Below are 57671 nucleotides of genomic sequence, written 5' to 3' on the forward strand. Positions count from 1 at the left end.
CGCACCTCCATCCGCAGCATCTTGCCGCGACCGTGCTCGCCGCGATCCGCGACCGCAACGATCTGGACACCGCGACGGTCGACGACATCGTCTGGTCGACATCGAGCCAGAACGGCAAGCAGGGCGGCGACCTTGGCCGGATGGCGGCGCTTTCGGCCGGGTACGATACGAAGGCGAGCGGCACGACGCTCGACCGCTTCTGCGGCGGCGGCATCAGCTCGGTGAACTTCGCGGCGGCCAGCGTGATGAGCGGCATGGAAGATTGCGTCATCGCCGGCGGCACCGAGATGATGAGCTATACGACCGCTTATGCGGCCGAACAGGCGAATGCGGGCCTGCCGCAGCGGCTGATGGGATCGGGCCATGAGGCGCTCGACGAACTGCATCCGCAATCGCACCAAGGTGTATGCGGCGATGCGATCGCGACGATCGAAGGCATCAGCCGCGAAGCGCTCGACGCGCTGGCGCTCGTCAGCCAGCAGCGCGCCGATCGCGCGATCAAGGAAGGCCGTTTCAACAAGTCGGTGGTCCCCGTTCTCAACCCCGATGGCAGCGTCGCGCTCGACCATGAAGAATTCCCGCGGCCGGAAACGACCGCCGAGGGGCTCGCGGCGCTCAAGCCCGCCTTCACCGGGCTCGCCGATTTCGACCTTGGGGGCGGCTTCACCTTTCGCAAGCAGGTCAATCGCCGCTACCCGGATGTCGAGATCCAGCATTTCCACCATGCCGGCAACTCGTCGGGCGTCGTTGATGGTGCCGCGGCGTTGCTGCTGACGTCGAAAGACTATGCGGACAAGCATGGCCTGAAGCCGCGCGCGCGCGTCGTCGCCTACGCCAATATCGGTGACGATCCGACTCTTATGCTCAATGCCCCGGTTCCCGCAGCGAAGAAGGTGCTCGAAAAGGCGGGGCTGACCAAGGACGACATCGACGTCTGGGAAATCAACGAGGCCTTCGCGGTCGTCGCCGAAAAGTTCATCCGCGATCTCGATCTCGACCGCGAGAAGGTGAACATCAACGGCGGTGCGATGGCACTCGGCCATCCGATCGGCGCGACCGGGTCGATCCTGATCGGGACCGCGCTCGATGAGCTTGAACGTTCGGGTGGCCGCTATGGTCTCGTCACGATGTGCGCCGCGGGCGGCATGGCGCCCGCGATCATCATCGAACGTATCTGAGCGACAGGAGAAGAGTATGACCGGGCCGCTAAAGGGTATCAGGATCATCGAGTTTGCAGGGATAGGTCCTGGTCCCTTCTGCGGCATGATGCTCGCCGACCATGGCGCCGAGGTGATCCGTATCGATCGCCCCGGCGGCTTCATGGATCCGCGCGATCCGCTGAGCCGCAACCGCACGTCGATCATACTCGATATGAAGAAGCCGGAGGCGGTGCAGATCGCGCGCGATCTTTGCAAAAGCGCCGACGGGATCATCGAGGGTTATCGGCCGGGGGTCATGGAACGGCTCGGGCTGGGGCCGGACGTGCTGCTCGCCGACAATCCAAAGCTTGTCTATGGCCGCATGACGGGCTGGGGGCAGTATGGTCCCTATGCGCAGGCGGCGGGCCACGACATCAACTATATCGCGCTGTCGGGTGTCCTCCACGGCATCGGCCGTGCGGGCGAAAAGCCCGTGCCGCCCGCGAACTATGTCGGCGATTTTGGCGGTGGCGGGATGATGCTCGCGTTCGGCATGTCGAGCGCGCTCGTCCACGCCGCGCGCACCGGTGAGGGCCAGGTGATCGACTGTGCGATGACCGATGGCTCGGCGCTGCTCGCAGGGATGAGCTGGTGGTTCCATGCGGCGGGACGGTTGCAGGACCAGGCGGGGGTCAACATGCTCGACGGCGGCGCGCATTTCTATGACAGCTATGCGTGCGCCGACGGCAAGTTCATCTCGATCGGGTCGATCGAGCCGCAATTCTATGCGCTGCTCCGCGAGAAGACCGGGCTGACCGACGACGCCGATTTCGACGCGCAGATGGACCCGGCGCAATGGGGGCCGCTGAAGGAAAAGCTCACAGCCTTGTTCGCGACCAAGACCCGCGACGAATGGTGCGCGCTCATGGAAATGACCGACGTCTGTTTCGCGCCGATCCTGTCCCTGAGCGAAGCGCCGCAGCATCCGCACAATGTCGAACGTGAGACGTTCCTGACGGTGGGCGGCGCGGTCCAGCCCGCCCCCGCCCCGCGTTATTCGGCAACGGTCAACGACACCCCGCGTCCGGCGCCCGCTGTCGGTGCCGACGGCGACGCTGTGCTGACGGGACTGGGCTATGATGCAGGCAAGATTGCGACGCTGCGCGAAGGTGGCGCGGTGCGCTGACGCTCAGGCGTCGCGCGCGGTCATTGTGTCCCACAGGCCGCGGCCTCCAAGAGCGGCAACCTGACGGCCGAGGATCTGCGCCCAATGGTCATCGTTGCCGTGCGCGCCGCGCCAGCGCATCAGGGGCACCGTAAGGCGGTGGAGCTCATATTCTGCGGTAAAGCCGATTGCGCCATGAACCTGATGCGCGATCGACGTGACGACACCGACGGCCCGGTTGGCACGCAATTTTGCCGCAGCAATTTCGAACCCTGCCGCAGCCGCATCGAGCTTCGCCGTATCGAGCCGCGCCGCCAGCGCCGCCGCCACCGCGCCGACGGCGCGAACTTCGCATGCCATAACCGCGAGCGATTGCTGCACCGCCTGAAACTTGCCGAGCGGGCGACCGAACTGCTGGCGCGTGTTCACATGATCGATCGAGAGCGTGAGAGCCCGATCCATCGCTCCGGCCATCAGGCTTACAGTCGCTGCAGGCTGGAGCGTTTCGCCGGCGATCAGTTCGGCGACGGGTAAGTCGGGCACCGCCATCCCCGCGATCTGCAGAACGGCATTCACATCGCCCCAGTCGCCACCGAAACCGCCTTGCTCTTCCGCAACCAGCAGCAATCCGAAGCCCGCTTCTTCGATAGGCGCGATACCCACCGTCTCCGCTTCGGCGAAGACCGCACGCGCGGTATCGCAGAGCAAGGCGCGCGCGTCGCTCACCTGAGGCCCAATCCGCGCGCTATGATGCCCCGGATCACTTCGCGCGTACCGCCGCGCAGCGAGAAGCTCGGCGATGCGATAAGTAACGCGCGCAGGAGTCGTGCGAGATCATCTTCGTCATCCCAACCGCTTGTCACGATCGCCTGCACGCGGCGCGGCATATCCTGTTCGAAGGCGTTGCCCAATTCCTTGACTACGGACGCCTCGACCATCGGGTCTTCGCCTGCCGCGAGCTTCGCTGCGGTCGACATCGACAATTGGCGCAGCGTCCACATTTCGGCGGTGAGTTCGCCGATCAGGGTTGCGATTGCAGGCGCGGGATCTGGCCCTGCCGTATCGATCAGCGCGACCAGCAGCGCATGGCTCGACAGATAACGTTCGGGGCCCGAACGTTCGAGCCCGAGTTCGGCGGTGACCTGCTTCCACCCCTGCCCGTGTTCGCCGACCAATGCGCCATGCGGCACGAGCGCGTCATCGAAAAAGACTTCGTTGAAATCGTGGTGGCCCGCCATGTCGATGATCGGGCGGATCGTAATGCCGGGCGTGTCGAGGTCGATCAGCAGCTGGCTGAGCCCGACGTTGCGTTCGCTGCCCTCCTCGGTTCGGACGAGCGCGAGCATGATGTGCGAGAAATGCGCGCCGGTGGTCCATATTTTCTGGCCGTTGATGCGCCAGCCATCCGCGGTTTCACGCGCCATTGTCCGCACCGCGGCAAGGTCCGATCCCGCACCCGGCTCCGACAGGCCGATGCAGGCGTAAAGCTCGCCGCGCGCGATGCCTGGCAGGTAACGCTCGCGCTGTTCCTCGCTGCCGTAGCGCAGAATCAGGGGGGCGGTTTGACGGTCGGCAATCCAGTGCGCGCCGACCGGCGCTCCGGCCGCGAGCAATTCCTCGATCACGACATAACGTTCGAGTGGGTGTCGGTCGCCGCCGCCGTATCGCGCCGGCAACGTCATGCCGACATAGCCCGCCGCCCCAAGCGCGCAGCTGAAATCGGGATCGAAGCTCGCCCAGCAATTCGCCCGCGCAACGACGTCGCTCTGCGGCTGGTTCACCGCGAGCCATGCCCGCAAATCGGCGCGCAGTGAGGCAATGTCGCCGGGCGGATCGAAAGGGTAGAGCGCAAAGCCTTGCATGTCGCACCAGCCATGCAATAGCTTTGGTTAGGCAGCAAAGGATAATTGAAGATGGGCGAATTTCTGAGTGTCGAGCGGCGGGGCAAGATCGCAATCCTGACGATGATCAAGCCCGAGAGCATGAACGCGATCGGCACCCATGAAGATTGCCAGGACATCATCGACACGTTGCGTATTCTTGGCGACGACCGCGGCGTCAGCGCGATCATCTTGACCGGCAGCGGCAAGGCGTTCAGCGCCGGCGGCAACCTCAAAGGCATGCAGGACCGCACCGGCATCGGCGTGCTCGACCAGCCCGATTCCACCCGCGCCAATTATCGCAAGGGCGTGCAGGCGGTGATCCGTGCGCTGATGGATTGCGAAGTACCGATGATCGCCGCGGTTAACGGCCACGCGATCGGCCTCGGCGCCGACCTCGCCTGCACCTGCGACATTCGCATTGCGGCGGAGAGCGCAAAATTCGCGTGCAGCTTTATCAAGGTCGGGATCGTTCCGGGCGACGGCGGGGCCTGGCTTCTCCAGAAGATACTCGGTTATCCGCGCGCCGCCGAGCTTTTCCTGACCGGCGACCGCTTTGACGCGGCGCAGGCAAAGGAATATGGTCTGGTCACGGACGTCGTGCCCGATGCGGAGCTGCTCGACCGCGCAATCGCCATTGCTGAGCGGATCGTCTGCAACCCGCCGCGCGCGCTGCGTCTGACGAAACGTCTGCTGCGCGAGGCGCAGCACAGCCGGATGAGCGATATTTTGGAACTGAGTGCGGCCTATCAGGCGATCGTCCATGAAACCGCGGATAACCGCGAGGCGATCAATGCGTTCGTCGAAAAACGTCCCCCGGTGTTTACAGGAGAATGATGATGATTGCCGAGCGAGTCCTGCCACTGGCCGGCATCCACAATTTCCGCGATTATGGCGGCTATGCGGTCGAGGGTGGCGGGCGACTTCGCGACGGGACCTTGTGGCGCTCGGCGCACCATGAGGCGGCGACCGACGACGATCTCGACGCCCTCGACGCGCTCGGGCTCGAGACGGTGATCGACCTGCGCGGCGACGACGAGCGCGAATTGCATCCGTGCCGCCGCTCCGAGGCGTTTTCGGCGCGCGTACTCTACGCGGGCGGTATCACCGCCGGGCTCGCCCCGCACCTGCAGGCGGCGGGCGGTACGATCGATGTCGAGACGGCGCGTGAGCGGATGATCGACACCTATGCGGGCATGCCCTATCGCCCGGCGCTGGTCGCGACGCTGCGGCTCTATCTGTCCGCACTTGCCGAATATGATGCGCCGAGCCTTGTCCACTGTGTCGCGGGCAAGGACCGGACGGGTTTCGCGGTCGCCATCGTCCACCGGCTGCTCGGGGTTCATGAAGATGATCTGATGCAGGATTATCTCCTCACCAATACTGCGGGCAAGATCGAGGAACGCATCGCACAGGGCGCAGCACATATCCGTTCGCGCTATGGCGCCGAGATCCACGATGATGCGATCCGCGCCCTGATGTCGGTCAATCCCGCCTATCTCGACGCCGCGCTCGCCACGGTGCGGCGCGACCATGGAGATATTCCGACCTATGCCGAGGCGGTGCTGAACTTCACCCCCGCGATGCGCGAGGCGCTGACCGACCGGTTGGTGGTGACCTGACGGGGCTTAATTGCCCCGGACGAGCACCCCACCCTTCACCACGGCATCGACGCTTTCGAGCTGGCGCACGTCGGCGAGCGGATTACCGTCTACTGCGACGATATCGGCGTAGCGGCCAACCGCGATCGCCCCGACATCCTTCTCGCGCCCGAGCGCCTCGGCGGCGTTCTTTGTCGCCGCCTGGATCGCCTGTAGCGGGGTCATCCCATATTCGACCATGACGCGGAACTGGCCGCCGACCTGTCCGTGGGGCATGACGCCCGCGTCGGAGCCGAACACCATCCGCACGCCAGCCTTCACGGCTTTACGGAAATTGTCGCGCTGGATCTGCGCGATCTCGCGGTCCTTGCGGAGGTTGTCCTCTAGCACGCCATTTTTCGCGCCTTCGGCCTGCGTATATTCGGTATTGTAGATATCCATCGAGAACCACACGGGCTGCTTGCGCGCGACGGCCATGCGGATGCCTTCGTCGTCGACGAGGCTGACATGCTCGATCGTGTCGATGCCCGCGGCGATTGCGGCGCGGATGCCGGTCGCGCCGTGGGCGTGTGCGGCGACGCGCAGCCCCCATTGATGCGCCTCTTCGGCGATCGCGGCGAGTTCTTTTTCCGACACCTGCAACTGACCGGGTTCGGTGTTGCGCGAAAAGACCCCGCCGGTGGCACAGACCTTGATTACCTCGGCGCCATATTTGCGCTGGCGGCGGACCTGGTAGCGCAGTTCTTCAGGCGTATCGCCGATACCCTCTTCCTTCCCGTCCTTCTTTTCGAGACTGGGCGGCAGGAAAGTGCTGTCACAATGGCCGCCGGTTGCACCGAGCGCATAGCCCGCCGGAACAATACGCGGCCCGGTCGCATAGCCCGCGTCGATCGCCTGCTTCAGCCCGATGTCGTTACGGTCGCTCGACCCGACGTTGCGCACGGTGGTAAAGCCCGCGCCGAGCATGTCGTTGGCGTTTTTGACGGCGGTCATGCCCCAGAAGCTGTCGGTGAATTCGAGGCCGCGATAACCGCCGATGTCGGCGGGACCGTCGAGATGGACGTGCATATCGATGAGGCCCGGAAGCAGCGTCTTGTCGCCAAGGTCGATATGTTTGACGTTCGATCCCCAGCGGACGGTGCGCGCGTCGGCGATGTTAGTGATGCGGCCATCGGGGCCGACGAAGATCGCGGGGAACTCGACCGCCTTCCCAGTGAGCACGTCGACGTAGCGCGCGGCAGTGATCACCGTCTGCCCCGCCGCGTCCTGTGCCTTGGCCGGGGCGATCGAGGCGACAAAAAGCGCCGTCGAGCCCAAAGCGATTCCCCGCAGAAAACTCCCTAACTTCACTCGCGATTGCATGTTTGACCCGCCTGTTGTTGGTGCCCGCAAACTAGATGGCAAAGCGGCGCAAAATAGGACAGCGGAAAATGCGTCAGGCGTCCGCCCGCTGCCTCGCAACCCACCAGGCACCGAGCAGCGCGAACGCCGTGCCGAGCATCGTGCCGCCGGCGATATCGCTCGCCCAATGGACGCCGAGCATGATGCGCGAGAAGCCGTTGAGGATGATCATCGTCGCTGCCAGCGTCCAAGCATAAGGCCGCCAGCGAGGCGGGGCGAGCCAGGCGAGGAGCAGGTAGACGGTCGCGGCGCTCGTTGCATGGCCGCTGGGGTAGGAATAGCTCGTCTGATGGTCGAGGTGGTCGATCAGGTCGGGGCGGGCGCGGGCGAAGCCGAGCTTCAGCAGGCTGGACGCGAGGTTCGAGAGCAGCGACGCGCCGCCGAGTGCGACGGCGCAACGCGGCCCGCACCAGTGCCAGACGAGCCCGCAAAGCAGGATGACGATGATCCAGCGCGGCGTCCCGCTGCCGATCCAGCTTATGCCTTGCATGAAGGCGATAAAGGCGGGGTCGCTTGCGTCGACGCGGATCGCAAGGCTGTGCGAGACTTGCCAGTCGGCCGCCTGAGTCCAGCCAGCGCCGACCGCGAGGCCTAGCAGGACGACGGCGGCGATAAGTGCTGCTGCTATGGCAGAAAATCGGATGAATTTGGCTGTCATATGCCTTCCCTTCGTCATTCACGCGAAAGCGGGAACCCAGCGAGCTGACGTCGCAACTGGGTTCCCGCTTTCGCGGGAATGACGAGGTTGGTGAAGATCAAATATGCAGCGGTCGCCCAAACGCCGCGAGCACGCCCTCGTGCATCGTCTCACTGAGCGTGGGATGCGGGAAGACGGTGCCGATGAAATCATCCTCGACCAGCTCGGCGGTCTTGCCGATCGTATAGCCCTGGATCAGTTCGGTGACTTCGGCGCCGATCATGTGCGCGCCGAGCAGTTCGCCGGTCTTCGCGTCGAACACGGTCTTGGTGAAACCCTCGGATTCACCGAGCGCAATCGCCTTGCCGTTGCCGATGAAGGGAAAGGTGCCGACCTTGACCTCGTAGCCGAGTTCCTTGGCTTTGGCTTCGGTCAGGCCGACGCTGGCGATCTGCGGGCGGCAATAGGTGCAGCCGGGGATGTTCCGCGGGTCCATCGCGTGCGGGTGGCCCCCCGCGATCGCCTCGACCGAAATCACCGATTCGTGCATCGCCTTGTGCGCGAGCCACGGCGGCGCGGTGACGTCGCCGATCGCCCAGATGCCGGGGACGTTGGTGCGGCACATCGCGTCGGTGTCGATATGGCCCTTGGTCGTCTTCACGCCGAGCGCTTCGAGCCCGATATTCTCGGTGTTCGGGACGATGCCGATCGCAACGATCGCGTGGCTGAATTCGGCAGATTCGGTCTTGCCGTCCTTGGTCTTGATCTTCGCGGTGACGCCGGTCGCGGTCGCCTTCAATTCCTCGACGCCGGCGCCGGTGAAGATCGTCATGCCCTGCTTCTTGAGCGATTTTTCGAGGAAGGCCGACACATCGGCATCCTCGACCGGCACCACGCGATCGAGCATTTCAACCACGGTCACGTCAGCGCCCATGTCGCTGTAGAAGCTCGCAAATTCGATCCCGATCGCACCCGATCCGATAACGAGCAGCTTCTTGGGCATTTCGGGCGGGACGAGCGCATGGCGATAGGTCCAGATGCGCTTACCGTCGGCGGGCGCGAACGGCAGGTCGCGGGCGCGTGCGCCGGTCGCGACGATGATATTCTTGGCGGAAAGGGTTTCGGTCCCCTTCTCGCCCTTCACTTCCAATTTGCCGGGCGCGGTCAGCTTGCCCTCGCCCATATGGACGGTAATCTTGTGCTTCTTCATCAGGAAGGCGACGCCCTGGCTGAGCTGCTTTGCAACGCCACGGCTGCGCTTCACGACCGCGTCGATGTCGGCGCTGATCTGTTGCGCGATCAGGCCGTAGTCACCCGCATGTTGCATATAATGATAGATTTCGGCCGAGCGCAGCAGTGCTTTGGTCGGGATGCAGCCCCAGTTGAGGCAAATGCCGCCGAGATTCTCGCGTTCGACGATCGCGGTTTTCAGGCCCAATTGCGCCGCGCGGATCGCCGCGACATAGCCGCCGGGACCCGAGCCGAGGACGATGAGGTCGTAATTCGTGTCGGCCAAGCGACTATTCCTTTCCGCCAAACATATTCATTGAAATTTCGCCATGAGGCCGAGCCCGACAGCTGGTAGCAGCCAGAGGCAAGCCATTACGATCATGGGAAGGCTAGCCTCTGTCCTTCGTAGGCGGAGCCCCAAGCCAACTGAAATAACAGCCCAAAGGCCGATCCCCAAAATCCAGGATTTCCAATGTGCGCCACCCGCCTCGCCCAACATCTGCGGGGCAACGACCATCAAAGCCACTAAGGTTCCGACGCCGAAGAACGCCAGCACCAACCCCAAAGTGGACTGACGCGAACCAAGATATTCGTTCAGCGTGGACTGCTCGCTTTGCATCAGGCAACGAGCCCCAGCGGGTTCTCCACCAGTTCCTTGAAGGTCTTCATCAGCAGCGCGCCGTCGGCGCCGTCGATTGCGCGGTGGTCGAAGCTGCCGGTCGCCGACATGACGGTCGCCATCGCGAGCGCATCGTCCACGATATAGGGCCGCTTTTCACCCGCGCCGATCGCCATGATCATGCCCTGCGGCGGGTTGATGACCGCGGTGAACTGCTTGATCCCCATCATGCCCATGTTCGAGATCGAGGCGGTGCCGCCCTGATATTCAGCGGGCTGGAGCTTGCCTTCCTTCGCCTTTGCCGCGAGTTCGGACATTTCGGTCGAGATTTTCGACATCGACTTGCCGCCGGCGTCGACGATGATCGGGGTGATCAGGCCGCCCGGGATGCTGACCGCGACCGAGATGTCGGCGCGCTTGTACTGGCGCATCACGTCGCCGCCGAAGCTGACGTTGCACGCCGGAACACGTTCGAGCGCGACCGCGAGCGCCTTGATCAGCATGTCGTTGACGCTGAGCTTGACGCCGCGGCTTTCGAGGCTGGCGTTGAGTTCGCCGCGGAGCTTGAGCAGCGCGTCGAGGCGGATGTCGACGGTCAGGTAGATGTGCGGCGATTGCTGCATCGACTCGGTCAGGCGGCGCGCGATCGTCTTGCGCATGCCCGACAGCTTTTCGTCCTCGTGCGGGATGCCGAAATCGGGGATGCTGCCCGCGGTGGCCGGTGCGGCGGTTGCTGCCGCAGGTGCGGCAGCGGCGGGAGCCGGGGCGGCGGTCGCTGCGGGTGCTGCGGCGCCAGCAGGCGCGCCTCCGAGGTCGGCCTTGACGATGCGGCCGCCGGGGCCGGTGCCGGTCAGGTTCTTGAGATCGATGCCCTGTTCGGCGGCGAGACGCTTGGCGAGCGGGCTGGCTTTGATCCGGTCGCCCGACGCAGCGGGAGCGGCTGCCGGAGCCGGTGCGGGCGTCGGCGCAGGGGCAGCGGCGGGCGCGGGTGCTTCGGCTTTCGGTTCAGCGGCGGGAGCCGGAGCAACTTTCGCGCTCCCGGCATCTTCGCCCTCGCCCGCGATTACCGCGATCACGGTGCCGACCTTCACATTGTCGGTGCCTTCGGCGACGAGAAGCTGGCTGACGACCCCCTCGTCGATCGCCTCGAATTCCATCGTCGCCTTGTCGGTTTCGATTTCGGCGAGCAGGTCGCCCGATTTGACCGTGTCGCCTTCCTTGACCAGCCATTTGGCAAGGGTGCCTTCCTCCATCGTCGGCGAGAGGGCGGGCATTTTCAGTTCAATTGGCATGGTTAGGCGTATCCCTGTCAGTCTCGCAGGCGTCGCCTGCCGCTACGGTTTGTTCCTCGCCATAAGCCTTGCGTCGGTCAAGGTCTAGCGGGCCAGCTTGCGTTTCATACGAATGTGACGCACTCTTAGCCCCAAGCAAAAACACGAGGGGTCGGGGTGATGCGGACATATCTGGTGGTGATCGACGACAGTCCGGAATCGACGCTGGCGTTGCGTTTTGCCGCGCGGCGTGCGGCGCGGACGGGCGGCGGCGTCATGGTGCTGGCGATTATCCCCCCACAGGATTTCGTCGCTTTCGGTGGCGTCCAGGCGACGATCGAGGCCGAAGCGCGCGAACATGCCGAGGAGATTGTGGCGGCGGCTTCCGATGCCGTCGTGCAGGAAGGCGTCACGCCGCAGACGCTGATCAAGGCGGGCGACCCCGCCGAGGTCGTGCGCGACGTGATCGGCGCGAGCGAAGAGATTGCGGCGCTGGTGCTGGCGACCGCCGCGACCGGCGCGCCGGGGCCGCTGGTCGCGCATTTCACCGGACAGGATGCGGGGACGCTTCCCTGTCCGGTGATGCTGGTGCCCGGCGGGATCGATATTTCCCGGCTCGATGCGTTGAGTTAGACGGTTGCGAGCCGCGACAGCGCAGCTGCGCCCTTCGCCTCGAAAATTGCGAAATCGAGGACAACGATAGCCTGAATCGCGACGATGGCGATGCCGAGCCATGTCATCTGGCCCGCGAAGATCGCGAGAACCCCAAAGCTGGCGGCGACCCAACCGAGGTTGCCCACCGCGATCAGGTTCGCGAGTCCTTTGCTTGGCGCTTTCTGATAGGCGACGAACAGCATCAGCAGCGCGGACGGCAGGCCGATCCAGCCCGCGACGGTCACCACATCGGAGGGGAGGCCGAGCAGCGCGGCGACCGTCGCGGTCGCAAAAACACACAGGATGAACAGCGCAATGCAGGTGATAGCGTCGATGATCAGTATGTTCTTGAGATTGAAGATGGACATGATGTTTCTCCTTTCGAATGCCCGTCCCAAATGGTCCTGAAAATGCGGCCAGTCGATTACGCGAGGGGTAATGGAAAAGCGGAAATCCGAGGTATAGCTCTCCGAACAAAGGAGATGATCATGCAAGTCGCAACGCTGGGCGCACAATTGCGCGAATGGCGCACGCGCCGCCGGATGAGTCAGATGGATCTCGCGCTCGATACCGAGATTTCGACCCGCCACCTGAGCTTCATCGAGACGGGTCGCTCGAAACCGAGCGCGCAAATGCTGCAACGGATCGCCGACAGCCTTGAGGTACCGCACCGCGCGCGCAACGCGCTGTTGCTCGCGGCGGGTTATGCCCCCGATTATCAGGAACGGCCGCTCGACAGCGCCGAGATGGCGGGAATGCGCGCGATCGTCGACCATGTGCTGAAGGGGCATGAGCCGTATCCGGCGCTGGCGGTCGACCGGCACTGGAACATGACCGCCGCGAACGACGCGATTGCGATCCTGATCGAACAGGTCTCCCCCGCCCTGCTGGCGCCGCCGGTCAATGTGCTGCGCATCGCGCTGCACCCCGAGGGGCTGGCGCCGCAGATCGTCAACCTTGGCGAATGGCGCGCGCATATCCTGCACCGGCTGGACCTGCAGATCGAGGCGAGCGCCGACGCGGGGCTGATCGCGCTGCGCGAGGAACTGGCCGGTTATGCCGTCGAAGCGAACGACAATGGCGGCGGCCATGTGAGCGGGATCGCGGTGCCGTTGATCCTCGACACGGTTGCGGGGCGGATTTCGTTCGTCTCGACCGTGACCATCTTCGGCACGCCGGTCGACATTACGCTGTCGGAACTGGCGATCGAGGCGTTTTTCCCGGCAGATGCGGAGAGTGCCGCGCTGTTGCAGAAACTGGCGGCGAAATAATCACCCTCGTCATTCCCGCGAAAGCGGGAACACAGTTGCAACGGCTGCGCGCTGGGTTCCCGCTTTCGCGGGAATGACGAAAATTGGGTTTAGCGGCGCTTTCCCTTATGCTTGATATTCGCCGGCCGCCCCCGCTTGCCGACGACATGTTTGCCGGCCTTGTCCTTCACCCCGTCGCGCCGCGGCGGACGGTTCCGAAAACCGCCCTCGGGCGCGTCGGGCAATTCGAAACGGAGTGAGCCGCTGATCGGATTGGCGTCGATCAACCGGAGGTCGAGGCGCTGCCCCGTCGTGAAGCTGACGCGGCCATGCTCGCTATCGAGGCTGCGCGCCGCCTCGTCGTAGAAGAAGCGTTCGTTGCCCAGCGTTGATACGGGAACCAAGCCATCGCCGCCGAGGCCGTCGACGGTCGCGAAGAAGCCGAAGGGTTGTACCCCGGTGATCCGCGCCTGCACGATTTCGCCCTTTTTGGTCGAAAGATAGGCGGCGACATAGCGGTCGACGGTCTCGCGTTCGGCCTCCATCGCGCGGCGTTCGAGCGCGCTGATTGCTTCGCCGATGCGTGACAGACCCTTGGCGTCGGCCTCGCCCAGCCCGGTCCGTGTAGGCAAATCCTTGGGCTTGCCGGGCACTTCGAGTTTCCAGGAATCGACGAGCGCGCGGTGGACGATCAAATCGGCATAACGACGGATCGGCGAGGTGAAATGCGCGTAGCTGCCGAGTGCGAGGCCGAAATGGCCAGCGTTTGCGGGGCCGTAATAGGCCTGCGTCTGGCTGCGCAGGATCGCCTGCATGATTTCGGGCAGCCGGTCGTCTTCGGAAAAGCCGTCGATCAGGCGGTTGAACACAGCGGGGGTGATCACCTGCCCGAGCGCGAAACTCTGTTCGAAGGTTTCGAGATAATCCTTCAGGCTGACGAGCTTTTCGCGGCTCGGTGGCTCGTGGATGCGGTACATGACCGGCGACTTCTTCGCCTCGAGCGCCTTCGCCGCCGCGACGTTCGCCGCGATCATATAATCCTCGATCAACCGCATCGAATCGAGCCGGTCGCGGACGCGGATCTCGGCGATCCCGCCCTGCTCGTCGAGGATCACCTGGCGTTCGGGCAGGTCGAGGTCGAGCGGTGCGCGGGCCGCACGCGCCTTGGCAAGCATGGCCCAGCAGGCCCAAAGATTCTTGAGCGTCGGGAGCACGTCGGCGTCCCATTCATCGCGCGGTGCGTCGGTGTCATAGGCCGCTTGCGCATGTTCATAGGCGATGTTGGCACGCAGCCGAACGAGCGCGCGGGTGAAACGCCATGACGTCACTTTCCCATGCTTGTCGATGACGAGATGACATGCCATTGCGGCGCGATCGTGCCCCGCTTTCAGCGAGCAGACGCCCGCAGACAATGTCTCGGGCAGCATCGGCACGACCTGGTCGGGGAAATAGACACTGTTGCCGCGCCGCCGCGCCTCGCGGTCGAGATCGCCGTCGGGGCGGACATAATAACTCACGTCAGCGATTGCGACGATTGCGCGGAAACCGCCCTTGTTCGGACCCTCGGTGTCAGACTCGGCCCAGACGGCGTCGTCATGGTCACGCGCGTCGATCGGGTCGATCGCGACGATCGGCAGGTCGCGCAAATCCTCGCGGCCCTCGGGGGTGAGCGGCAACTTCGCCGCCTTTTCCGCCTCGGTCAACGTTTCGGCGCCGAAGACGTGGGGGATTTCGTGTCGCGCGATCGCAATCATGCTGAGCGCGCGCGGCGCGAAGGGATCGCCGAGGCGCTCGATGACCTTGGCCTTGATCGCGGGGCCGCGCCCGGTCAGTTCGGCGCGGACGAGATCGCCGACGTTGCCATCGCCCTTGTCGGCAACCGCGAAGTCGTAGCGCGCGCGCTTGTCGGCGGGGCGCAGCCACAGGATCGGCTTGCCGCCCGGCCCCATATCTTCGACGAGCACACCGATCACCGTCTCGCCGCCCGCTTCGAGCCGTTTCATCGGGTGTGCGACATGGCCGCTGCCGCGTTCTTCGGTGCGGGCTAGGATCCGATCGCCGACGCCGAGTGCGCCCTTGCGGCCCTGCTCGATCACGCGCAGGCGCGGGGGAGGTGTGGCAGCTTCCCAGCGTTCGGGCACCGCCCAGACATTGCTGCCCTCGATCGCCGCGACGCGCAGCACGGTGACACGCGGCAAGCCTCCATGCTTGTGGAAGGCACGTCCGGGGGCAAGATCGACGAGCCCCTCGTCGGTCATGTCCTTAAGCAGCGCCTTCAGCGCGATCTTGTCATTGCCGTGGAGCGCAAAATGCTTCGCGATTTCGCGTTTGCCGACGGCCTCCTTGCTCTCTTCGATGAAGCGCAGGATCTGATCCGGGCTGGGCAGACCAGCAGGCTGTTGCCGTTTCGCCAATTAATAGGTCCGGCCGATGAGCACGCGTTCGACGGCGGGCTTGCCGGTGAAGAAACAGGCGCCGTCGGCAGGCGCGGCGTCGAGCGGGGTGTTGCGCATCGTCAGCTTCAAAGCCTTGAGCTGCTCGACGATCCCATCGAGGACCGCGCCGGTCGGGCGCGACCATTGCACCTCGACCCAGCCAACGAACTTGGCGTCGCCGGCGTAGTGCGCTGCAAGGTCGGTCACGTCGCGGCGGATATTGGCGTGAAGGCGCTCTTTCGCCTCGGCGTAAAGATTGTCCTGGATCTCGCCGAGCGTAGCGACCGCAGCGGCGACGAAATCGCCGCGCGGGATGAACGCACTATTGAGCTTGCCATCGTCCTTGTAGAGCCGGTCGCGGCGGATCACCGCGACATTGCCGCTGGCGACATCGCGCGGACCGATTTCGACGATGATCGGTGCACCCTTCTTGACCCAGCCCCAGCGCTTCGTCTGCGCCTTGTTGGCGCCGGCGTCGAGATGGACGCGCAGCGGTTCGCGGAAAGCGTCGAGTGCTTTCAGCTCGGCTTGGAGCGATGCGCAATAGTCGAGGATCGCCTGATCCTCCTCATTATCGCGCAGCATCGGCACGATGACGACCTGGTGCGGTGCAATGCGCGGCGGGCATCGCAGGCCATCGTCGTCGCCATGCGTCATGATGACCGCGCCGATCGTGCGCGTCGAAAAACCCCAGCTGACGGTGTGGCACAGGCTGTGGCCGCCATCCTTGTCCTGGAAGCGGATGTTTGCTGCTTCGGCGAAGCCGGTGCCGAGATAATGCGAGGTGCCGGCCTGCAGCGCTTTGCCGTCCTGCATCATCGCCTCGATCGAATAGGTCGCGGCGGCGCCTGGAAAACGCTCATTCTCGGGCTTTTCGCCTGCAATCACCGGCAGCGCGAGCGCCTCTTCGGCAACCGCGCGATAGAGTTCGAGCGCGCGCATCGTTTCAGCGACCGCGTCTTCCTTGCTGTCATGCGCGCTATGGCCTTCCTGCCACAGGAATTCGGCGGTGCGCAGGAACATGCGCGTGCGCATTTCCCAGCGCACGACATTGGCCCACTGGTTGACGCGCAACGGCAGGTCGCGCCACGACTGAACCCAGCGGCTCATCGCCGCGCCGATCACCGTTTCCGATGTCGGACGGACGATCAGCGGCTCCTCGAGCTTCGCCTCCGGGTCGGGGATCAGCTTGCCCTTACCGTCCTGGATCAGGCGGTGGTGCGTGACGACCGCCATTTCCTTCGCGAAACCATCGACATGGTCGGCTTCCTTCTCAAAGAAGCTCAAGGGGATGAACAGCGGAAAATAGCAGTTCTGGACGCCCATGTCCTTGATGCCCGCGTCCATGATCGTCTGGATGCGCTCCCATATGCCATAGCCCCACGGCTTGATGACCATGCAGCCGCGCACGCCCGATTCCTCGGCGAGGTCGGCTTCGGCAATGACATCCTGATACCAGGCCGCGAAATCGGCCTGCCGGGTTACGCTGAGCGCATGTTTGACCATGATATTCCGTATTTTCCGTAGCTGGGGCGCCGGGGGCGGCCCGATTAATTCTTGTTGGCGAGCGCGGCCTTGAGTTCGGCGACTTCGGCCTTGAGCGCCGCGATCTCGGCATCCTTGGTCTTGCTTCCACCGGCGCCCGGAATGAACGCGCCCGCCGCCTGCTGGAACATCTCCATATTGCGGCGCGTCAGCTCGGCAAGCGGGTTCGACCCCAGAGCGCCTTCGAGCGCCGAGCGAACATCTTGCTGGTTCTTGCGGAACGCGGTCATCGACGCTTCGAGATATTGCGGCACCATCGACTGCATCTTGTCGCCGTACATGCCGATCAGGTGACGCAGGAAATTGACCGGCAGCAATGTTTCGCCGCGCGTTTCCTCGTCCATGATGATTTGCGTCAGGACATTATGCGTGATGTCGTCGCCGCTTTTGGCATCGACGACGCGAAAATCGCGGCCGTCGCGGACCATCGTGCCCAGATCTTCGAGCGTGATGTAGCAGCTGCGTTCGGTGTCATAGAGCCGCCGGTTGGCGTATTTCTTGATCGTGACAACGTCATCTTCCGTCGCCCCCGCCCTTGATTTCGCCATTTTGACCTGCGCTCCTAACAATGCCCGGGCCATGGCGACTGCGCCGCCGGGGACATTCGAAGCGACTGCATTAGCATCAAATAATGATGCATCGCAACATGCCCCGCCTGTTCGCCGCAACAGGCACGACTTGTCCCTGTTCGGCGCAAGGTCGCACTCGAATCGCACCCCGTCGAAAACGTGCATGCGATCGCGACGAAACGCCGCTGACAATCGGTGGCCTGCGTCCGCTTCGACGGCGCCCAAACGGCTAAACGCAATTTAGTTTCATCAGAAATCAACGAAGTGGTATTTTTGACTCAGCCAGGCGCCGATAGGGGTTGTTCCTTTCGCTTCCGGGCATTTTGATTTCAAGGCCCTCGACGTGGCGAGCGGCTCGCGCTGTTGCGAAAAAGTCACAGCGCCCAAACGGAGTCTCCAGACTGTCAGAAATTTTACATCAAAGGCTTGTGCCGTCCAAAATTTCGGGCTCTCTAAGCCTCAATCCGTTCACTCCCAACTCTTGAACGGACAACCGGGGAATTACATCATGAAGAAGACTAGCCTGCTGGTTCAGGGCTCCGCTCTGACTCTTGCTTTATTCAGCGCAATGCCCGCGATGGCACAGGATGCCGCGCCCGCAGACGAAGTCGCGAGCGCAGCTGAGGAAAGCGCCATTGTCGTCACTGGCTCGCGTATCCGCCAGCCGAACCTTGAGTCGGCTAACCCGATCGCCGTCGTGACCGGCGCCGAAATCTTTCAAACCGGCGGGATCTCGGTCGGCGACCTTCTGAACGAACTGCCGCAGCTGCGCAGCACGTTCAGCCAGCAGAACTCGACGCGCTTCCTCGGGACGCGCGGCCTCAACCTGCTCGACCTTCGCGGCCTCGGCACGCAGCGCACGCTGGTGCTCGTCAACGGCCGCCGTCACGTCGGTTCGGACGTCCTGTCGAACGGCGTTTCGGTCGACACCAACACCATTCCTTCGGACTTGATCGAACGTATCGACATCGTGACCGGCGGTGCATCTGCCGTTTACGGTTCGGACGCGATCGCGGGCGTCGTCAACTTCATCCTCAAGGACGACTTCGAAGGCGTGCAGGCGCGCGGCCAGAGCGGCATTTCGCGCTATGGCGACGCCGGCAACCAGTTCGTCTCGCTGACCGCCGGCAAGAACTTCGCTGACGGTCGCGGCAACGTCGCCGTCAACCTTGAATATGCCCGCAGCTCAGACTTTTATGCTTCGGGTCGCCCCTATCTCGACACCAACGATGCCTTCCTTATTGTGGAAGCCGACCCCGCGGGTTCGCCGAACGGCGCGGCCGGCGGTTTCGACCGTTATTATTATCGCGACATCCGTTCGACGACGATCAGCCTTGGCGGCATGGTCGCGGCTTATCCGAACCCGACGGCTGCTCCGTGCGGTCGCGGCGGCGGGACCGCGTTTACCTGCGCCTTCCTGTTCCAGCCCGATGGCAGCCTCGTGGAGCAGACCGGCGACCGTGCCGGCCTTGGCCCGACGGGGCCGTTCATCGGCGGCAACGGCATGACCGGCCGTGAAGGCAAGCTCATCGCCCTTTCGCCGCAGCTCGAGCGCTATTCGGCGAACCTGATTGCGCATTTCGAAGTTTCGCCGGCGTTCGTGCCCTTCCTTGAAGCGAAATATGTCCGTTCGGAAGCAATCGGCTCGCAGAGCGGTCCGTTCTTCTCGCAGGGCGCGACGCTCGGCGACGTGGGCGGCCGCGAACGCATCCGTCTCGACAACCCGTATATCACTGCGCAAGCGCGTCAGCTGCTGACCGATACGTTCCTGGCCTCGACGGTTAACCCGAACACCGGCGCCGCGATCGGACCGACCCGCAACGCCGACGGAGATATCATCCGGACCGCAGCTGAAAATTTGGCGTTGCAGCGCGCCGCGATCACAGCGGGCACTTTCCGCTTCAGCCTGCGCCGCAACTGGACCGACTTCGGCACGCGCGACGAACAGATCACCCGCGAAACCTATCGCGCCGTGATTGGTGCCCGCGGCGATTTCAACGACGACTGGAACTATGAAATCTTCGCCAACTATGGCGAGCACAAGGAAAAGAACCTGATCAAGGGCAACGTCAACATCCAGCGTTACCTGCTGGGCGTCGACACCACGACCGATGCGAGTGGCAACATCGTCTGCCGCTCGTCGCTCGATCGGAACGCAACATTGTCGTATCTCTATGGCGATCAGTTGCTCGGTACCGACCCCGACACGGGCCAACCCGTTCCCACCCGCGATCCGCGACTCGCCGCCGATATCGATGCTTGCGTTCCGATCAACCCGTTCGGCGAAGGTTCGGTCACCGATGCGGCGCGCAATTATGTGCTCGTCGACTCGCTCGCGACCGGCAAGATCACCCAGCTCAACATCGGCGGCTTCGTCGCCGGCGACACGAGCGAATTCTTCAACCTGCCGGGTGGCCCCGTGGCCTTCTCGCTGGGTGCAGAATATCGCCGCGAAACGCTGGACTATGATCTCGACGATCTGACGCAGGAAGGCTACGCCTTCTACAACGCGATCCCGAGCTTTGACTCGCCCGCGTTCGAAGTGAAGGAAGTCTACGGCGAAATTCAGCTTCCGATGCTGCGTGACACGCCCTTCTTCCAGGAACTGACGCTGCGCGCCAACGGCCGTATCTCGGATTACAAGGGCGGCGCCGGCACCACCTATACCTATGGTGGTGAAATCATGTGGAAGCCGATCGAAGACATCGGGTTCCGCGGCACCTATGCTCGCGCGGTCCGTGCTCCGAACCTTGCCGACCTCTATTCGGCGCAGGGTCAGAACTTTGCTCCGGGCTTCGGCGATCCCTGTTCGGCCGTCAACCTGGCGACGGGCTCGGCCAATCGCGTGGCGAACTGCCAGGCAGCGGGCGCTCCGGCCGGGTACGACTTCCGTTACAGCTCGTCGCTCGAGATCCTGAGCGGCGGCAATACCGACCTGAAGTCGGAAAAGTCGGATTCGTACACCGTTGGCGTGTTGCTGCAGCCGCGGTTCATCCCGGGGCTTTCGTTCTCGGCCGACTATTACACGATCACCGTCAATGACGTGATTACGGCGCCGTCGGCGCAGCAGATCGCCAACGCCTGTTACGATCTTCCCGATCTGAACAACCAGTTCTGCTCGCTCTTTGAGCGTGCAGGTCCCGGTGGCGGTCCGCGTGGCGAGGTCGAGTTCCAGATTCTCGAAGGCTCGCTGATTCAGACCAGCCAGAACTACGCGAAGCTGAAGGCACGCGGTATCGATGCACAGCTCGACTATCGTTACTCCGACGGCGACTGGACCTTCACCTTCGGTGGTCTGTACACCCGCGTTCTGCAGCGTGACGAATTCCTGAACCCGGCGAACCCGGACTTCAAGAACCGTATTCTTGGCGAGCTGGCCGATCCGAAGAACCAGGTGAACGTCAATCTCAGCGCCAAGTATAAGAGCGTGACGCTGGGCTATCAGTTCCGCTGGATCGACAAGATGTACCTGAACACCTACGAAGACTTCAACGAGTTGAACGGCCTGCCGCCGCAGAACCTGGACTATGCGCCCGTGCAGAAATATCCGTCGGTCGCCTATGTCGATCTGCGTGCGCAGGTCGACATTTCGGAGGCCTTCAACTTCTACGCCGGTGTCGACAACGTCTTCAACCGCAAGCCGCCGTTCGGTCTGACCGGCGTCGGCGCGGGCTCGGGCATCTATGACAACCGCGGCCAGTATCTCTATGCTGGTATCGTCGCGAAATTCTGATCGCGTATCAGAACAGCGTAATTGGGGGCCGGAGCGATCCGGCCCCCTTTTTTTTGCCGTGAACACCGCTACAATCCGGCCATGCTTCACGGGTCGCCCATCGAACAAGCGAACAGGCTCTTTGCCCAAAAACGCCCGGCGGATGGACTGGCGCTGCTGAAGCGCGCCGCGAAGGAAGGAAATGTCGACGCGCTGATGCAACTGGCGGTCTTCGATTTCGCGGGAAGTCATGGTGCTCGCGATTTGCCTCGCGGCCGGAAATGGCTACGCCGTGCGGTCGAAATCGGCCATGTCGATGGCGCGTTGATGGAGGTGGCGCTGGTCGCGAACGGATCGGGTCAGGCGCATCCGGATTGGACGGGCGCGCTGGCTTTGCTGCGAACGGCGGCGCAGGGCGACCCGGTAGCGGCCGAACAGTTGGAACTGGTCGAACGCATGTCGGTCGACGGACAAGGCCGTCCCGACGCGCTTCCGAAGGGCGAACCGCTTTCCAAAACACCGCATGTCGTTCGCTATCGCGCGCTGTTCTCGCCCGCGGAGTGCGCGCAGGTCGCGGCAGTGGCTGGGCCGATGCTCGAACCGTCTGCGATCGTCGACCCATCCACCGGGACGCTTCGCCCGCATCCGGTCCGCACCGCAATGGCCGCCGTGATCGGACCCGCAAAAGAAAGTCTTGTCATTCGCGCGATCAACCACCGTCTGGCGGCCGTCACCGGTACGTCTACCGAGCAGGGCGAACCTCTCTCGGTGATGCGGTACGATATTTCCCAGCAATATAGAATGCATATCGACGCCTTGCCGGGCACCGCCAACCAGCGGATCAAGACCGCCATCATCTATTTGAACCACGGTTATGAAGGCGGTGAAACGCTTTTTGAACACGGCCCGAAAATTGCCGGTCAGCAGGGCGACGTCATCGTTTTCGACAATGTCAGAAGCGATGGATCGCCCGATCCTCTATCGCGCCATGCGGGCCTGCCAATTGTGCGGGGCGTCAAGTGGATCGCGACGCGTTGGATACGCGAGGCCGACTATGATCCGTGGACCTATCGTCCAGGGACCTAGATCCAAATCCGGTCGAACCGGCGGCCCAGGCCCGTCAGTAACTCATATTGCGACAACCCGCAGCGCGCGGACGTTGACGGCAGATCATAGTCGAGCGCAAGCCAGTCGCCCTCTTCGATCGCTCGGGCGTCGCTGGCATCAAAGGCGATGAGATCCATCGATATACGGCCGATCAGCGGCAGCGCGCGCTCCTGCCATGTCGCGGTTGCGCAGCTCCCGGCGTGGCAGCGCAAAAAGCCGTCCGCATATCCCATGTTCGCGACCGCAACCCGGCTGTCGCGCCGCGCGGTCCAGGTCGCACCATAGCCCACTACCTCACCCTGCAGCACCGAGCGCACCTGCAGCACGCGCGTTTCGGGATAGACGACCTGGCGGATATGCCCCTCAGCTTCGCTGCGCGGCGTGCCGCCATAGAGCGCGAGTCCGGGGCGCGTCAGATCGAAGGCATAATCGCCGCCCAGGCAGACGCCGGCGCTGTTCGCCAAACTGTATCGCCGTGCGGGAATGGCCTGCCGCAGGGCCTGAAATGCCGCGAGCTGACGTGCATTCTGGTCGCTGTCCTCGTCGGCCGACGCAAGATGGCTGAGCAGGGTTTCGATCGAAAGCCCGTCGAGCGCGCCGCCCACGGCCTCTTCGACACGCAGGCCGAGGCGGTTCATCCCGGTATCGACCATCACATCACACGGGCGCCCTTCCCCGGCTTCGCGCCAGCGCGCGACCTGTTCAACGCTGTTCAGAACCGGCCGTGCGGGCAGCGTGCGCGCGGCAACCATGTCGCTGGCGCCAACACCGTGAAGCACCGACAGCGACACGCCCTCGGGAAGTGGCATCGCCGCCGCCGCCTCGGCCCAGGTCGCAACGAAAAAGTCGCGGCAGCCGGCCGCGGCCAGATACGCGATCACCGCGCGCGCGCCAAGGCCGTAACCGTCCGCCTTGATCGCGGCGCCGCACGCCGCGCCGTTGCTTTGACTGGCCAGCCAGCGCCAGTTGGCGACGAGGGCCTCGCTGTCGAGACGGAGGCGTAGCGGCGACGGGACTTCGATCATCTCCTGCCCCTATACGGGTTCAACCGCCTCGCCAATGGGGTGTTCAGACCGTCGGCGTAGTCGTTGGGACTGGCTTGTTCCACTGCCCTTCGACCGGATCCTTGAGCATGAAGGCGGTCACAAGGAAGGCAATGAGCACGACGCCCCAAGTGTACCACAGGCCCGAATAGGCATTGCCGGTCTTGGCGATGATGAAACTCGCGATCAGCGGGAGGAAGCCCCCGAAATACCCGGTACCGAGATGGTAGGGAATCGACAGCGAGGAATAGCGGACATGCGGCGGGAACATTTCCGAAAGCAGCGCCGCAACGGGGCCATAGGTAAAGCCCGACAGCGCGCTGAGCCCAAGCAGCGCGAGAAAGATGACGGCGATGCTGTCCCAACTCGGTATCTGCTTGGCGAAATCATAGCCCATCGCTTCGAGCGCGGGCTGCAGAAGCGCGGGGTCCTCGCTCGCGACTTCGCGGTCGCCGATACGGATAGTGACGCTGTCAAAGCCGCTGTCCGTCGCCGCGACGGTGTAGGGCACGCCCAATTTCGTGAGCTCGCCCAATGTCCGGCCGCATGCCGTTTCCTGTTTCTGTGCAAAGGGGTCGAAGCTGCATTGCGAACCGGTTACGGTCACCGGCGCGCGCTCGGCAGCAGCCGACAGTGCCGGGTTGCCGACGCTGCCCATCCACCAGAAGAGCGGAAAGAGCAGAACCAGCGTCGCAGCATAGCCCCAAACGATCGGTTTCTTGCGTCCGACCCGATCGGAGAGGTGGCCGGCCCAGATGAAGAAGCCCATGCCGGTCGCCGCGGCGACGCCGACGATGATTTCGGCGGCGGTATCCTCGACCTTCATCGGACCTTTCAGGAACGACAGGCCCGAGAACATCGCGGTGTACCAGATAACGGTGAGGCCCGCGGCGATGCCGAACAGCGCGATGAAGATTCGGCGCGGGTTGCCGGGGTAGGTGAAGCTTTCCTTCAGCGGGTTCTTGGCCAGCTCGCCTTGCTGCTTCATCGCCTGAAAAACCGGGCTTTCGGACAGTTTGAGCCGCATCCACAGCGAAATGGCGAGCAGGATCAGCGACAGCAGGAAGGGCACGCGCCAGCCCCAGCTTTCCCAGAGCGCATCGGACATCAGCGCCTTGCAGCCGAGCACGACGATCAGGCTGAGCACGAAACCGCCGACGACGCTGGCCTGGATGAAGCTGGTGTAGAAACCGCGCTTTCCCGGCGGCGAATGTTCGGCGACATAGACCGCCGCGCCGCCATATTCGCCGCCCAGCGCAAGACCCTGCAGGATGCGGAGCAGGATGACGATGATCGGCGCGGCGATGCCAATGGTGGCCGCCGACGGGATCATGCCGACGCCTGCGGTCGCGATGCCCATCAAGGTGACGGTCACAAGGAAAGTATATTTGCGTCCGAGCCGGTCGCCGAGGAAGCCGAACAGCACCGCACCCAAGGGCCGGAAACCGAAGCCGACCGCAAATCCCGCCCATACGAGCAAAGTTTCGAGCGTCGCATTGTCGCTGGGAAAAAAGGCCTTGCCGATGATCGCCGCGAGCGTGCCGTAAATGAAGAAATCATACCATTCGAACACGGTGCCCGCCGACGAGGCGGCGATGACCATGCGGATATCTTTCGCGGTGGGTTCGTAAACGGCCGCGTTTCCGGCGGCGGCACTCTCGGTCATACACTCTCCCCCGCCCCATATTGCATGGGGCTTTCGCTCTTCTCTACCGGGCAAGCGCCGCTGCGCAAGCCTTCTTGGCGTAGCGTCATTCCGGTGGCAGGATGCCCCGCATGCAGTTCATCGACCTTTCGATCCCGATCACCAACGACGTCATATCCGACCCGCCGGTTATGCGCCCCAACATCACCTATATGACCCACGAAAATACGTGGGAGCAGATCGCGATGTTCTTCCCCGGCCTGACTCGCGAGGATCTGCCCGACGGTGAAGGCTGGGCGGTCGAGATGATGTCGCTGAGCACACACAACGGCACGCATATGGATGCGCCGTGGCATTATCATTCGACGACCGACAGCGGCGCCTCGCCTGCCCCGTCGATCGATGAAGCACCGCTCGACCTCTTCTTTCGACCGGGGGTGAAGCTCGACTTTTCGGATCGTCCGCACGGGCACGTCGTGAGCGCCGCCGAGGTCGAGGCCGAACTTGTGCGGATCGGGCACGACCTCCAGCCGCTCGACATCGTGCTCGTCCAGTCGGGCGCACTCTATGGCACCGAAAATTTCACCGATCAGGGTTGCGGCATGGGCGCCGAGGCGACGCTGTATCTGACCGAGCGCGGCGTAAAGGTCGTCGGCACCGACGCTTGGAGCTGGGACGCGCCGTTCAGCCACACCGCGAAGCGCTGGGCCGAAACGCGCGATCCGTCGATCATCTGGGAAGGGCATAAGGCGGGGCGCATCCGGCCTTATTACCAGATCGAGAAGTTGACCAACCTCACCGCGATCCCCGCGACGGGCTTCACCTTCAGCTGCTTCCCAGTGAAGATCGAGCGCGCCAGCGCGGGCTGGATCCGCGCGGTGGCGCTGGTCGACTAAAGGTTGGTCGTTGCCAAAATCCATAGCGTCCAGCCGGCCAGCACCAGCAACGCACCGAAGGTCGCAAGGACGCCGATCTGTCGGCCGAGCGGCGCCTTCCCCGGCTCCGACGGCGTATAGAGCCCGATCACATGCGCGACGCGGCCGATGAGGAACATCGCACCGATGATCATCAGGCCCATATGATTGGCGCGTGCCGTTTCCAGCAGCCCGAGCAGGATGATCGTGATCGGTGCATATTCGGCGAGATTTCCGTGCGCACGGCTGGCGCTGATCAGTTTGGCATCGCCATGGTCGCCGAAAGCGGCCTTCACGCGCAGTCGCTGGCGCACCGTATCGATCGCTGTGACGAGCAGCAGCAACGCGCAAACGGCGGCCACGAACGCGGTTACGGGTAATGTCATGAGCCCTCTCCCCTGTTTCCCTTCGCGAGACTAGCCGCGATGTCGGGCACGGGAAAGGTTAGAAGAGGCGCGACCCGTCGGGAACTTTGCGATCAGGTGCGAAGAGGATCACCGCGCCCTCCTCGTCGGCGAAGCCGAGCGTAAGCACTTCGGACATATATTTGCCGATTTGGCGCGGAGGGAAGTTGACGACCGCCGCCACTTGCCGCCCCGCGAGGTCTTCGGCCGTATAGCGGTCGACGATCTGCGCGCTGCTTTTCTTGATCCCAATCGCGGGGCCGAAGTCGATCTTCAGCTTGAAAGCGGGCTTGCGCGCCTCCGGGAATGGCTCGGCCGCGACGATCGTGCCGATGCGGATGTCGACCTTTAAGAAATCGTCGAAGGTGATTTCGGGTGCCGCGACTGCGTCGGCGTCGTGTTTTACGTGCATTCCAAAAAACTCCGTCATTGCGAGCGAAGCGGGCCGAAGGCGGCCGTAGGCCAAGCAATCCCGAGCGGTTTACGCCATCCTGGATTGCCGCGTCGCTTCGCTCCTCGCAATGACGAAAAGGAGACGGTTATTCCATCTCCAAAATCACCGCATCGACGGCAAGGCTGTCGCCCTGTGCGGCGTTGACGGTCTTCACCGTCCCCGCCTTTTCGGCGCGCAGGATATTCTCCATCTTCATCGCCTCGACCGTCGCGAGTGGCTGACCGGCCTCGACCTTGTCGCCCGCGCCAACGTGCAGCGCGACGAGCAGGCCCGGCATCGGGCAGATGAGGAATTTCGACAGGTCGGGCGGGATCTTTTCGATCATATGCTGGGTCAATGACGCGATATGCCACGGCAGCACGCGCACGTCGTGGATATGCCCGCGCGTCGTCATTTTCCAGCCGGTGCGTGTCTTCGCGACCTTTACCGCCAGTTCGGTGTCGTCGATCTCGGCGACGACAAGCCGGTCGCCCGGCGTATATTCGAGCGCGATGTCGATCCGGTCGCCCTCGACCTTGATATGCTTCTCGCCGATCTTGACCTTGTACGAGGCGCCGTCGATCGTCACCTGCCACTTGGCGGGCGGTTCGAGCCGGTCGCCAAGCTGGCCGTTGGTGCGCCGCGCGCGGTCGGCCTCGGCAGACGCCATGAAGCCGGCAATCGCCGCGAGCGCGCGCGTGACTGCCGCATCGGTCGGCGCGCCGTGGAACCCCTCGGGATATTCCTCGGCGATGAAGCCCGTCGTCAGTTCACCCGAGCGGAAGCGTGGGTGCTGCATGATGGCCGAGACGAAATCGATATTATGCCCCAGCCCCTCGATTTCGAAACGATCGAGCGCCGCGACCTGCAAATCGGCGGCTTCGTCACGCGTTTCGCCCCACGTCACCAGCTTGGCGATCATCGGGTCGTAGAAGATCGACACTTCGCCGCCCTCCTCGACCCCCGCATCGACGCGCACACCATCGACGCCGCGCTCATCGCCTTCCCATGCCGGAACGGGGGTGCGGTAGCGCACGAGCCGCCCGGTCGAGGGCAGGAAGCCGCGATACGGATCCTCGGCATAGACGCGGTTCTCGATCGCCCAGCCGTCGATCTTGATGTCGTCCTGCGTCATCTCCAGCTTTTCGCCCGCGGCGACGCGGATCATCTGTTCGACCAAGTCGATGCCGGTGATTGCCTCGGTCACCGGATGCTCGACCTGGAGGCGCGTGTTCATTTCGAGGAAGTAGAAGCTCTCGCCCGTCGGGTCGGCGCCCGACACGATCAATTCGACCGTGCCCGCGCTGTAATAGCCTACGGCGCGTGCCAATGCCACGCACTGCTCGCCCATTGCCTTGCGCATCTTTTCGGTCACGAACGGCGACGGCGCTTCCTCGACCACCTTCTGGTGGCGGCGCTGGATGCTGCATTCGCGTTCGTTGAGGTAGAGGATGTTGCCGTGCTGGTCGCCCAGGATCTGGATCTCGATATGGCGTGGGTTGAGGATGAATTTCTCGATAAACACCCGGTCGTCGCCAAAGCTGTTGAGCCCCTCACGCTTGGTCGCCTCAAACCCTTCGCGCACATCCTTTTCGTCATAGGCGAGGCGCATGCCCTTGCCGCCGCCGCCCGCCGAGGCTTTCATCATCACCGGATAGCCGATCTCGTTCGAAATCCGCACCGCGTGTTCGGTGTCGTCGATCTCGCCGACGAAGCCGGGGACGACGTTGACGCCGGCTTCCTTGGCGAGCTTCTTCGACTCGATCTTGTCGCCCATTGCGGCGATCGCGTTCACCGGCGGGCCGATGAAGGCGATGTTTTCCTTGGCGAGCGCCTCGGCAAAGCTGGTGCGCTCCGACAGGAAACCATAGCCCGGATGCACCGCCTCGGCGCCCGTTTGCTTGCACGCGGCGATTATCTTGTCGGCGATCAGATAGGATTCGGACGCGGGCGACGGGCCGATATGCACCGCCTCGTCAGCCATCTGGACGAACGGCGCGCGTGCGTCCGCGTCCGAATAGATGGCGACGGTCGCGATGCCCATGCGGCGCGCGGTCTTGATAACGCGGCAGGCGATTTCGCCGCGATTGGCGATCAGGATTTTCTTGAACATCATTTGCTCCAGCGCCGCAGCGCCCAAATTGACAGGAATATTCCAGCGAGGGTTATCGAAAGTCCGCCTAGAGGTGCCCAACGTGAATCCAGCCCCGCCGCTTCCGATCCAATCACGATCGCGCCGGTGCCAAAGTAGAAGCCAACCGAAAGCCAAAAGGCGATCGCCAGCAGTGCCAGTAGCGATGACGTGACGCGCTTGGCGCTCACTCAGCCGCCTCCATCCGCATCGGCTCTTCGCTCTCCATCGGACGCAGCCCGAGCTTCGCGAACAGCGCCGCGTCGGCATTGTCGCCCGCATTTGCGGTCGTCAGCAGCTTGTCGCCGGTGAAGATGCTGTTCGCGCCCGCCATGAAGCACAAAGCCTGCGTCGCCTCCGACATGCTCTCGCGGCCTGCCGACAGGCGCACCATCGATTTCGGCATGGTGATGCGCGCGACCGCGATCGTGCGGACGAACTCGATGTCGTCGATCTTCGCCAACGGCGTGTCGGCGAGCATGTCGCCGAGCACGGTCCCCTTCACCGGCACCAGCGCGTTGATCGGCACGCTGCCCGGATGTTCGGGCAGGGTCGCGAGCGCGTGGATGAAGCCGACGCGGTCGGCGCGCGTTTCGCCCATTCCGACGATGCCGCCGCTGCACACGTTGATGCCCGCGCTGCGCACTTCCTCCAGCGTGTCGAGCCGCTCCTGAAAGGTCCGCGTCGTGATGACATTGCCGTAATTTTCCGGCGAGGTGTCGATGTTGTGGTTGTAATAATCGAGCCCCGCGACCGCGAGCGTCTGTGCCTGCTCCTTGCTGAGCATCCCCAGCGTCATGCAGGTTTCCATGCCCATCGCGCGCACGCCCTCGACCATCTCGACGATCGCGGGCATGTCGCGGTCCTTGGGGTTCCGCCAGGCAGCGCCCATGCAGAAACGCTTCGACCCCGCATCCTTCGCCTGCGCCGCGGCCTGCAACACCGCGCGGACGTCCATCAGCTTGGTGGCTTTGAGGCCGCTGTCGGCGCTTTTCGACTGCGAGCAATAGCCGCAATCCTCGACGCAGCCGCCGGTCTTGATCGACAGCAAGGTGCAAAGCTGCACCTCGCCGCGCGCGTGGTGGCGGCGATGGACGCCCTGCGCTTCCCACATCAGTTCGTCGAACGGCAGGTCGAACAGGGTGGCGATTTCGTCGCGGGTCCAGTCGCGGCGACACTCGTCACCGCGCCCCTGCGAAGGCAGGGGCCCATCACCTGCGCGTGCGGCAAAAGCAGCGCCATCTTGAGAGACCTCGTGATGGGCCCCTGCCTTCGCAGGGGCACGGGTGGTTTGAATATTACTCACGCAGCTTCTCCAATCGGCGGCATATTATGCCCCAGCAAGCGCAGCACGTCGGCTGCACACTCAACAACATTCGACCCCGGCCCATAAATTCCCTGCACCCCTGCGTCGCGCAGATATTGATAATCCTGCGGCGGGATGACGCCGCCCGCGATCACCTTGACGTCCCCGCGCCCCGCTTCCTTCAGCTTGTGGATAAGTTCGGGGATAAGTGTCTTGTGTCCCGCCGCGAGGCTGGAGGCGCCGACGACATCGACCTCGTTTTCGAGCGCTAGCACGACGGTTTCCTCGGGGGTCTGGAACAAAGGCCCCGACACGACATCGAAGCCCATGTCGCCGAACGCCGAGGCGATGACGTTGGCGCCGCGGTCGTGGCCGTCCTGTCCCATCTTGGCGACGAGCAATTTCGGTTTGCGCCCCATGCGGCGTTCGACCGCCTTCACGCCTTCGAGCACCTGGCTCCAGCGGTCGTCGCCTTCATAGGGCGCGGCATAAACGCCCTTCACCGGGGTCGGCTGGGTGGCATAACGCTGGAAACTTTCCTCCATCGCCGCCGAAATTTCGCCGAGGGTCGCGCGGGCGCGGGCGGCTTCGACCGCATGCGCGAGGAGATTGTTCTCGATCGACTGCTCGCCCGCAGCGGCATCGCGCAGCGCCTTCAGCGCCGCCTGGCAGGCCGCCTCGTCGCGGCTCGCCTTCATCTTGTTGATCCGCGCGATCTGCCCTTCGCGCACCTTGGCATTGTCGACCTCGAGCGTTTCGAGCAGGTCTTCGTCCTTGAGGCGATATTTGTTCACCCCGACGATCACATCGTCGCCGCGGTCGACGCGCGCTTGTCGCGCCGCCGCCGCCGTCTCGATCATCGCCTTGGGCCACCCCGCGGCGACGGCTTTCGCCATCCCGCCTTCCTTCTCGACGCGCTCGATAATCTCCCACGCCTTGTCGACCAGCTCCTGCGTCAGCGCCTCGACATAATAGGAGCCGCCGAGCGGATCGACGACCTTGGTCATCCCGGTTTCTTCCTGGATGACGATCTGCGTGTTGCGTGCGATGCGGGCGGAGAAATCGGTCGGCAGCGCGATCGCCTCGTCGAGCGCGTTGGTGTGCAGCGACTGCGTCCCGCCGAGCATCGCCGCCATCGCCTCGATCGTCGTGCGCATCACATTGTTGTACGGGTCCTGCTCGGTCAGCGACACGCCCGACGTCTGGCAATGCGTGCGCAGCATCTTGCTGCGCTCGTCCTTCGCGCCAAGGTTAGTCATCACGCGGTGCCACAACACGCGCGCGGCGCGGAGCTTCGCAATCTCCATGAAGAAGTTCATGCCGATCGCGAAAAAGAAGCTCAGGCGCCCGGCAAACTTGTCGATGTCGAGGCCCGACGCGACGCCGTAGCGCACATATTCGGCGCCATCCGCAATGGTGAAGGCCAGCTCCTGCACCTGCGTCGCGCCGGCTTCCTGCATATGGTAGCCGGAGATCGAGATGCTGTTGAACTTCGGCATCTCGCGCGATGTGTAGCCGAAAATGTCGCTGATGATCCGCATGCTCGGTTCGGGCGGATAGATATAGGTGTTGCGGACCATGAACTCCTTGAGGATGTCGTTCTGGATGGTCCCGTCGAGCAGCTTGCGATCGACCCCCTGCTCCTCGCCCGCGACGATGAAGAAGGCGAGGATGGGGATCACCGCGCCGTTCATCGTCATCGAAACCGACATCTGGTCAAGCGGGATGCCGTCGAACAGGATCTTCATATCCTCGACGCTGTCGATCGCGACCCCCGCCTTGCCGACGTCGCCGACGACGCGCGGATGGTCGCTGTCATAACCGCGGTGCGTGGCGAGATCGAAAGCGACGGAGAGACCTTTCTGGCCCGCGGCGAGGTTGCGGCGATAGAAGGCGTTCGATTCCTCGGCGGTCGAGAAGCCTGCATATTGCCGGATCGTCCACGGCCGCCCCGCGTACATCGATGCGCGCACGCCGCGGGTGAAGGGCGCGAAGCCGGGCAGGCCGGGGTCTTCGCGCACGTCCTCGGCCGTGTAGAGCGGCTTGACGGCAATCCCCTCGGGCGTGTGCCAGGTTAGGTCCTTGCCCTTTACTTCCTTCTCGGCGGCGGCGGCCCATTGGTCGAGGGTCGGTTTGTCGGTCATATGCAGTCTCGTTCCTAACTCCCCTCTCCCCTTGAGGGAGAGGGTTGCGCAGACTTGGCAGCTTGCTGCCTAGTCGAAGCTGGGTGAGGGGTATGCGGTCCAACGGACCGCGCGAGCTTAGCTCGCAACCCCTCATCCAAGTCCGGCTAGCCAGCAAGCTGGCAAGCCTCCCTATCCTTCTCCCTCAAGGGGAGAAGGTCTCAATGCCCCTTCGGCGTCTCCATAATCTCGGTCAGCACTCCGCCCATATCCTTGGGGTGCAGGAAGAAGATCAACGTCCCATGCGCCCCGATCCGCGGTTCCCCCAGCACCCGCTTGCCCATCGCCTCGAACGCGGCCTTGGCGGCATGGATGTCGGGAACCTCGTAGCACATATGATGCTGCCCACCCGCCGGGTTCTTCTCCAGAAACCCCGCAATCGAGGTGTTGCCCGGCAACGGCTCGACCAGCTCGATCTGCGTCCCGTTCAGCGCGCCGTCCGCACCAGGCGTATCGACAAAACACACCTTCACCCCCTGTTCGGGCAGGTCGAACGGCGCATGGATCTTCGTCGCGCCCATCACGTCGCGATAAAAGACGATGCTGTCAGCGATCGACGGCGTCGCAACGCCGATATGGTTGAGACGACCCAGTTTCATCGGAACCTTGCAAACCTCGCAAATCTTAACGCCAATACACTGTCATTATGCAACGCTTGTCGTACCGCTTTCGGAGGATTCCCGAAAAATGAAACCGCGATCATCAGAAAGACCAGCGTTCCCACGAGAGCGACCACGATTCCGGCCGGCACTGCAATCCAAGCGAGAACTGTCGGGATAGCAAATCCGTCTATTGCGCTGTTGAGATCGTCTATTCCGGGGCTGTCTAAAATCGATGCAAGCCCTCCAATGATTAGGCCACTCCCGAATCCAAGGTAGAGAAATCCTCCAAAAACGAGAAACAATCTATCAATCCAACCGCTGGCGAAAGGGCTACTAATGTAGATTGCCCCTCGAGGGATCCGGGCGACATGCGCCGAAATTTTTGGCCTATGTGTTTTTGACAATTCGGCATCTTGGTCACTGAGGCGCCCGTAGCATGTGAGAAGAAGGTAATCCCCCGAATCTAAGATTTGGATGTCAGATATCTTTATCTGATTGGGTCCAAATGTAATTGATCCACCTACGACATCACGCGACGTTTTAGATGCCTCAGCTTTCAAAATTTCGCTTTCCGAAAAACTGATTTCTATCGCATTTTCTTCAATGAAGTCAGCAGAGCGAATTGGACGATTTCCAGAGTTCCATATTCCAATCTTCCATTCGACCAAATTGTCAATTTTCTCACCATCCAAGAAGGTTTCGACCCCGCTTGGATATTTCCCTCTAATCGGATCAAGTACTTTTCGTCTTGAATAGGCCCACTTTAGTGCCATTCTTTCTGTAAAGTATCGAGTAACCAAAACGGCAATCGCAATCGAAATGATTGACGTTAAGATTATTTCAGACAAACGTCGATCTCCTCACAGCGGAATATTGTCATGCTTCTTCCACGGGTTCTCCAACTGCTTGTTCCGCAGCTTCCGTAGCCCCAACGCAATCCGCTTGCGCGTATTATGCGGGTGGATAACCTCGTCGATATACCCCCGCGACGCCGCGACGAACGGGTTCGCGAAGCGATCCTCATATTCCTTGGTTCGCTGCGCGATCTTCTCGGGATCGCCGATGTCGCTGCGAAAGATGATCTCGACCGCGCCCTTCGCTCCCATCACCGCTATCTCGGCGGTCGGCCACGCGTAGTTGAGATCGCCGCGCAGATGCTTTGACGCCATCACGTCATAGGCGCCGCCATAGGCCTTGCGCGTGATCACCGTGATCTTCGGCACCGTCGCCTCGGCATAGGCGAACAGCAGCTTCGCGCCATGCTTGATGATGCCGTTGAACTCCTGCGCGGTGCCGGGCAGGAAGCCGGGGACGTCGACGAAGGTGATGATCGGAATTTCGAACGCGTCGCAGAAACGCACGAAGCGCGCCGCTTTTTTCGACGAATTGATGTCGAGCACCCCGGCGAGCACCAACGGCTGGTTCGCGACGATGCCGATGGTGCGGCCCTCAATGCGGCCGAAGCCGCAGATAATGTTGCCCGCATGCGCCGGCTGCACCTCGAAGAAATCGCCCTCGTCGACGGTCTTCCGGATCAGTTCGTGCATGTCATATGGCTGGTTCGCGTTCGGCGGGATCAGCGTGTCGAGGCTGGGTTCGGCGCGGTCGAACGGGTCGCTCGTCGGGCGCACCGGAACGCCGCTGCGGTTATTCTCAGGCAGATAGTCGAAGAAATCGCGCGTCGCGAGCAGTGCCTCGATGTCATTCTCGAACGCAATGTCGGCGACCGAGCTTTTGGTCGTGTGGGTGATTGCGCCGCCGAGTTCTTCCTGCGTCACCACCTCGTTGGTCACCGTTTTGACGACATCGGGGCCGGTGACGAACATATAGGAGGAGTCCTTCACCATGAAGATGAAGTCGGTCATCGCGGGCGAGTAAACCGCGCCGCCCGCGCATGGCCCCATGATCAGGCTGATCTGCGGCACCACCCCCGACGCCAGCACATTGCGCTGGAACACCTCGGCATAGCCGCCCAGCGACGCGACCCCCTCCTGAATGCGCGCGCCGCCGCTGTCGTTCAGCCCGATGATCGGCGCGCCGACCTTCATCGCATTGTCCATGACTTTCATCATCTTCTGCGCGTGACGCTCGGACAGCGACCCGCCAAAGACGGTAAAATCCTGGCTGAACACATAGACGAGGCGACCGTTGATCGTACCCGATCCGGTGACGATGCCGTCGCCGGGAATGATCTGATCCTGCATCCCGAAATCGGTGCAATTATGCTCGACATAGGTGTCGAGCTCTTCGAACGAACCTTCGTCGAGCAGCACATCGAGCCGCTCGCGCGCGGTCAGCTTGCCTTTGCTGTGCTGCGCATCGATGCGTTTTTGCCCGCCGCCCAGGGCAGCGGCGGCCCGGCGGCGTTCCATTTCGGCGATATTGGCGGACACTCGGGATCTCCATCGAAGCGGGAAAGCGTCGTTTGCCTGCTCGTCGCCCCAGAAGCAAATGTGAATTTGCAAAATTGCAAAGTGACATTTTGCAAATTTTATTTGGGGTGTATAGGCGTTTCAATCGTTTGGGATGGGTCGGGGCGCAATCACAAAGTTTTACGTCTCAAAAACCGATTGCGTCTCGGCACCTCAATAAATCCAAGGAACGCACGCGATGGCTCGGCAGCGCATCTTTGCCGGAAACCGGTTGAAACAGCTTCGCATGGAACGCGGCATCATGCAGGCTCCCTTTGCCGAGCAGCTTGGCATTTCAACCTCATACCTCAGCCAGATCGAGCATGACGACCGTCCGCTCACGCCGGCGCTGCTGGAGCGCCTGCAACGCCTGTTCCCGCTCGAATGGGAGGAAGTCGCCGCCGACGTCGGCGATCGCCGCGCAGGGGCGCTGCGCGAGGCCGCCGCCGACCCGCTGTTCGCTGCATCCCCCCTGCCCCCCGACCAACTCGAGCGTGCGGCGTTGCAACAGCCGCAGCTCGCCGACCAGTTCGTCGCGCTCCACGCCGCCTATCGCCGCGCGGGACAGCGATTGCAGATCATCGACGAGGCGCTGACCGGCGGCACGGCCGAGGGCAGCCGCCTGCCGTGGGAGGAAGTGCGCGACTGGTTCCACGATGCGGGCAATTATGTCGACAGCATCGACCTCGCGGCCGAGGCGCTCGCGGGGCAGTTGCGCGGAAAGGATCCCTCGCCTGCCATCGAGACGATCGAACGGCGCCTGCGCGACGCGCTCGGCATTTCGATCGTTTATCAACAGACACAAACGTTGCGCGATTTCGATGCGACGATGCGCCATCTGGTGATCGATCCGTCGCAGCCCGCCGAAAGCCGCCGTTTCCAGCTCGCGCACCAATTGGCGGCGCTCGCGCTCGCGAATGAGATCGCCGCCGTGGTCGAGGCGTCACCGCTGCGCACCGCGGCCGCGCGCCAACTGCTTCATGTCGGGCTTGCCAACTACGCGGCGGGTGCGGTGCTGATGCCTTACGCCCCCTTCCGTGCGAGCGCGCGCGCGGTGCGGCACGATATCGACCGGCTGCGGCTCGAATATGGTGTCAGCTTCGAGCAGGCGTGCCACCGTCTATCGACGCTCCAGCGCCCCGGCGCGCGGGGCATCCCGATGTTCTTTTGTCGTGTCGACATGGCGGGCAATATCACCAAACGGCATTCGGCGACGCGGCTGCAGTTCGCGCGCTTCGGCGGCGCCTGCCCGCTTTGGATCGTCCATGAGGCCGCGGCGATACCCGACCGCATCCTATTCCAGCTTGCCGAAACCCCGGATGGACTGCGCTATGTGTCGATGGCGAAGGGGCTGGTGAAGCCATCGGGCAGCTATGCGCGCAGCCCGCGCCGTTACGCCGTCGCGCTCGGGTGCGAGGCGCAATATGCGGGCGATTTCGTCTACGCCGACGGGGTCGATGTCACGGCACCACAAGCGGCAACGCGCATCGGGCTTTCCTGCCGTATCTGTCCGCGCGACGATTGCGACCAGCGCGCCTTTCCGCCAAGCGACCGCCCGATCCTGGTCGATCCCGACCGGCGTGACGTCGTGCCGTACCGGATCGGCTAGCCGTCTATCACCAGTTCTTCGTCGAGAAAATCGAGGAAGGCGCGGATGCGCGCCGCCGCGCGATCTTCGGGCGCGTAGAGCGCGTGTATATCCTCGCCGTCGCCCGGGTGATAATCGGGGAGCACTTCGACGAGCCGCCCAGCCGTCAGATCTTGCGCGACATGAAAGCGTCCGTGCCTTGCGATACCGCCGCCCGCGACCGCCATCTGGCGAACGACCTCGCCGGAATTGCCGAAGAAGCTGCCGTGCACTGGGCGTTGAACGATCTTGCCGCCGATGCGGAAGGGCCAGCTGTCGACCGAGCGACGAAAGCTGAAGCGCAGGCAGTCATGCGCATCGAGATCGTCCGGGGTTGATGGTGTGCCGCGCCGCGCCAGATAATCCGGGCTTGCGATCAGCACCATGCGGCTGTGGCCGAGCTTTTTCGCGCGCAGGCGCGTGTCGCGCAAAGGGCCGATGCGGACCGCGATGTCGGCGCGCTCTTCGACGAGATCGACGATTGCATCGGATAGCGTGAGATCGACGGTGATATCGGGATAGCGTGCGGTAAAGCGCGGCAGGATCGGGAGCAAGCCCATCGTGCCGATCGAGGGCGAGGCGTTGATGCGGAGCAGCCCGCGTGGCCCTTGCTGCTCCTGCCCGAGCCCCGCTTCGACAGACTGGATATCGGCAAGCAAAACGCTCATCCGGTCGCGATAGGCGGTGCCTTCGGACGTCAGCGCGAGCGAGCGGGTCGTCCGGCGCATCAGCGTGACACCCAGCCGTTGCTCAAGTCGTGCTATGCTGCGACTGACCGCCGAGGGCGTGAGCCGCAGTGCTTTCGCCGCGGACGCGAGGCTGCCGCCGTTCGCCACCGCCAGAAAGGTTTCGATATCGCCGAACCGGTTGTCCATCACCATTCCTGATTTTGAATCACCACTGAAATGATGAAGAGCATTCTAATCAACAATGGTGGGTCGCGCTATCTTGCATCCATAAGATTGCACTCAAGCGAAAGGATTTCGTCATGGACCTTAAACTCAAAGGAAAGACTGCCCTCGTCACCGGGTCAACTGCCGGCATCGGTTTCGCGATCGCCAAGCGCCTCGCCCAAGAAGGCGTCGATGTCGTCATCACCGGCCGCAACCAGCAAAAGCTCGAGGAAGCAACCGCCGAACTGGCACAGTCGGGCACGATCCGCGCGGTCCTTGCCGATCCCGCGACCGCCGAAGGCGCCAATGTGCTCATCGCCGCGATCCCCGAGGTCGATATTCTCGTCAACAATCTCGGCATTTACGAAGCCAAGCCCTTTGCCGAGATCAGCGATGCCGACTGGCACAACATCTTTGAGATCAACGTCGTCAGCGGCGCGCGGCTGTCGCGGCACTATTTTCCGAAGATGCTCGAAAACAACTGGGGCCGCGTAATCTTTATCGCGAGCGAAAGCGGGCTGCTGCCGCCCGCCGAGATGATCCATTACGGCATGACCAAGACCGCGCAGCTCACGATCGCCCGCGGGCTTGCCGAGCAGACCAAGGGCACAGGTGTGACGGTCAACAGCGTGCTGCCGGGGCCGACGCGCTCGGAAGGCATTACCGACTTCATCCGCTCGGTCGTGTCGAACCCCGACGCGCCCGAAGCAGAGCGCGAGAAGATCTTTTTCGAAGAACTTCGCCCGCTGTCGCTGATCCGCCGCCTGATCGATGCCGACGAGATCGGAGCGATGGTGACCTATCTGGCGAGCCCGTTGGCGGCCGTCACGAACGGCGCCGCGATCCGCGCCGAGGGCGGGATTATACCGACGATTGCTTGAAGCCTCTCTCCTCCCGCTTGCGGGAGGGGGAGGGCCTGTTACCGAAACATGCCCTCCCCTAGTCCTTCCCATAAATGGGAGGGAGACTTCACACCCTCACAATTCCCCGCTCGATCAAACCATGCGCCGTTGCGAGGATCGCTTCCTCGGGCGGGCGTATCGTCCAGCCGAGCGTCTTCATCGCATGGCTGCTGTCGCCGCCGCGGACATTGCCGAGTTCGGCGACGAGTTGCTTGAGCTCGGGCCGCACCAGCGCGAACAGCTTGAGCAGCCAGTCGGGCATTTTGCGCGTCGGCACCTTCTTCGCCTTGTCGCCAAGGTTCGTGGTCAGGATTTTCGCGACGTCGATCATCTTCAAGAACGGCCCCGAACAGACATAACGCTCGTCTCGGACATCGGGCGCCGTCAGTGCGCGATAATGAAGGTCGGCGACGTCGCGCACGTCAATGATCCCGAAGCCGATGTCGGGGCACATCGGCACCTTGCCCTCCAGCAATTGTTTCACCAGCTCGATCGAGGTCGAAAGATCGTCCGAGAGCAAAGGCCCGAACACCGCGGCGGGATTGACCGAGGCGAACTCCATATCGTCGCCCTCGGCCTTCACCCATTCGCGCGCCGCGCGCTCAGCGACGGTCTTCGAGCGCGGATAGGGCATGACATCGGGGTTATCGAGATTGGTCCAGTCGGACTCGCTGTAAATGCCGCCACCATCGCCATGGCCATAGGCGATCGCCGCCATCGACGAGGTCAGGACGAAGCGCTTGATCCCGGCGGCGCGCGCGAAACGCAGCGCGCGGAGCGCCCCTTCGCGCGCGGGGACGACCAGATCGTCGGCATGTTTGGGCACGTCCAGGGGAAACGGCGAGGCAATATGGGCGACATGCGTGCAGCCCGCGATCGCTTCGGCCCAGCCCGCGTCATGCTCCAGATCGGCGGCGAAAAATTTCAGCCGGTCGTTATCGACGTTCAGCCAGCCGCGGACCTCTGCCTCGCGTTTCAGGCTGCGCACCGTCGTGTGGACGGTCCAGCCGTTGTCTATCAGCTGCCGAATCAGGAAGCCCGCGATATAACCGCTGCCTCCGGTAACCAGTGCCGTACCCGTCATGCGGCCCTCCACGCCCGTCGAGAGCATGGAGGGTAGCAGGATTATTTCAGCAGCACGAGTTCCTCGGCCATGCTTGGGTGGAGCGCGACAGTGTTGTCGAAGTCGGTCTTGGTCAGCCCGGCCTTCACGGCCACCGCCGCGGCCTGCAAAATCTCGGGGGCGTCGGGGCCGATCATGTGCAGCCCGACCACCTGATCGGTCGCCGCGTTGACGATCATCTTGTACAGCGCACGCTCGTTGCGGCCCGCGAGGACATTTTTCATCGCGCGGAAGTCGCTGGTGTAGACGCGGATCGAGCCGAGCTTGTTGCGCGCCTCGGCCTCGGTCATGCCGACCGCACCGATCGGCGGGTGGCTGAACACCGCGCTCGGGACATTGGCATAGTCGACGACGGTCGGTTTGCCGCCGAACACGCTGTCGGCAAACGCCTGCCCTTCGCGGATCGCAACCGGGGTCAGCTGGATACGATTGGTGACGTCGCCGACCGCATAGATGCTCGGCACCGACGACTGGTTCGCTTCGTCGACCTTGATCGCGCCGTCCTTATCGAGTTCGACGCCGATCTCTTCGAGCCCGAGCCCCTTGCTGTTGGGTACGCGTCCTGCGGCCACGAGCACTGCATCGGCCTGGATCGGTTCGCTATTGTCCAGATGGACCGTTAGCGAGCCGTCGTCATTCTTCTCGATCGACTGGAACGGTGCGTTGAACTTGAACTCGATGCCCTTGGTCATCGAAATCTGCAGCAGTCGGTCACGGATCTGTTCATCATAACCGCGCAGGATCGTGTCGCCGCGGTTGACGATCGTCACCTTGCTACCGAATTCATTAAAGATGCCGGCAAATTCGTTGGCGATATAGCCCCCGCCCGCGATGACAACGCGCTTTGGCAGCGTTTCGAGATGGAAAACCTCGTTCGAGGTAATGGCATGTTCGCTGCCCGGAAATTCGGGGACGTGCGGCCAGCCGCCGGTCGCGATCAATATGCGTTCGGCACTGATTTCCTGCCCGTCGGCGAGACGGACCTTTTGCGGGCCGACGACGGTCGCGCGGGTCTTGAACAGCGTCACCTTGTGATTGTCGAGCGTCTGTCCATAAAGGCCTTCGAGCCGGTCGACCTCCGCGAGGACGTTGTCGCGGAGACGGTTCCAGTCGAATTTGCAGTCTGGGACGTCCCAGCCGAACTTGCGCGCATCCTTCAGATCCTCAGCGAAATGCGCGCCATAGACGAGCAATTTCTTGGGGACGCAGCCACGAATGACGCAGGTGCCGCCGACGCGATATTCCTCGGCTAGCGCAACGCGGGCGCCGTGCGAGGCCGCGATGCGCGAGGCGCGGACGCCGCCCGATCCGGCGCCGATGACAAACAGGTCGAAATCAAACTCGCTCATTCAAAACCCCTGATCTTTGTGGTCGCGTGCTATTCGCGTCGGGCGCCTATGTGGTTACGCTGCCCTGCGATGCCAATCGAATTTTGCGGTCACAGTGATGAAGCGCGAGGTCACTCCCCTAGCGCGGCCTGCATCAGCGCCTGTGTTGCGGGATCGAATTCGACCGTCCCTTCGGAAAGCCCCTTGGCCATTTCCTTGCCGAGCTCGACACCGAACTGGTCGAACGGGTTGATCCCGAGCAGCACGGCGTTGGCAAATACGCGATGTTCGTAAAAGGCGATCAACGCGCCGAGACTGTGCGGCGTGACCTGATCGAGCAGGATCGTCGTCGAGGGCCGGTCGCCGGGATAATTGCGCGCGCCGTCGGCGCTCGCGCGCCCGGTCATCAGCGCCGCGCCCTGCGCGATGCAGTTCGCGACGAGCGTTTCGTGATGCGCCTCGTCGAGCAGATGGTCGGGCTCGCGAGCGACGACGAACTCGACCGGGGTCAGCCGCGTGCCCTGGTGGAGCAGCTGGAACACCGCATGCTGCGCGTCGGTGCCGACGCCGCCCCAGGTGATTGGCGCGCTCTCACGGCCGACCGGCTGGCCGTCGAGGGTGACTGACTTGCCGTTCGATTCCATTTCGAGCTGCTGGAGATAGTCGGGAAGGAGCCGCAACCGTTCGTCATAGGCAAAGACCGCGCGCGTCTGGCAGCCGAGGCGATTCGCGTAAATCTGATCGGCAAAGGCGGCGAGCAGGCAGACATTGTCGGCGCCGTCGGCGAGCCGGAAATGGCGATCCATCTCGGCCGCGCCTTCGAGCAGGTCGGCAAAGGCGTCCCATCCGAGCGCGAGCGCGGCGGGAAAGCCGATCGACGACCAGAGAGAATAGCGCCCACCAACGCTTTCGTTGAACGGCAGGATGCGCGTCTCGTCGATGCCCCACTCGATCGCGCGCTCGGGCTTGGCGGTCAGCGCGATGAAGCGGCCGAGTGGATCGGTAACGCCGGCCTCTTCGAGCCATTGCAGCGCCGAACTGGCGTTGAGCAAGGTCTCGGTGGTGGTGAAGGTCTTCGATGCGACCGCGACCAGCGTATGTTCAGGGCTGAATTTGGCGAAGACCTCGTCGAGCGCCGCCCCATCGACGTTCGACACCACCGCGACGTCATAGCGGTCGCTGTGGCGGCCAAGCGCGTCGATGAGCAGGTCGGGGCCGAGTGCCGAGCCACCGATGCCGATGTGGAGCAGGTGGCGGATCTCGCCGAACGCACCCGCCTCGATCGCGTCGATCATCATCCGCATCCGCTGGTGCAGCGCCTGTGCAGCGTGGACCGACTCGGGCGCGCCGTCGCCCCGTTCGGCGCTATGCTCGGCAGCACGACCTTCGGTGGGATTGGCGATGCCGCCCGAAAACAGCGTCTTGCGCCGGCCCGCGAAATCCTGCGCCGCGGCAAGGTCGGAGAGGATCGATACAGCCGCCGCGTCAAGATGCGTCTTGGCAAAATCGAAGCGGATGTCGGCGACGCGGCGCACCGTGGCCTGCAGCCGCGCTTCGGGATCGGCGGCGACCAGATCGGTCAGCTTTTGCGGCTGCCATTCGGAAAGGGCCTGCCAGGCCTGCGAAGCTGTCGTCATCATCAAAATCCTCGAGAAGGGGGAGCGAATCTCGAACTTTCTGTAAGCCTGCGGCCCTCGCGGCGCCAGTGTCGTCCGCCGATATTTGCTTGACGTGGCAACCTATTCATCGCCAATGCGCGGCATGACCCAAGCCAGCTTTACCGCCGATGTGACGCCCCCGACCGGACCCGCGCCGTCGTCCCCGACCCCGGCACCGTTGTCCGCCAAAGAAGAGGCGGTCGACACCGTCCGCTTCCTCGCTTTGCTCGCGATTGCGGTGCTGATTTTCCGCAGCTTTTTCCTGTCGCCCTTCAACATTCCATCGGAATCGATGCAGCCGCGGCTCTTGATCGGCGACTATCTTCTCGTCAACAAAATGGCCTATGGCTATTCGAAATACAGCCTGCCGTTCAGCGTTCCGCTGATCCCTGGCCGTATTTTCGCGCGCACCCCCGAACGCGGCGACGTCGTCGTGTTCAAGGCGCCGCCGGTGGCCGACAATGATTATATCAAGCGCGTCATCGGCCTGCCCGGCGACAGCGTGCAGGTGAAGGACGGCATCGTATGGCTGAACGGCAAGCCGCTGAAGCGCGAAGCCATTGCCGACTTCGTCATTCCGGTGACTCCGAACATGGTCGAAGCCTCGCGCATGACGGGCACCCTGCCCTGCTATTCGCCTGAGTTCGAGGAAATCGCCGCCGACGGCCAGCGCCAGTGCCGGTACAAGCAGTTCCGCGAGACGCTGCCGAGCGGCAAAAGCTATAACATCCTCGACATCACGACGATCGCCGAGGACAACACCCCGCTCGTCGTCGTGCCCGCTGGCCATTTGTTCCTGATGGGCGACAACCGCGACCGCAGCGCCGACAGCCGCTTCCCCGCGATGGAAAATCAGGGCATCGGCCTCGTCCCTGAGGAAAATCTGGTCGGCCACGCGCTCGTCGGCATGTTCTCGACCGACGGGTCGGCGAGCTGGATCAACCCGATCAGCTGGTTCACTGCGGCGCGGTGGGGCCGCATCGGGGACGGTTTTTGAACGATCCGCTTAATAACGGGGCGCTCGCCGAGATCATCGGCTGCACCCCAGGCGACCTGAAACTCTATGATCTGGCTTTGACGCACGGAAGCACCGGGCGCGCCGATTATCAGCGGCTTGAGTTTTTGGGCGACCGCGTGCTGGGCCTGGTGATCGCGTCGGAACTCTACACGCGTTTTCCGGCGGCTAGCGAGGGCGAGATGTCGTCGCGGCTGCATGTGCTGGCGTCGGGTGCGACCTGCGCGGCGATTGCGCAGCGCCTGAACCTGACCGCCCTCGTCCGCTTCGGCGCGCAGGCACGCAATGATGGCGGGCGCTATAGCGACAATATCGCGGCCGACGCGATCGAGGCGCTGATCGGTGCGCTCTATCTCGATCAGGGTGCCGAGGCCGCGCGCCGCTTCATCCTCACCCACTGGGATGAGATGATCGACGGGCAGCAGGAAGCACCCAAGCATCCCAAGGCCGCGCTGCAGGAATGGGCACTCGCGCGCAAGCGCCGCCCGCCGGAATATGAAATCGTCGCGCGCGAAGGCCCTGACCACTCGCCGCGCTTTCGCGTGGCCGTCAGCATCGGCAAGCTTGCGCGCGCCGAGGCAGAAGGCACCAGCAAACAGGCGGCCGAAAAGGCCGCGGCGGCGACATTGCTCGCTGAGCTCGAAGGAATGAAATTATGACCCACCGTTGCGGATTTGTCGCCGTCGTCGGCGCGCCGAACGCGGGCAAATCGACCATCGTCAACGCGCTTGTCGGCCAGAAGGTCGCGATCGTCAGCCCGAAGGCGCAGACCACGCGCACGCGGCTGATGGGGGTCGCGATGGACGGCGAAACGCAGATCGTGCTGATCGACACGCCGGGCATTTTCGCCCCCACCCGCCGGCTCGACCGCGCGATGGTCGCCGCAGCATGGAACAGTCTCGATCAGGCCGAGGCGATCCTCGTGATGATCGACGCCGCAGCAAAACTCGGTGAGCGCGCCGAACGCGTGCTGCAGGGGATCGAGGGGCGCCCCGAGAAGAAATTTCTCGTGCTTAACAAGGTCGACCTGACCAAGAAGGACAAGCTGCTGACGATCGCGACGCAGCTTAATGAGCGCGTCGCCTTCGATGAAACCTTCTTTATCTCGGCGAGCACCGGCGACGGGGTTCCCGAACTCAAGGCGCACCTCGCAAAGCTGATGCCCGAAGGCCATTGGCATTTTCCCGAGGACGAGGTCAGCGACGCCCCCGAACGGATGCTCGCCGCCGAAATCACGCGCGAGCAGCTTTATCGCCAGCTTCACGAGGAACTGCCGTACCAGTCGACCGTCGAGACCGAGAAATTCACGACACGCCCCGACGGAAGCGCTGAAATCCACCAGCAAATCCTTGTCGCGCGCGACAACCAGCGCGCGATCATCCTCGGCCACAAGGGCGAGCGGATCAAGGAGATTGGCAGCAAGGCCCGCGCTGAGCTGACAGAGCTGTTGGGGCGCAAGGTCCATTTGTTCCTGCACGTCAAGGTCAAGGCGAATTGGGACGAGGACCGCGGTGTCTATCGCGACATGGGGCTTGATTGGGTCGACTAGAGCCGTCTGCAATCGTTCGGCGGCGGGTTGCCGTCGAAGCGCGCGGTGATCCAGCCGATCGTTTCCTGCGCACTGTCCTTCGCGCTGGCGCCATGATCGCCGGTCATGTCGATCCAGCGCAGCGGCGTGCCGCCTTTGCAGACGGCCTTGGCGAAGTTGCGCGTGACGGCGGGTGCGACGATCGTGTCCTTGCTGCTCTGCGCGATCAGCAGCGGCCCTGGCACGCGGGCCGGGTCGACGCTGTTCGCACGCTCGAAGGCACCGAAAGGTTCGATATTTTCGATATCCTTGCCCTTTGTCGCGCGGGCGACGGTCAGGATGCCGAGGATCGTACGGAGCTTGGGTTTCTTGTGAAATTCGACACAATTATTCTGTGCCAGCCGCGTGATGATGCCCTGGTTCGTTCGGTTGGTGATCGGATCGAGCGAAAAGCCGTAGAGCGTCGACCAACTGTGGAGCGCGAAGGACAGGAGCAGCGCCCGCGCATTTTTGTCGCTGCCCTCGCGCAAATTTGCCGCGAGATCGGTCGGCGGCGCGGCGGCGGCCGTGGCGACGAGCGTCAGGTCGGGGGCATAGGAGCGCGCGGCGGTCGCGGTCCACAGCGCGGCGTGCCCGCCCTGCGATTCGCCCCATGCCGCAAAGCTGCTGCCTGCCCCCGCACCCGGGATTTCGCGCGCCGCGCGCACCGCGTCGAGTACCGCATTCGCCGTGTCCTGCCCGACTAGGAACGGGTGCATCGTCGGGCTCCCAAGGCCGATATAGTCGGGGGCGACGACGACATAGCCGCTGCGGACGGCGTTCATCCCCGCCGAATATTCAAAGAAATTGGGACTGAGCGAGGGCGCGCATCTTTCCGCAACCCCCCAAGCCCCGTGCGTCCAGGCGATGACACGGCGCGGGCGCGCCGGGATCACTTCCATGGGCGCAGCGACGATGCCGGTTACCGCGAAGCGTTGTCCGTTGCCGTTGGTGGTCCAATATTGAACGCGCCACGCCTGAACGCCCGGCGGCGTTTCGGGCAGCGGCGTCGCAGCGATCAGGCGCCCGGGCTGCTGCGCGGCCGCAGGCAGCGAAAAAACGGACAGGACGGCAACCAGGATGACGGCGTAGAGGTGGCGCATCGACATTCTCCCCGATGCACCACCCTAGCATGAGTTGGCGCCACCGCGAACGCCGTCTGCTAAGACACCCTACAACCTCGTCATTCCCGCTTTCGCGGGAATGACGAAAGAAACGGAAGAGCCCTGCTATTCTGCGTCGGCCTTCTTTTTCGCCGGAGCCTTCTTCTTCGCCGCTGGTTTCTTGGCCGACGCCTTCTTCGGCGCCGCCTTCTTCTTACCCTTCGCCGGCCCCTTGGCTGCGCGCGCGTCGATCAGTGCGATCGCTTCTTCAAGCGTCAGCGTCGCCGGATCGGCAGACTTGGGCAAAGTCGCATTGGTCGTGCCGTCGGTGACATAGGGGCCAAAGCGCCCTTCCATCAGCTTCATCTCGCCGCCGCTCGTCGGATGCGGGCCGAAGGTGTTGAGCGGCTCGGCCTTGGTACGTCCACGCCCACCACCCGCCGCCGCCTCGGCAATGCGGACGACCGCAGCGTTCATGCCGATGTCGAAGATTTCGGCGGTGCCAGTCAGCTTCGCATATTTGCCGTCGTGAAGTAGATAGGGGCCATAGCGTCCCAGACCCGCCATGATCGGCTTGCCGCTCTCGGGATGCACCCCGACCTCGCGCGGCAGGCTGAGCAGCCGCAGCGCATAATCGAGGTCGAAGTCTTCGCCCGGTATATCCTTCGGGATCGACGAGCGCTTCGCCTCCTTACCGTCGCCGAGCTGGATGTATGGACCGAAGCGTCCGCTGCGCTTCGTCACTTCCAGCCCGCTGTCGGGATCATTGCCCATCGTCTCGGGTCCGGTGTCGGCTCCATCGCTGCCGCCCGGCTGCGCGAACTTGCGGGTGTATTTGCAATCGGGATAATTGCTGCACGCAATGAACGGCCCAAACTTGCCGCCGCGCAGCGCCAGCTTGCCGGTGCCGCAGTTGGGACAGATGCGCGGATCGCTGCCGTCGCCCTTGTCGGGGAAGAGATAAGGGCCGAGGAATTCGTCGAGCGCCGCAGTGATTTCCGAAGGCTTCTGTTCCATCACCTCGCCGGTGCGCGGCTTGAAATCGCGCCAGAAGCGTTCGAGCACCGCCTGCCATTGCGCGCGCCCGCCCGAGACATCGTCGAGTTCTTCCTCGAGCCCCGCTGTGAAATCATATTGGACGTAACGTTCGAAGAAGCGTTCGAGGAAAGCGGTGAGCAACCGGCCGCTTTCCTCAGGAATGAACCGGTTCTTTTCGACCGTCACATAGGCGCGATCCTTCAGCACCTGGAGGATCGAGGCATAGGTCGAGGGACGCCCGATACCGAGCTCTTCCATCTTCTTGACAAGGCTCGCCTCCGAATAGCGCGGTGGCGGCTGCGTTTCGTGCTTTTCGACCTCAATGCCGGTCTTCGCAGGCGCGTCACCGCTTGCCATTGCCGGCAGCAGGCGCGCATCTTCATCTTCGCTATCGTCGCGGCCTTCGTCATAGAGCGCGAGAAAGCCGGGGAATTTGATCACCTGTCCGGTCGCGCGCAGCATCGTCTTGCCGGTGCCATCGGTGAGGTCGATGCTCGTGCGCTCGAGCCGCGCCGAGGCCATCTGGCTTGCCATCGCGCGTTTCCAGATCAGCTCGTACAGCCGTGCATGATCGCCGCCGCCGGTTTTGTCCTTCGAAAAATCAGTCGGGCGGATCGCCTCGTGCGCTTCCTGCGCATTCTTCGCCTTGGTCTGATATTGGCGCGGCTGGTCGGGGACATAGCCGCCATCGTAGCGCGTCGCGATTGCTTTCCGGGCCGCGCTGATAGCGCTGCCGTCCATCTGGACGCCGTCGGTACGCATATAGGTGATCGCGCCATCCTCGTAGAGGCCTTGCGCGATCCGCATCGTGTGGCTGGCCGAGAAGCCGAGCTTGCGCGCCGCTTCCTGCTGCAAGGTCGAGGTCGTGAACGGCGGCGGCGGGTTGCGCGTCAGCGGCTTGGTTTCAACGAGGTCGACGGTGAAATGACCCGCCCTTACGTCGGCCTCGGCGGCGCGCGCATCTGCCTCGTTGGTGATGGTCAGCCGCTCGATCTTGTCGCCGCGCCAACGCGCAAGCCGCGCCTTGAACGGCGTGCCGGACATTTCGAACAGCCCGGTAACCGACCAATATTGCTGCGCAACAAAGGCCTCGATCTCGCGTTCGCGTTCGACGACAAGGCGCAGCGAAACCGACTGGACGCGGCCCGCCGATTTGGCGCCGGGCAGCTTGCGCCACAGCACCGGCGACAGGGTGAAACCGACCAGATAATCGAGCGCGCGTCGGGCGCGATACGCGTCGATGAGATCGTCGTCGAGCGCGCGCGGATGCGCCATCGCGGTCAGCACCGCGTCCTTGGTGATTGCATTAAAGGTCACGCGGTCGACTTCAGCGGGCAGCGCCTTTTTGCTGCGCAGCAATTCCTGTACATGCCAGCTGATCGCTTCACCTTCGCGGTCAGGGTCAGTCGCGAGGATCAATCTATCGGCACCCTTGGCGGCGTCCTGGATTTCCTTCATCCGCTTCGCCTTGTCGGGATAAAGCAGCCACTGCATCGCAAAGCCGTCGTCGGGATCGACCGATCCGTCCTTGGGCGGCAGGTCGCGGACGTGGCCATAGCTGGCCAGAACTTTGAAGTCGCGACCGAGATATTTCTCGATCGTTTTCGCCTTTGCAGGCGATTCCACAATTACCAATTGCATTAAAAAACTATCCCCGTTCACCGGCTCTCACATGTACGCGCGAGGGTGGCGGGGATCGCTCGATGCCGTCAAGCCGGATTTTTCGTCAGCCGTGCTGCCATTTGAAATCGGCGGGCAGAATGCCTGTCGCCTGCGCGGTCGATCACGTGAGGGAAATCTTCGCACCAGCGTGACGCTCGACACGCCCCGCAAGCTCCAATTCGAGCAACAGCAGCTGCACCGTCGAGGCGTCCTGCCCCGATTGTCGCACCAGTTCGTCGACCGCGACCGGGGTCGGCCCGAGAAGGTCGATCAACGACCGGCGTTCCCCCTCGCCGGCGTTCACCCGCGCCGGGGCCGCAGCATAGCGTTGCACCGGCTCGCGCACCATTCGTGCGTCGATCGGTCCGACCGCTTCGAGCACATCGTCGACCGTCTGGATCAGCGTTGCGCCTTCGCGGATAAGCATATTGCAGCCCTGCGCGCGCGGATCGAGCGGCGAGCCGGGCACCGCCATGACTTCGCGGCCATAGTCGCCGGCGCGGCGTGCGGTGATCAGCGATCCCGATTTGGGCGCCGCCTCGATCACCACTGTGCCGTGCGCGATCCCGGCGATGATCCGGTTGCGCGAAGGGAAATGACGTGCCAGCGGTTCGGCGCCCGGCGGCTGTTCGGCGATCAGCAATTGGTCGCTCGCGATCCTTTCCTGCAACGCGGCATTTTCGGGCGGAAACGCGATGTCGATCCCGCTGGCGATCACCCCGGCGGTCGAACCGCCGAGCGCGCCGATATGCGCCGCAGTGTCGACCCCGCGCGCGAGGCCGCTGACCACCGTCACGTCGCGCGATGCCAGATCGGCGGCGAGCTGGCGCGCGAAGCGGCATGCGATCGCCGAGGCATTGCGCGCGCCTACGATCGCAACGCATGGGCGCCGAAGCATGGCGGTGTCGCCGCGAACGACGACAACTGGCGGCGCGCCCTCCACCTCGCGGAGCATCGCAGAATAATCATCCTCATCGCTGAAGATATGACGCGCGCCCAGCGTTGCGACACGCTCGATCTCGCGCTCTGCAACCTCGGCTGGCGCGATGCGCGCCTTCCCTGCCCCGCCGCGCAGCACGAGCTCCGGCAGCGCATCGAGCGCGGCTTCGCCTGATCCAAAGCGCAACATGAGCTGGTGCCAGCTGACCGGGCCGACGTGCGGCGTGCGGATCAGGCGAAGCCGCGCCAGCCGTTCGGCGTGCGTCACGCTTCCCCCGCTCCTGTGGGGCCCTTTTTCTTTCCACTGACGCGCGGTTCGGTCCCGGCGCGCAGCCGCGCGATATTTTCGCGATGCCGCCACAGCACGATCACCGCAAGCCCCGCGAGGCCGATCGCATAGACCGGATGACCGAACGCAAGAGCCGCGATCGGCGCCGAGATCGCGCCCAGCATCCCGCCGAGAGAGGAGATGCGCAGCAGCAGCACCGTGCCGAGCCACACCACTGCGAACACCAGGCCGATCGGCCAGGCAAGCGCCAGCGCCAGCCCGAGCAAAGTCGCGACGCCCTTGCCGCCGCGAAAGTTCAGCCAGACCGGATAGCAATGCCCGATCATCGCCGCCGCGCCCGCGATCATCGCGGCATGCTCGCCAAGTTGCGGCACGAAATGCCGCGCGAGCAGGACCGCGACTGCGCCCTTCGCTCCGTCGAGGATCAGCGTTGCCGCCGCAAGCCCCTTGCGCCCGGTGCGCAGCACATTGGTCGCACCGATATTGCCTGATCCGATCTGGCGCAGATCGCCAGCGCCGAAGAAACGCGTCAGGACCACGCCAAAGGGGATCGAGCCGAGAAGATAGCCGATGGCGATCAGCAAAAATATCGTCATGTAAACCCCGCTCCGTTCGAGCCCCGTTGTGGCGATGTTGGACGATGCAATCAATTGATTTGGATCGCGTGACCGCCAAAATGGATTTGATGACGGCCGGTCCTGCCTGCTAGGCTACACACATGCACCCCCCTGCGCCCGACGCGCCCATCCTGTTCTTCGATAGCGGCCTTGGCGGTCTCACGGTGCTCGGGCCGACGCGCGCGCTGCTGCCGACCGCGCCGATCGTTTATGCCGCCGACTACGCCGGCCTGCCTTACGGTCAGAAAAGCGAAGCCGAGCTTGCCGCGCGTGTTCCCGCGCTGCTCGGGCGCCTCTTCGAACGCTACCAGCCGCGCCTCGCGGTGATCGCGTGCAACACGGCCTCGACGATAGCGCTTGCGCATGTCCGCGCCGCACTTGACCTGCCGATCGTCGGCACGGTCCCTGCAATCAAGCCCGCTGCCGAACTCACCAAAAGCGGCGTCATCGGCGTCCTCGGGACCGAGGCGACGGTGCGCCAGCCCTATGTCGACGACCTCAGCGCGCGCTTTGCGAGCGGCAAAACTGTGCTGCGCCACGGCAGCCCCGGCCTCGTCACCGGCGCCGAGGCCAAGCTGCGCGGCGAAGCGATCGACCCCGCGATTATTGCGCGCGCGGTCGCGGGACTGCGCGATCAGCCCGGCGGCGACGCGATGGACGTCATCGTCCTCGCTTGCACGCATTTCCCTTTGCTGGAGCAGGAATTGCAGGCGGCCGTCGGACCCGAGGTCCGGCTGATCGACGGCGCGGCTGGGATCGCGCGGCGCATCGCGCATTTGACCGCCGGCCAGGCGTGGCCCGCGGCGGCATCGCCCGGTATCGCCGTTTTCACCCGCAGCGAAGATCGCCCGCCGCCGCCGCTAGCTGCGCTGGCGCCTTATGGCATCGGGACGATCGAGACGATCTGACAAGGCAATTTGTTAGGACAATTTGTCCTATAAGTTGCGAATCGTTCGCACTGGATTTCGGCTAGATTCGGCGTTATTGGGCCGCTGTTAAGTGCCGCCGGAGGGAGCGGCGTCCAAAGACCTGAACAGGCACCTGACTGCGGGGCTTAAACGTGAACTATAACGATATTTTCGCTCGGGCCATCGACCGGTTGCATGAGGAAGGACGCTATCGCGTCTTCATCGACATCCTGCGCAACCGCGGCGCCTTTCCCAACGCGCGCTGTTTTGCCGGCCACAACGGGCCCAAGCCGATTACGGTCTGGTGCTCGAACGACTATCTTGCGATGGGCCAGCATCCCAAGGTCGTCGAAGCGATGGAAGATGCGCTGCACGACGTCGGTGCGGGTTCGGGCGGGACGCGCAATATCGGCGGCAACACGCATTATCATATCGACCTCGAACATGAGCTTGCCGACCTGCACGGCAAGGACGGCGCTTTGCTCTTTACTTCGGGCTATATTTCGAACGAAGCGACGCTCGGCACGCTCGGCAAATTGCTGCCGAACTGCATCATCTATTCGGACGAGCTCAACCATGCGTCGATGATCGCGGGTATCCGCAACTCGGGCTGCGAAAAGCGCGTGTGGCGCCACAATGACCTGGCGCATCTCGAGGAACTGCTCGCCGCCGACGATCCCGACGCGGCGAAGCTGATCGCCTTCGAAAGCGTCTATTCGATGGACGGCGACATCGCCCCTATCCACGCAATCTGTGACCTCGCCGACAAATATAACGCGCTCACCTATTGCGACGAAGTGCATGCCGTCGGCATGTACGGCCCGCGCGGCGGCGGCATTTCGGACCGTGATGAAGCGGCCGATCGCATCACCATCATCGAGGGTACGTTGGGCAAGGCGTTCGGCGTGATGGGCGGCTATATCGCTGCCGACAAGAATATCATCGACGTGATCCGTTCCTACGCGCCCGGCTTCATCTTCACGACCAGCCTGTCGCCGGTGCTCGTCGCGGGCGTGCTCGCCAGCGTGCGTCACCTCAAATCGTCGAGCGTCGAGCGCGACGCGCAGCAGGAAGCGGCGGCTTACCTCAAACAGAGCTTCCGCGACGCCGGCCTTCCGGTGATGGATTCGACGACGCATATCGTCCCGCTGATGGTCGGCGACCCTGTGCGCGCGAAGAAGATCAGCGACATATTGCTCGCCGAATATGGCGTCTATGTTCAGCCGATCAATTTCCCGACCGTGCCGCGCGGCACCGAACGCCTGCGCTTCACCCCCGGGCCGGCGCATGACGAGGCGATGATGCGCGAGTTGACCGAGGCGCTCGTCGAGATCTGGGACCGGCTCGAACTGCAGCTTCAGAAGGCGGCGTGACGGGCGCATCCAGTTACGATGACGTCGTCGTCGGACGCCGCTCGATTCGCGGCTTCCTCGACAAGCCCGTTCCGAAAGCGTTGATCGCGGAAATCCTAGAGGTCGCGATGCGCGCGCCCTCGTCGTTCAACAATCAGTGCTGGAATTTCTCGGTCGTTACCGGCGATCCGCTCGCGGCGATCCGGCAAGGCAACACCGACGGCATCCTTGGGGGCAAGCCCGACAGTCGCGAGTTCCGCCGTTTCGACGGCATCGCCGACGATCATCGCGCGCGCCAGATCGAGATTGCGAAACAGCTTTTCGGCGCGATGGGCATCGCACGCGACGACAAGGACGCGCGGCAGGACTGGGTGCTGCGCGGTTTTCGCCAGTTCGATGCGCCGGTCAGCGTCGTCGTGACCTATGACCGCGTGCTGCTCGGCAGCGACATCGCGCCTTTCGATTGCGGTGCGGTGACGAACGCGCTGGTCAACGCCGCCTGGTCACGCGGGCTCGGCTGCGTCATCAATAGCCAGGGCATCATGCAAAGCCCCGTGGTTCGCAAGCATGCGCGCATCTCCGACGATCAGGTCATCATGATCTGCGTCGCGATGGGCTGGCCCGACGCCGATTTTCCGGCCAATACGGTGGTGTCGAACCGCAAGAGCGTCGACGAGGCGGTGCGGTTCGTCGGTTTCGAGGATTAATAGGCGACTGGATGTCTCATCCGCTGGAGCTGTTGGTCATGGCCGTTCAATCGGCCGCAGAGATTCCCGATAGTCGGCGAACGGGATGCTTGTCAGGCTTGGCCGTGATCGCTGCGGCCGCGCTTCTCGTGTTTTTGGGCTTGTTGCTCTGAGGAAATGCGGATTCCTCACCGCATGCCAAAGCGGCATCCCTTCGACAAGATAGGGGCAACCCGATAGGATGGCTTGCGAATCTTGTCCCTTCGCCATCGCGAAAGATTGTCATGCCAGCACAACGTTATAGCTATACCGCCATCACGCTTCACTGGCTCATCGCGCTGCTGCTGGCATTCCAGATCGCGCTCGGCTGGGCCCTCGAGGGGAACAACAGCCCCGAATTGTTCGCGCGCTACCAGCTGCATAAATCGGTCGGCATCACGATCCTGCTGCTCAGCTTCGCGCGCCTTACCGCGCGCCTGTTCACATCGCGTCCACCCGCCTCCGACGGCCCCGCATGGACGCGCGCGCTCGCGAGCACGGTGCATTGGCTTTTCTATCTCGTGATGATCCTCGGGCCGATCACGGGATGGCTGCTCGTTTCGACCGCGCGCGTTCAGGTGCCGACGTTGCTCTACGGGATTATCCCCTGGCCGCACCTGCCCGTCGGCCGCAGCTGGCATGAACCGGCGGAGAGCATCCACGGCGCGATGGCGTGGCTCGCGATCGGATTGTTCGCGCTCCATATCGCGGGCGCGCTTCGTCACCAGTGGCTGCTCGGCAAGCCCGAACTGCAGCGAATGATCCCCTTTGCGCGCGGCAAGGCGGCGGGGGCCGCTATCGGCGCGCTGGCGCTCGTCGGGGTCGCCTTTGCCGCCGGTCAGACCATCTATCCCGAACGGACACGGCCCGCCGCGGAAAAAGTGCCGCCGCCGGTCGCCGTCACCCCGACCACGACTGCCGTCGCTCCCGTGAAAAAGGATGACGAGACGATCGCCATCGACGCGATCAAGGAAGTGCCCGATGATGCGGCCCAGCCACTCGCCGACTGGACGGTCGCTTCCGGCGGGCGGCTCGGCTTCACCGCACGCTGGAATGGCGAGGCGGTCGACGGCCGCTTTGATCGCTGGCGCGCCGCCATCCGCTTCAGCCCCGACGAGCTCGCCAAATCGACCATTCGCGTTACGGTCGACCTCGCCTCGGCCGACACCGGCGACGGACAGCGCGACGATTCGCTGAAGAGCAGCGATTTCTTCGATGCCGGCGCGCATCCAAGCGCGGTCTTTACCGCGCGTGACATCCGCCACCTCGGCGGGGAGAAATATGAAGCACGCGGCACGCTCGACCTGCGCGGTGCCAGCAACCCCGCGAGGATTCGCTTCACGCTGCGCATCGACGGCGACCGCGCGCGCGTGGCGGGAACCGCGCGCATCGACCGCACCGCCTTTGGCGTCGGACAGGGTGAGTGGGCCGCAACCGACGCGATTGCGGCGGGAGTGGACATTGCCTTTTCCTTTACCGCGACGCGCCCGGCGCCCTGAGCGGTCAGGATAAGGGGCGCATCATACCCCAGAAATGCGGGCCACCGGGCACGTCCCATTCGACCTGAGTAACGAAGCCCAGCCGCTCGTAAAGTGGCACATTCTCCGGCGTTGCGGTCTCCAGCCAGCACGGCAGCCTATCGCGATCCGCAACGGCGGTCTGCGCGCGGATGATCCGCCCGCCGTGACCCTTGCCCTGGTGCTCGCGGCGCACGCCGACATAGTGGAGATACCAGAACCGCCCCTTGGGCCGGTGCGCGTCGATGCTGCCCTGCACTTTCAGCCCGCGCGGCAGGGCGGTGCCGAAGGCCGCCACGAGCGGGACGACGGTGCGGAGGAATTCGAGCGTCCCGCTATGCGCCTGCCCTGGCGCGCGCCACAGCGAGGCGGCTTCGTCGCCCCCCGATCGCAGTGCCACGCCTGCGCTCATGTCGGCGGGAGCCAGCACATGAAACAGGCCGCAAAGCGCGCGCTGGCGGTGACCGTGATCAGGCAAGATCCACGACAGCGCGGGGTCGGTCTGAAATGCCTGTGCCAGCGTTTCGATGATCGCCGGCAAGTCGGCCCGCCCCGCTCGGTGAATAATAGTGTCGTTCATCGCTCCTCCTGCACCGAGAGGAGCAGGTGGTGCCGCGCTTGGCAAGGCTAACGCGGGCGTTTGTCGAGCCGCAGCGCCCAGGCATAGCCGCGATAGAGCCGCGTCACTGCGAGCCGTGCGCCGACGTCGTTCGCGGCCTCGCGCGCGGCTTCGACCAGCAGCGCGCGCGGCTCGACCTGAAAGCGCGCGAGCCACGCGAACAGCGCGCCGCGGAACCACTCGGGCATATCTTCCTGCTGCCCGAAATCGACGATATGCAGCGACCCATAAACCGACAAGTGGCGCACCGCTTCGCGGATCGCGCGTTGCCAGTCGGGGATCATCGACAGCGTATAGCTTTGGAAGATTCGGTCAAAGCTATTGACGCGAAACAGAGCGTTAGGGTCGAAACGCGTTGCATCTCCGCGCGCGACCGTCACGCGCCGATTCAGCCCGGCGCGGGCGATGGCGGTGCGTGCCGATTTCAGCATCTCTTCCGAAATATCGATCCCATGGAAATGCGCGCCGGGCCAGCAGCGCGCGGCGGCGATCAGGTTGCGCCCGGTGCCGCAGCCGATTTCTAGCACATGGCCGCCGACCGGCGGCGTCAGTTCGTCGATCAGTCGGTCGCGACCGAGCAGATAATATTTGCGCGTCAGGTCGTAGATATGTCGCTGACCGCGATAGACGTCGTCCATGCGTTCGGCGTGCCCCTCCCACCCGGTCATCGATCAGTCTTTCAAGATATAGAGATGGACCCCGCCATAAATCGCCGACCGGTCGCGCCGCGTGTAATCGAGCGAGTCCGCCGCGCGATAATCCCAGCGTTTCAGGAGGTCATCGGAAAGGCGGCCCGGCAGCAGGCTCGGTTCGGCAGCGGTTCGGAACAGGACACGCGCGCCGGGACGTGCGGTGCGCGTGACCTCGCTCCACAACGCGGTCAATTGCGCGTCACTCATCCAGTCCTGCGCATCGAGGAAGATATAGCGATCAAAACTTGCGGCATCGGCGGCAGCGAGCATGTCGGTCATGTTCGCGTGGAGCATCGTCACCCGCTCGGCGCGCGCCCGAACGGCGTCGTAATTGTCGGCCTGGAGATAGGGCGGCAGCGACGCCGCGGCACCCTTGCCATAGCCGCGCCCGAACGCCTGCCATGCGAAATAATTATCCTCGAGCGGGAAGTCGCAAGTCAGCTTTGCGAGTCGGGCACGCAGCACGTCGGCCATCGGCTTGCCGTCCGCCAGTGCGTCATATTGCGCGGGCGGGATGCCCAGTCCGAAGAGCGACGAACGCTGGTCGGTGATCCAGCGAATGAACTTCCGGTCAAAGAAGGGCGCGAATTTCGCCTCGAAGATTGCCCGCTGTTCCTCGATGGTTTTCGCCGCGAGGAACTCGCGCGGATCGATGCGGTGAATGCGCGCGACAAGGTGGGCGAGCCCGATGAAGCTGCCAAGCAGTCCGCGCTTGTAGAGTCCGTGCGCAAAGCCGTTGATCCGGCGACGGCCGATAAGGTCGCGGCCTTCCCAATAACGTCGGCTCGTCTCGTCGAGATGCGGGCGAAC

51 protein-coding genes (2 of these 51 only partly in view) are annotated in these 57671 nt (G+C 63.6%); 18 read left to right on the forward strand and 33 right to left on the reverse strand.

Annotated features, from left to right (window positions below; genetic code table 11):
• Both SKP52_RS08640 and SKP52_RS08645 read left to right on the forward strand, forming a co-directional pair.
• Positions 1-1178, forward strand: partial view of an acetyl-CoA C-acetyltransferase gene (locus SKP52_RS08640; protein ID WP_039573947.1) — the 3' portion only. It extends 73 nt beyond the left edge of the window; the window shows 1178 of its 1251 coding nt (coding positions 74-1251); the start codon falls outside the window, past its left edge; its stop codon occupies positions 1176-1178.
• 16 nt (positions 1179-1194) lie between these two features.
• Positions 1195-2325, forward strand: a complete 1131-nt coding sequence (locus SKP52_RS08645; RefSeq protein ID WP_039573950.1) for a CaiB/BaiF CoA transferase family protein — start codon at positions 1195-1197, stop codon at positions 2323-2325.
• Between the two features lie 3 nt (positions 2326-2328).
• Here SKP52_RS08645 and SKP52_RS08650 read toward each other — a convergent pair whose 3' ends face one another.
• Positions 2329-3030, reverse strand: a complete 702-nt coding sequence (locus tag SKP52_RS08650) for an acyl-CoA dehydrogenase family protein (RefSeq protein ID WP_052208009.1) — start codon at positions 3028-3030, stop codon at positions 2329-2331.
• Positions 3027-4166 carry an acyl-CoA dehydrogenase family protein gene (locus SKP52_RS08655; protein ID WP_039573953.1) on the reverse strand — a complete coding sequence of 380 codons (1140 nt, stop codon included), beginning with the start codon at positions 4164-4166 and terminating at the stop codon, positions 3027-3029. The genes SKP52_RS08650 and SKP52_RS08655 overlap by 4 nt, the downstream gene beginning before the upstream one ends.
• Before the next feature lie 51 nt (positions 4167-4217).
• Between SKP52_RS08655 and SKP52_RS08660 the strand changes: the two genes are divergently transcribed.
• Together SKP52_RS08660 and SKP52_RS08665 are read left to right on the forward strand one after the other, a co-directional pair.
• Entirely contained in the window at positions 4218-5021 is an 804-nt protein-coding gene (locus SKP52_RS08660; protein WP_039573956.1) for a crotonase/enoyl-CoA hydratase family protein, read from the forward strand.
• On the forward strand, positions 5018-5806 hold the full coding sequence (locus SKP52_RS08665; protein WP_081997270.1) for a tyrosine-protein phosphatase: 789 nt from the start codon (positions 5018-5020) through the stop codon (positions 5804-5806). Before SKP52_RS08660 ends, SKP52_RS08665 begins: the two co-directional genes overlap by 4 nt.
• A 6-nt stretch (positions 5807-5812) precedes the next feature.
• On the opposite strand, the gene SKP52_RS08670 is transcribed toward SKP52_RS08665, so the two are convergent.
• The 5 genes from SKP52_RS08670 to SKP52_RS08690 form a co-directional block, all read right to left on the reverse strand.
• Positions 5813-7147: a Xaa-Pro dipeptidase gene (locus tag SKP52_RS08670; RefSeq protein ID WP_052208011.1), complete on the reverse strand. Its 1335-nt coding sequence runs from the start codon at positions 7145-7147 to the stop codon at positions 5813-5815.
• A 73-nt stretch (positions 7148-7220) separates the two neighbouring features.
• On the reverse strand, positions 7221-7844 hold the full coding sequence (locus SKP52_RS24545; protein WP_052208013.1) for a phosphatase PAP2 family protein: 624 nt from the start codon (positions 7842-7844) through the stop codon (positions 7221-7223).
• A 97-nt stretch (positions 7845-7941) separates the two neighbouring features.
• Entirely contained in the window at positions 7942-9339 is a 1398-nt protein-coding gene (gene lpdA, locus SKP52_RS08680; protein ID WP_039573962.1) for a dihydrolipoyl dehydrogenase, read from the reverse strand.
• Positions 9340-9366: 27 nt separating this feature from the next.
• Complete coding sequence (locus tag SKP52_RS08685) at positions 9367-9672, reverse strand: hypothetical protein (RefSeq protein WP_039573964.1); 306 nt, start codon at positions 9670-9672, stop codon at positions 9367-9369.
• Positions 9672-10964 (reverse strand): pyruvate dehydrogenase complex dihydrolipoamide acetyltransferase, encoded by a 1293-nt coding sequence (locus SKP52_RS08690; protein WP_039573966.1) that lies wholly within the window; start codon positions 10962-10964, stop codon positions 9672-9674. Before SKP52_RS08690 ends, SKP52_RS08685 begins: the two co-directional genes overlap by 1 nt.
• A 159-nt stretch (positions 10965-11123) precedes the next feature.
• Between SKP52_RS08690 and SKP52_RS08695 the strand changes: the two genes are divergently transcribed.
• Entirely contained in the window at positions 11124-11576 is a 453-nt protein-coding gene (locus tag SKP52_RS08695) for a universal stress protein (protein WP_039573968.1), read from the forward strand.
• Here the strand turns inward: SKP52_RS08695 and SKP52_RS08700 are convergent.
• Positions 11573-11965 carry a hypothetical protein gene (locus tag SKP52_RS08700; protein WP_039573970.1) on the reverse strand — a complete coding sequence of 131 codons (393 nt, stop codon included), beginning with the start codon at positions 11963-11965 and terminating at the stop codon, positions 11573-11575. The two genes, SKP52_RS08695 and SKP52_RS08700, sit on opposite strands and share 4 nt — an antisense overlap.
• 120 nt (positions 11966-12085) lie before the next feature.
• On the opposite strand from SKP52_RS08700, the gene SKP52_RS08705 reads away from it, so the two are divergent.
• Positions 12086-12868, forward strand: coding sequence for a helix-turn-helix domain-containing protein (locus SKP52_RS08705; RefSeq protein WP_039580397.1), 783 nt, complete (start codon positions 12086-12088; stop codon positions 12866-12868).
• Between the two features lie 89 nt (positions 12869-12957).
• Here the strand turns inward: SKP52_RS08705 and SKP52_RS08710 are convergent, their stop codons facing one another.
• From SKP52_RS08710 to phaR, 3 genes are read right to left on the reverse strand one after another with little or no spacing between them, the layout of a single operon-like run.
• Positions 12958-15261, reverse strand: a complete 2304-nt coding sequence (locus SKP52_RS08710; protein ID WP_039573974.1) for a ribonuclease R family protein — start codon at positions 15259-15261, stop codon at positions 12958-12960.
• Positions 15262-16788 (reverse strand): aminoacyl--tRNA ligase-related protein, encoded by a 1527-nt coding sequence (locus SKP52_RS08715; RefSeq protein WP_039573977.1) that lies wholly within the window; start codon positions 16786-16788, stop codon positions 15262-15264. It lies immediately after the preceding gene.
• 44 nt (positions 16789-16832) lie between these two features.
• Positions 16833-17375: a polyhydroxyalkanoate synthesis repressor PhaR gene (gene phaR / locus SKP52_RS08720; RefSeq protein ID WP_039573980.1), complete on the reverse strand. Its 543-nt coding sequence runs from the start codon at positions 17373-17375 to the stop codon at positions 16833-16835.
• Positions 17376-17904: 529 nt separating this feature from the next.
• On the opposite strand from phaR, the gene SKP52_RS08725 reads away from it, so the two are divergent.
• Both SKP52_RS08725 and SKP52_RS08730 read left to right on the forward strand, forming a co-directional pair.
• Entirely contained in the window at positions 17905-21129 is a 3225-nt protein-coding gene (locus SKP52_RS08725; protein ID WP_039573982.1) for a TonB-dependent receptor domain-containing protein, read from the forward strand.
• Between the two features lie 81 nt (positions 21130-21210).
• Positions 21211-22194, forward strand: a complete 984-nt coding sequence (locus SKP52_RS08730; protein WP_039573985.1) for a 2OG-Fe(II) oxygenase — start codon at positions 21211-21213, stop codon at positions 22192-22194.
• Here SKP52_RS08730 and SKP52_RS08735 read toward each other — a convergent pair.
• Positions 22191-23240 carry an alanine racemase gene (locus SKP52_RS08735; protein ID WP_039573990.1) on the reverse strand — a complete coding sequence of 350 codons (1050 nt, stop codon included), beginning with the start codon at positions 23238-23240 and terminating at the stop codon, positions 22191-22193. The genes SKP52_RS08730 and SKP52_RS08735 overlap by 4 nt on opposite strands.
• 43 nt (positions 23241-23283) lie before the next feature.
• Entirely contained in the window at positions 23284-24924 is a 1641-nt protein-coding gene (locus tag SKP52_RS08740; protein ID WP_039573993.1) for an MFS transporter, read from the reverse strand.
• Positions 24925-25034: 110 nt separating this feature from the next.
• Between SKP52_RS08740 and SKP52_RS08745 the strand changes: the two genes are divergently transcribed.
• Positions 25035-25799, forward strand: coding sequence for a cyclase family protein (locus SKP52_RS08745; protein ID WP_039573997.1), 765 nt, complete (start codon positions 25035-25037; stop codon positions 25797-25799).
• Here SKP52_RS08745 and SKP52_RS08750 read toward each other — a convergent pair.
• From SKP52_RS08750 to SKP52_RS08780, 9 genes are all read right to left on the reverse strand, one after another.
• Positions 25796-26203, reverse strand: a complete 408-nt coding sequence (locus SKP52_RS08750) for an MAPEG family protein (protein ID WP_039573999.1) — start codon at positions 26201-26203, stop codon at positions 25796-25798. The two genes, SKP52_RS08745 and SKP52_RS08750, sit on opposite strands and share 4 nt — an antisense overlap.
• A gap of 58 nt (positions 26204-26261) precedes the next feature.
• Positions 26262-26633 (reverse strand): tRNA-binding protein, encoded by a 372-nt coding sequence (locus SKP52_RS08755; protein ID WP_039580400.1) that lies wholly within the window; start codon positions 26631-26633, stop codon positions 26262-26264.
• Positions 26634-26760: 127 nt separating this feature from the next.
• Entirely contained in the window at positions 26761-28767 is a 2007-nt protein-coding gene (locus SKP52_RS08760) for an acetyl-CoA carboxylase biotin carboxylase subunit (RefSeq protein WP_039580403.1), read from the reverse strand.
• The gene (locus tag SKP52_RS26030) at positions 28767-28976 is read right to left on the reverse strand and encodes a hypothetical protein (protein WP_148309064.1); all 210 of its coding nucleotides are present in this window, start codon (positions 28974-28976) and stop codon (positions 28767-28769) included. Before SKP52_RS26030 ends, SKP52_RS08760 begins: the two co-directional genes overlap by 1 nt.
• Entirely contained in the window at positions 28973-29989 is a 1017-nt protein-coding gene (gene bioB / locus SKP52_RS08765) for a biotin synthase BioB (protein WP_039580407.1), read from the reverse strand. Before bioB ends, SKP52_RS26030 begins: the two co-directional genes overlap by 4 nt.
• A gap of 98 nt (positions 29990-30087) precedes the next feature.
• Complete coding sequence (scpA, locus tag SKP52_RS08770) at positions 30088-32235, reverse strand: methylmalonyl-CoA mutase (protein WP_039574000.1); 2148 nt, start codon at positions 32233-32235, stop codon at positions 30088-30090.
• A gap of 200 nt (positions 32236-32435) precedes the next feature.
• Positions 32436-32873 (reverse strand): methylmalonyl-CoA epimerase, encoded by a 438-nt coding sequence (gene mce / locus SKP52_RS08775; RefSeq protein ID WP_039574002.1) that lies wholly within the window; start codon positions 32871-32873, stop codon positions 32436-32438.
• The gene (locus SKP52_RS26035) at positions 32870-33649 is read right to left on the reverse strand and encodes a hypothetical protein (protein WP_148309065.1); all 780 of its coding nucleotides are present in this window, start codon (positions 33647-33649) and stop codon (positions 32870-32872) included. The genes mce and SKP52_RS26035 overlap by 4 nt, the downstream gene beginning before the upstream one ends.
• Positions 33650-33736: 87 nt before the next feature.
• Positions 33737-35269, reverse strand: a complete 1533-nt coding sequence (locus SKP52_RS08780; RefSeq protein ID WP_039574004.1) for an acyl-CoA carboxylase subunit beta — start codon at positions 35267-35269, stop codon at positions 33737-33739.
• Between the two features lie 217 nt (positions 35270-35486).
• On the opposite strand from SKP52_RS08780, the gene SKP52_RS08785 reads away from it, so the two are divergent.
• Complete coding sequence (locus SKP52_RS08785; protein WP_039574007.1) at positions 35487-36896, forward strand: helix-turn-helix domain-containing protein; 1410 nt, start codon at positions 35487-35489, stop codon at positions 36894-36896.
• Here SKP52_RS08785 and SKP52_RS08790 read toward each other — a convergent pair.
• Positions 36893-37789 (reverse strand): LysR family transcriptional regulator, encoded by an 897-nt coding sequence (locus SKP52_RS08790; RefSeq protein WP_039580411.1) that lies wholly within the window; start codon positions 37787-37789, stop codon positions 36893-36895. The two genes, SKP52_RS08785 and SKP52_RS08790, sit on opposite strands and share 4 nt — an antisense overlap.
• Positions 37790-37902: 113 nt before the next feature.
• On the opposite strand from SKP52_RS08790, the gene SKP52_RS08795 reads away from it, so the two are divergent.
• A complete protein-coding gene (locus SKP52_RS08795; protein ID WP_039574011.1) occupies positions 37903-38688 on the forward strand; it encodes an SDR family NAD(P)-dependent oxidoreductase in 786 nt (261 codons plus the stop codon).
• 88 nt (positions 38689-38776) lie between these two features.
• Here SKP52_RS08795 and SKP52_RS08800 read toward each other — a convergent pair whose 3' ends face one another.
• From SKP52_RS08800 to pgi, 3 genes are all read right to left on the reverse strand, one after another.
• Positions 38777-39793, reverse strand: coding sequence for an SDR family oxidoreductase (locus tag SKP52_RS08800; protein WP_039580413.1), 1017 nt, complete (start codon positions 39791-39793; stop codon positions 38777-38779).
• A 41-nt stretch (positions 39794-39834) separates the two neighbouring features.
• A complete protein-coding gene (gene gor, locus SKP52_RS08805; protein ID WP_039574015.1) occupies positions 39835-41181 on the reverse strand; it encodes a glutathione-disulfide reductase in 1347 nt (448 codons plus the stop codon).
• A gap of 110 nt (positions 41182-41291) precedes the next feature.
• Positions 41292-42797: a glucose-6-phosphate isomerase gene (gene pgi / locus SKP52_RS08810; RefSeq protein ID WP_039580417.1), complete on the reverse strand. Its 1506-nt coding sequence runs from the start codon at positions 42795-42797 to the stop codon at positions 41292-41294.
• 199 nt (positions 42798-42996) lie between these two features.
• Here pgi and lepB point away from each other — a divergent pair, with 199 nt between their 5' ends.
• From lepB to era, 3 genes are read left to right on the forward strand one after another with little or no spacing between them, the layout of a single operon-like run.
• Positions 42997-43815 (forward strand): signal peptidase I, encoded by an 819-nt coding sequence (gene lepB / locus SKP52_RS08815; RefSeq protein WP_039580421.1) that lies wholly within the window; start codon positions 42997-42999, stop codon positions 43813-43815.
• The gene (gene rnc, locus SKP52_RS08820; RefSeq protein ID WP_081997272.1) at positions 43812-44492 is read left to right on the forward strand and encodes a ribonuclease III; all 681 of its coding nucleotides are present in this window, start codon (positions 43812-43814) and stop codon (positions 44490-44492) included. Before lepB ends, rnc begins: the two co-directional genes overlap by 4 nt.
• Positions 44489-45382 carry a GTPase Era gene (gene era / locus SKP52_RS08825; RefSeq protein WP_039574020.1) on the forward strand — a complete coding sequence of 298 codons (894 nt, stop codon included), beginning with the start codon at positions 44489-44491 and terminating at the stop codon, positions 45380-45382. The genes rnc and era overlap by 4 nt, the downstream gene beginning before the upstream one ends.
• Here era and SKP52_RS08830 read toward each other — a convergent pair.
• From SKP52_RS08830 to plsY, 4 genes are all read right to left on the reverse strand, one after another.
• Positions 45379-46503 carry a lipase family protein gene (locus SKP52_RS08830; protein WP_160292382.1) on the reverse strand — a complete coding sequence of 375 codons (1125 nt, stop codon included), beginning with the start codon at positions 46501-46503 and terminating at the stop codon, positions 45379-45381. The two genes, era and SKP52_RS08830, sit on opposite strands and share 4 nt — an antisense overlap.
• 126 nt (positions 46504-46629) lie before the next feature.
• Entirely contained in the window at positions 46630-49182 is a 2553-nt protein-coding gene (topA, locus tag SKP52_RS08835; RefSeq protein WP_039574026.1) for a type I DNA topoisomerase, read from the reverse strand.
• A gap of 142 nt (positions 49183-49324) precedes the next feature.
• A complete protein-coding gene (gene dprA, locus SKP52_RS08840) occupies positions 49325-50410 on the reverse strand; it encodes a DNA-processing protein DprA (protein ID WP_039574028.1) in 1086 nt (361 codons plus the stop codon).
• Positions 50407-51027 carry a glycerol-3-phosphate 1-O-acyltransferase PlsY gene (gene plsY / locus SKP52_RS08845; RefSeq protein WP_039574029.1) on the reverse strand — a complete coding sequence of 207 codons (621 nt, stop codon included), beginning with the start codon at positions 51025-51027 and terminating at the stop codon, positions 50407-50409. Before plsY ends, dprA begins: the two co-directional genes overlap by 4 nt.
• 122 nt (positions 51028-51149) lie before the next feature.
• Between plsY and murI the strand changes: the two genes are divergently transcribed.
• From murI to SKP52_RS08865, 4 genes are all read left to right on the forward strand, one after another.
• A complete protein-coding gene (gene murI / locus SKP52_RS08850; protein ID WP_039574032.1) occupies positions 51150-51956 on the forward strand; it encodes a glutamate racemase in 807 nt (268 codons plus the stop codon).
• Positions 51957-52108: 152 nt separating this feature from the next.
• Entirely contained in the window at positions 52109-53329 is a 1221-nt protein-coding gene (hemA, locus tag SKP52_RS08855; RefSeq protein WP_039574036.1) for a 5-aminolevulinate synthase, read from the forward strand.
• Complete coding sequence (locus SKP52_RS08860; protein WP_039574039.1) at positions 53326-54015, forward strand: nitroreductase; 690 nt, start codon at positions 53326-53328, stop codon at positions 54013-54015. The genes hemA and SKP52_RS08860 overlap by 4 nt, the downstream gene beginning before the upstream one ends.
• Positions 54016-54278: 263 nt before the next feature.
• On the forward strand, positions 54279-55532 hold the full coding sequence (locus SKP52_RS08865; RefSeq protein ID WP_039574042.1) for a YceI family protein: 1254 nt from the start codon (positions 54279-54281) through the stop codon (positions 55530-55532).
• A 4-nt stretch (positions 55533-55536) separates the two neighbouring features.
• Here SKP52_RS08865 and SKP52_RS08870 read toward each other — a convergent pair whose 3' ends face one another.
• The 3 genes in view from SKP52_RS08870 to SKP52_RS08880 are tightly spaced (at most 47 nt apart) and all read right to left on the reverse strand, a layout consistent with a single transcriptional unit that may run on beyond the window.
• Positions 55537-56130: a GNAT family N-acetyltransferase gene (locus SKP52_RS08870; protein ID WP_081997273.1), complete on the reverse strand. Its 594-nt coding sequence runs from the start codon at positions 56128-56130 to the stop codon at positions 55537-55539.
• Positions 56131-56177: 47 nt separating this feature from the next.
• Positions 56178-56837 carry a class I SAM-dependent methyltransferase gene (locus tag SKP52_RS08875; protein WP_039574046.1) on the reverse strand — a complete coding sequence of 220 codons (660 nt, stop codon included), beginning with the start codon at positions 56835-56837 and terminating at the stop codon, positions 56178-56180.
• Between the two features lie 3 nt (positions 56838-56840).
• Positions 56841-57671: the 3' portion of a DUF3419 family protein gene (locus SKP52_RS08880; RefSeq protein ID WP_039574049.1), read on the reverse strand. Its footprint extends 387 nt past the window's final position; the window shows 831 of its 1218 coding nt (coding positions 388-1218); its start codon lies off the right edge, out of view; it ends in the stop codon at positions 56841-56843.

This window comes from Sphingopyxis fribergensis (assembly GCF_000803645.1).
GTDB lineage: Bacteria > Pseudomonadota > Alphaproteobacteria > Sphingomonadales > Sphingomonadaceae > Sphingopyxis > Sphingopyxis fribergensis.

Excerpts from the sequence above, each read along its gene's own strand:
- SKP52_RS08645 (WP_039573950.1), top strand. The coding sequence starts at position 1,195 with ATGACCGGGCCGCTAAAGGGTATCAGGATCATCGAGTTTGCAGGGATA.
- SKP52_RS08655 (WP_039573953.1), bottom strand. The coding sequence starts at position 4,166 with ATGCAAGGCTTTGCGCTCTACCCTTTCGATCCGCCCGGCGACATTGCC.
- SKP52_RS08660 (WP_039573956.1), top strand. The coding sequence starts at position 4,218 with ATGGGCGAATTTCTGAGTGTCGAGCGGCGGGGCAAGATCGCAATCCTG.
- SKP52_RS08665 (WP_081997270.1), top strand. The coding sequence starts at position 5,018 with ATGATGATGATTGCCGAGCGAGTCCTGCCACTGGCCGGCATCCACAAT.
- SKP52_RS08670 (WP_052208011.1), bottom strand. The coding sequence starts at position 7,147 with ATGCAATCGCGAGTGAAGTTAGGGAGTTTTCTGCGGGGAATCGCTTTG.
- SKP52_RS24545 (WP_052208013.1), bottom strand. The coding sequence starts at position 7,844 with ATGACAGCCAAATTCATCCGATTTTCTGCCATAGCAGCAGCACTTATC.
- SKP52_RS08685 (WP_039573964.1), bottom strand. The coding sequence starts at position 9,672 with ATGCAAAGCGAGCAGTCCACGCTGAACGAATATCTTGGTTCGCGTCAG.
- SKP52_RS08690 (WP_039573966.1), bottom strand. The coding sequence starts at position 10,964 with ATGCCAATTGAACTGAAAATGCCCGCCCTCTCGCCGACGATGGAGGAA.
- SKP52_RS08695 (WP_039573968.1), top strand. The coding sequence starts at position 11,124 with ATGCGGACATATCTGGTGGTGATCGACGACAGTCCGGAATCGACGCTG.
- SKP52_RS08700 (WP_039573970.1), bottom strand. The coding sequence starts at position 11,965 with ATGTCCATCTTCAATCTCAAGAACATACTGATCATCGACGCTATCACC.
- SKP52_RS08705 (WP_039580397.1), top strand. The coding sequence starts at position 12,086 with ATGCAAGTCGCAACGCTGGGCGCACAATTGCGCGAATGGCGCACGCGC.
- SKP52_RS08715 (WP_039573977.1), bottom strand. The coding sequence starts at position 16,788 with ATGGTCAAACATGCGCTCAGCGTAACCCGGCAGGCCGATTTCGCGGCC.
- phaR (WP_039573980.1), bottom strand. The coding sequence starts at position 17,375 with ATGGCGAAATCAAGGGCGGGGGCGACGGAAGATGACGTTGTCACGATC.
- SKP52_RS08725 (WP_039573982.1), top strand. The coding sequence starts at position 17,905 with ATGAAGAAGACTAGCCTGCTGGTTCAGGGCTCCGCTCTGACTCTTGCT.
- SKP52_RS08730 (WP_039573985.1), top strand. The coding sequence starts at position 21,211 with ATGCTTCACGGGTCGCCCATCGAACAAGCGAACAGGCTCTTTGCCCAA.
- SKP52_RS08735 (WP_039573990.1), bottom strand. The coding sequence starts at position 23,240 with ATGATCGAAGTCCCGTCGCCGCTACGCCTCCGTCTCGACAGCGAGGCC.
- SKP52_RS08740 (WP_039573993.1), bottom strand. The coding sequence starts at position 24,924 with ATGACCGAGAGTGCCGCCGCCGGAAACGCGGCCGTTTACGAACCCACC.
- SKP52_RS08745 (WP_039573997.1), top strand. The coding sequence starts at position 25,035 with ATGCAGTTCATCGACCTTTCGATCCCGATCACCAACGACGTCATATCC.
- SKP52_RS08750 (WP_039573999.1), bottom strand. The coding sequence starts at position 26,203 with ATGACATTACCCGTAACCGCGTTCGTGGCCGCCGTTTGCGCGTTGCTG.
- SKP52_RS08755 (WP_039580400.1), bottom strand. The coding sequence starts at position 26,633 with ATGCACGTAAAACACGACGCCGACGCAGTCGCGGCACCCGAAATCACC.
- SKP52_RS08760 (WP_039580403.1), bottom strand. The coding sequence starts at position 28,767 with ATGTTCAAGAAAATCCTGATCGCCAATCGCGGCGAAATCGCCTGCCGC.
- scpA (WP_039574000.1), bottom strand. The coding sequence starts at position 32,235 with ATGACCGACAAACCGACCCTCGACCAATGGGCCGCCGCCGCCGAGAAG.
- mce (WP_039574002.1), bottom strand. The coding sequence starts at position 32,873 with ATGAAACTGGGTCGTCTCAACCATATCGGCGTTGCGACGCCGTCGATC.
- SKP52_RS26035 (WP_148309065.1), bottom strand. The coding sequence starts at position 33,649 with ATGGCACTAAAGTGGGCCTATTCAAGACGAAAAGTACTTGATCCGATT.
- SKP52_RS08785 (WP_039574007.1), top strand. The coding sequence starts at position 35,487 with ATGGCTCGGCAGCGCATCTTTGCCGGAAACCGGTTGAAACAGCTTCGC.
- SKP52_RS08790 (WP_039580411.1), bottom strand. The coding sequence starts at position 37,789 with ATGGACAACCGGTTCGGCGATATCGAAACCTTTCTGGCGGTGGCGAAC.
- SKP52_RS08795 (WP_039574011.1), top strand. The coding sequence starts at position 37,903 with ATGGACCTTAAACTCAAAGGAAAGACTGCCCTCGTCACCGGGTCAACT.
- SKP52_RS08800 (WP_039580413.1), bottom strand. The coding sequence starts at position 39,793 with ATGACGGGTACGGCACTGGTTACCGGAGGCAGCGGTTATATCGCGGGC.
- gor (WP_039574015.1), bottom strand. The coding sequence starts at position 41,181 with ATGAGCGAGTTTGATTTCGACCTGTTTGTCATCGGCGCCGGATCGGGC.
- pgi (WP_039580417.1), bottom strand. The coding sequence starts at position 42,797 with ATGACGACAGCTTCGCAGGCCTGGCAGGCCCTTTCCGAATGGCAGCCG.
- era (WP_039574020.1), top strand. The coding sequence starts at position 44,489 with ATGACCCACCGTTGCGGATTTGTCGCCGTCGTCGGCGCGCCGAACGCG.
- SKP52_RS08830 (WP_160292382.1), bottom strand. The coding sequence starts at position 46,503 with ATGCGCCACCTCTACGCCGTCATCCTGGTTGCCGTCCTGTCCGTTTTT.
- topA (WP_039574026.1), bottom strand. The coding sequence starts at position 49,182 with ATGCAATTGGTAATTGTGGAATCGCCTGCAAAGGCGAAAACGATCGAG.
- plsY (WP_039574029.1), bottom strand. The coding sequence starts at position 51,027 with ATGACGATATTTTTGCTGATCGCCATCGGCTATCTTCTCGGCTCGATC.
- murI (WP_039574032.1), top strand. The coding sequence starts at position 51,150 with ATGCACCCCCCTGCGCCCGACGCGCCCATCCTGTTCTTCGATAGCGGC.
- SKP52_RS08865 (WP_039574042.1), top strand. The coding sequence starts at position 54,279 with ATGCCAGCACAACGTTATAGCTATACCGCCATCACGCTTCACTGGCTC.
- SKP52_RS08870 (WP_081997273.1), bottom strand. The coding sequence starts at position 56,130 with ATGAACGACACTATTATTCACCGAGCGGGGCGGGCCGACTTGCCGGCG.
- SKP52_RS08875 (WP_039574046.1), bottom strand. The coding sequence starts at position 56,837 with ATGACCGGGTGGGAGGGGCACGCCGAACGCATGGACGACGTCTATCGC.